The organism is Methanosalsum natronophilum (assembly GCF_024808815.1).
Lineage (GTDB): Archaea > Halobacteriota > Methanosarcinia > Methanosarcinales > Methanosarcinaceae > Methanosalsum > Methanosalsum natronophilum.
Genome location: NZ_JANUCS010000001.1, coordinates 115,344 through 173,014, shown reverse-complemented (window position 1 = coordinate 173,014; position 57,671 = coordinate 115,344). Strand labels below are relative to the sequence as shown.

The 57,671-nt window shown below is 33.1% G+C and carries 58 protein-coding genes and 3 tRNA genes (1 of these 61 only partly in view); 34 read left to right on the top strand and 27 right to left on the bottom strand.

Annotated features, from left to right (window positions below; genetic code table 11):
* The 3 genes from J2T59_RS00900 to J2T59_RS00890 all read right to left on the bottom strand — a co-directional run.
* Positions 1–525: the 5' portion of a geranylgeranylglycerol-phosphate geranylgeranyltransferase gene (locus tag J2T59_RS00900; protein WP_259133144.1), read on the bottom strand. The gene continues 336 nt to the left of window position 1, outside the view; the window shows 525 of its 861 coding nt (coding positions 1–525); it begins with the start codon at positions 523–525; its stop codon lies beyond the left edge, outside the window.
* 13 nt (positions 526–538) lie between these two features.
* Positions 539–1,456 carry a quinolinate synthase NadA gene (gene nadA, locus J2T59_RS00895; RefSeq protein ID WP_259133142.1) on the bottom strand — a complete coding sequence of 306 codons (918 nt, stop codon included), beginning with the start codon at positions 1,454–1,456 and terminating at the stop codon, positions 539–541.
* Positions 1,457–1,605: 149 nt separating this feature from the next.
* Positions 1,606–2,424 carry an aspartate dehydrogenase gene (locus J2T59_RS00890; protein ID WP_259133140.1) on the bottom strand — a complete coding sequence of 273 codons (819 nt, stop codon included), beginning with the start codon at positions 2,422–2,424 and terminating at the stop codon, positions 1,606–1,608.
* A gap of 145 nt (positions 2,425–2,569) precedes the next feature.
* On the opposite strand from J2T59_RS00890, the gene nadC reads away from it, so the two are divergent.
* From nadC to J2T59_RS00875, 3 genes are all read left to right on the top strand, one after another.
* Entirely contained in the window at positions 2,570–3,400 is an 831-nt protein-coding gene (nadC, locus tag J2T59_RS00885) for a carboxylating nicotinate-nucleotide diphosphorylase (protein ID WP_259133139.1), read from the top strand.
* A 137-nt stretch (positions 3,401–3,537) separates the two neighbouring features.
* Positions 3,538–4,806 (top strand): COG1361 family protein, encoded by a 1,269-nt coding sequence (locus tag J2T59_RS00880; protein WP_259133138.1) that lies wholly within the window; start codon positions 3,538–3,540, stop codon positions 4,804–4,806.
* Positions 4,807–4,878: 72 nt separating this feature from the next.
* Positions 4,879–5,985: an FtsZ/tubulin family protein gene (locus J2T59_RS00875; RefSeq protein WP_259133137.1), complete on the top strand. Its 1,107-nt coding sequence runs from the start codon at positions 4,879–4,881 to the stop codon at positions 5,983–5,985.
* Positions 5,986–6,406: 421 nt separating this feature from the next.
* Here the strand turns inward: J2T59_RS00875 and J2T59_RS00870 are convergent, their stop codons facing one another.
* Entirely contained in the window at positions 6,407–9,136 is a 2,730-nt protein-coding gene (locus J2T59_RS00870) for a UPF0182 family membrane protein (protein ID WP_259133136.1), read from the bottom strand.
* A 184-nt stretch (positions 9,137–9,320) separates the two neighbouring features.
* Here J2T59_RS00870 and J2T59_RS00865 point away from each other — a divergent pair, with 184 nt between their 5' ends.
* Entirely contained in the window at positions 9,321–9,773 is a 453-nt protein-coding gene (locus J2T59_RS00865) for a PPC domain-containing DNA-binding protein (RefSeq protein WP_259133135.1), read from the top strand.
* Between the two features lie 245 nt (positions 9,774–10,018).
* The gene (eno, locus tag J2T59_RS00860) at positions 10,019–11,308 is read left to right on the top strand and encodes a phosphopyruvate hydratase (protein WP_259133134.1); all 1,290 of its coding nucleotides are present in this window, start codon (positions 10,019–10,021) and stop codon (positions 11,306–11,308) included.
* 88 nt (positions 11,309–11,396) lie between these two features.
* On the opposite strand, the gene J2T59_RS00855 is transcribed toward eno, so the two are convergent.
* The gene (locus J2T59_RS00855; RefSeq protein WP_259133133.1) at positions 11,397–11,684 is read right to left on the bottom strand and encodes a helix-turn-helix domain-containing protein; all 288 of its coding nucleotides are present in this window, start codon (positions 11,682–11,684) and stop codon (positions 11,397–11,399) included.
* Between the two features lie 145 nt (positions 11,685–11,829).
* On the opposite strand from J2T59_RS00855, the gene J2T59_RS00850 reads away from it, so the two are divergent.
* The 4 genes from J2T59_RS00850 (at position 11,830) to J2T59_RS00835 (ending at position 15,095) form a co-directional block, all read left to right on the top strand.
* On the top strand, positions 11,830–12,339 hold the full coding sequence (locus J2T59_RS00850; protein ID WP_259133132.1) for a response regulator transcription factor: 510 nt from the start codon (positions 11,830–11,832) through the stop codon (positions 12,337–12,339).
* A 48-nt stretch (positions 12,340–12,387) separates the two neighbouring features.
* Entirely contained in the window at positions 12,388–14,154 is a 1,767-nt protein-coding gene (locus J2T59_RS00845) for an ATP-binding protein (protein ID WP_259133130.1), read from the top strand.
* 78 nt (positions 14,155–14,232) lie between these two features.
* Complete coding sequence (locus tag J2T59_RS00840; RefSeq protein ID WP_259133129.1) at positions 14,233–14,856, top strand: YIP1 family protein; 624 nt, start codon at positions 14,233–14,235, stop codon at positions 14,854–14,856.
* A gap of 95 nt (positions 14,857–14,951) precedes the next feature.
* Entirely contained in the window at positions 14,952–15,095 is a 144-nt protein-coding gene (locus tag J2T59_RS00835) for a hypothetical protein (RefSeq protein WP_259133127.1), read from the top strand.
* A 6-nt stretch (positions 15,096–15,101) separates the two neighbouring features.
* On the opposite strand, the gene J2T59_RS00830 is transcribed toward J2T59_RS00835, so the two are convergent.
* From J2T59_RS00830 to priS, 10 genes are all read right to left on the bottom strand, one after another.
* A complete protein-coding gene (locus tag J2T59_RS00830; protein ID WP_259133125.1) occupies positions 15,102–15,611 on the bottom strand; it encodes a shikimate kinase in 510 nt (169 codons plus the stop codon).
* Between the two features lie 176 nt (positions 15,612–15,787).
* Positions 15,788–15,907: transfer RNA gene (locus tag J2T59_RS00825), tRNA-Ser, on the bottom strand.
* Positions 15,908–15,922: 15 nt separating this feature from the next.
* Complete coding sequence (locus J2T59_RS00820; RefSeq protein WP_259133123.1) at positions 15,923–17,143, bottom strand: TIGR00375 family protein; 1,221 nt, start codon at positions 17,141–17,143, stop codon at positions 15,923–15,925.
* A 7-nt stretch (positions 17,144–17,150) separates the two neighbouring features.
* The gene (locus tag J2T59_RS00815; protein ID WP_259133122.1) at positions 17,151–17,906 is read right to left on the bottom strand and encodes a proteasome assembly chaperone family protein; all 756 of its coding nucleotides are present in this window, start codon (positions 17,904–17,906) and stop codon (positions 17,151–17,153) included.
* Between the two features lie 2 nt (positions 17,907–17,908).
* Positions 17,909–18,073, bottom strand: coding sequence for an RNA-protein complex protein Nop10 (locus J2T59_RS00810; RefSeq protein WP_259133121.1), 165 nt, complete (start codon positions 18,071–18,073; stop codon positions 17,909–17,911).
* Positions 18,074–18,079: 6 nt separating this feature from the next.
* Positions 18,080–18,883, bottom strand: a complete 804-nt coding sequence (locus tag J2T59_RS00805; RefSeq protein WP_259133120.1) for a translation initiation factor IF-2 subunit alpha — start codon at positions 18,881–18,883, stop codon at positions 18,080–18,082.
* A gap of 21 nt (positions 18,884–18,904) precedes the next feature.
* A complete protein-coding gene (locus tag J2T59_RS00800) occupies positions 18,905–19,090 on the bottom strand; it encodes a 30S ribosomal protein S27e (RefSeq protein WP_259133119.1) in 186 nt (61 codons plus the stop codon).
* Positions 19,087–19,365 carry a 50S ribosomal protein L44e gene (locus tag J2T59_RS00795; protein ID WP_259133118.1) on the bottom strand — a complete coding sequence of 93 codons (279 nt, stop codon included), beginning with the start codon at positions 19,363–19,365 and terminating at the stop codon, positions 19,087–19,089. Before J2T59_RS00795 ends, J2T59_RS00800 begins: the two co-directional genes overlap by 4 nt.
* Positions 19,366–19,406: 41 nt before the next feature.
* On the bottom strand, positions 19,407–20,135 hold the full coding sequence (locus J2T59_RS00790) for a DNA replication complex subunit Gins51 (protein ID WP_259133117.1): 729 nt from the start codon (positions 20,133–20,135) through the stop codon (positions 19,407–19,409).
* Positions 20,125–21,288, bottom strand: coding sequence for a DNA primase catalytic subunit PriS (gene priS, locus J2T59_RS00785; protein WP_259133116.1), 1,164 nt, complete (start codon positions 21,286–21,288; stop codon positions 20,125–20,127). The genes J2T59_RS00790 and priS overlap by 11 nt, the downstream gene beginning before the upstream one ends.
* A gap of 161 nt (positions 21,289–21,449) precedes the next feature.
* Between priS and rqcH the strand changes: the two genes are divergently transcribed.
* Both rqcH and J2T59_RS00775 read left to right on the top strand, forming a co-directional pair.
* A complete protein-coding gene (rqcH, locus tag J2T59_RS00780; RefSeq protein WP_259133115.1) occupies positions 21,450–23,438 on the top strand; it encodes a ribosome rescue protein RqcH in 1,989 nt (662 codons plus the stop codon).
* A 20-nt stretch (positions 23,439–23,458) separates the two neighbouring features.
* The gene (locus J2T59_RS00775) at positions 23,459–24,502 is read left to right on the top strand and encodes an mRNA surveillance protein pelota (protein ID WP_259133113.1); all 1,044 of its coding nucleotides are present in this window, start codon (positions 23,459–23,461) and stop codon (positions 24,500–24,502) included.
* Between the two features lie 140 nt (positions 24,503–24,642).
* Here the strand turns inward: J2T59_RS00775 and J2T59_RS00770 are convergent, their stop codons facing one another.
* On the bottom strand, positions 24,643–25,521 hold the full coding sequence (locus J2T59_RS00770) for a DNA integrity scanning protein DisA nucleotide-binding domain protein (RefSeq protein ID WP_259133111.1): 879 nt from the start codon (positions 25,519–25,521) through the stop codon (positions 24,643–24,645).
* A 936-nt stretch (positions 25,522–26,457) separates the two neighbouring features.
* Between J2T59_RS00770 and thpR the strand changes: the two genes are divergently transcribed.
* Positions 26,458–27,006 carry an RNA 2',3'-cyclic phosphodiesterase gene (gene thpR / locus J2T59_RS00765; RefSeq protein ID WP_259133109.1) on the top strand — a complete coding sequence of 183 codons (549 nt, stop codon included), beginning with the start codon at positions 26,458–26,460 and terminating at the stop codon, positions 27,004–27,006.
* A 4-nt stretch (positions 27,007–27,010) separates the two neighbouring features.
* Here thpR and J2T59_RS00760 read toward each other — a convergent pair whose 3' ends face one another.
* Positions 27,011–28,042 carry an FAD:protein FMN transferase gene (locus J2T59_RS00760; protein ID WP_259133107.1) on the bottom strand — a complete coding sequence of 344 codons (1,032 nt, stop codon included), beginning with the start codon at positions 28,040–28,042 and terminating at the stop codon, positions 27,011–27,013.
* Between the two features lie 173 nt (positions 28,043–28,215).
* Here J2T59_RS00760 and J2T59_RS00755 point away from each other — a divergent pair, with 173 nt between their 5' ends.
* The 12 genes from J2T59_RS00755 (at position 28,216) to J2T59_RS00700 (ending at position 37,454) form a co-directional block, all read left to right on the top strand.
* Positions 28,216–28,653 (top strand): hypothetical protein, encoded by a 438-nt coding sequence (locus J2T59_RS00755; RefSeq protein ID WP_259133105.1) that lies wholly within the window; start codon positions 28,216–28,218, stop codon positions 28,651–28,653.
* A gap of 13 nt (positions 28,654–28,666) precedes the next feature.
* Positions 28,667–30,271: a methanogenesis multiheme c-type cytochrome gene (gene mmcA, locus J2T59_RS00750; RefSeq protein ID WP_259133103.1), complete on the top strand. Its 1,605-nt coding sequence runs from the start codon at positions 28,667–28,669 to the stop codon at positions 30,269–30,271.
* Positions 30,237–31,604 carry an Rnf electron transport complex subunit RnfC gene (gene rnfC / locus J2T59_RS00745; protein ID WP_374761062.1) on the top strand — a complete coding sequence of 456 codons (1,368 nt, stop codon included), beginning with the start codon at positions 30,237–30,239 and terminating at the stop codon, positions 31,602–31,604. Before mmcA ends, rnfC begins: the two co-directional genes overlap by 35 nt.
* 3 nt (positions 31,605–31,607) lie before the next feature.
* Complete coding sequence (gene rnfD / locus J2T59_RS00740; RefSeq protein WP_259133100.1) at positions 31,608–32,519, top strand: Rnf electron transport complex subunit RnfD; 912 nt, start codon at positions 31,608–31,610, stop codon at positions 32,517–32,519.
* Positions 32,519–33,079 carry an Rnf electron transport complex subunit RnfG gene (rnfG, locus tag J2T59_RS00735; RefSeq protein ID WP_259133098.1) on the top strand — a complete coding sequence of 187 codons (561 nt, stop codon included), beginning with the start codon at positions 32,519–32,521 and terminating at the stop codon, positions 33,077–33,079. The genes rnfD and rnfG overlap by 1 nt, the downstream gene beginning before the upstream one ends.
* A gap of 19 nt (positions 33,080–33,098) precedes the next feature.
* Positions 33,099–33,719, top strand: coding sequence for an Rnf electron transport complex subunit RnfE (gene rnfE, locus J2T59_RS00730; protein ID WP_259133096.1), 621 nt, complete (start codon positions 33,099–33,101; stop codon positions 33,717–33,719).
* A gap of 2 nt (positions 33,720–33,721) precedes the next feature.
* Positions 33,722–34,309 (top strand): Rnf electron transport complex subunit RnfA, encoded by a 588-nt coding sequence (gene rnfA / locus J2T59_RS00725; RefSeq protein WP_259133094.1) that lies wholly within the window; start codon positions 33,722–33,724, stop codon positions 34,307–34,309.
* Positions 34,306–35,109: an Rnf electron transport complex subunit RnfB gene (gene rnfB / locus J2T59_RS00720; protein ID WP_259133092.1), complete on the top strand. Its 804-nt coding sequence runs from the start codon at positions 34,306–34,308 to the stop codon at positions 35,107–35,109. The genes rnfA and rnfB overlap by 4 nt, the downstream gene beginning before the upstream one ends.
* 11 nt (positions 35,110–35,120) lie before the next feature.
* Complete coding sequence (locus tag J2T59_RS00715) at positions 35,121–35,459, top strand: DUF4870 domain-containing protein (RefSeq protein ID WP_259133090.1); 339 nt, start codon at positions 35,121–35,123, stop codon at positions 35,457–35,459.
* Between the two features lie 124 nt (positions 35,460–35,583).
* On the top strand, positions 35,584–36,537 hold the full coding sequence (locus tag J2T59_RS00710; protein WP_259133305.1) for a replication factor C small subunit: 954 nt from the start codon (positions 35,584–35,586) through the stop codon (positions 36,535–36,537).
* Between the two features lie 2 nt (positions 36,538–36,539).
* Positions 36,540–37,064: a COG2426 family protein gene (locus J2T59_RS00705; protein ID WP_259133088.1), complete on the top strand. Its 525-nt coding sequence runs from the start codon at positions 36,540–36,542 to the stop codon at positions 37,062–37,064.
* A gap of 132 nt (positions 37,065–37,196) precedes the next feature.
* Positions 37,197–37,454: a ferredoxin family protein gene (locus tag J2T59_RS00700; protein WP_259133086.1), complete on the top strand. Its 258-nt coding sequence runs from the start codon at positions 37,197–37,199 to the stop codon at positions 37,452–37,454.
* A gap of 137 nt (positions 37,455–37,591) precedes the next feature.
* Here the strand turns inward: J2T59_RS00700 and J2T59_RS00695 are convergent, their stop codons facing one another.
* Positions 37,592–37,813 carry a histone family protein gene (locus J2T59_RS00695; protein WP_259133083.1) on the bottom strand — a complete coding sequence of 74 codons (222 nt, stop codon included), beginning with the start codon at positions 37,811–37,813 and terminating at the stop codon, positions 37,592–37,594.
* A 247-nt stretch (positions 37,814–38,060) separates the two neighbouring features.
* On the opposite strand from J2T59_RS00695, the gene J2T59_RS00690 reads away from it, so the two are divergent.
* The 5 genes from J2T59_RS00690 to purQ all read left to right on the top strand — a co-directional run bounded on the left by J2T59_RS00690 (position 38,061) and on the right by purQ (position 41,895).
* The gene (locus J2T59_RS00690; protein WP_259133082.1) at positions 38,061–39,395 is read left to right on the top strand and encodes a hypothetical protein; all 1,335 of its coding nucleotides are present in this window, start codon (positions 38,061–38,063) and stop codon (positions 39,393–39,395) included.
* Positions 39,385–40,236, top strand: coding sequence for a DNA-binding protein (locus tag J2T59_RS00685; protein ID WP_259133081.1), 852 nt, complete (start codon positions 39,385–39,387; stop codon positions 40,234–40,236). The genes J2T59_RS00690 and J2T59_RS00685 overlap by 11 nt, the downstream gene beginning before the upstream one ends.
* A 34-nt stretch (positions 40,237–40,270) precedes the next feature.
* Entirely contained in the window at positions 40,271–40,867 is a 597-nt protein-coding gene (locus tag J2T59_RS00680) for a CDP-alcohol phosphatidyltransferase family protein (RefSeq protein ID WP_259133080.1), read from the top strand.
* An 84-nt stretch (positions 40,868–40,951) separates the two neighbouring features.
* Complete coding sequence (purS, locus tag J2T59_RS00675) at positions 40,952–41,200, top strand: phosphoribosylformylglycinamidine synthase subunit PurS (protein WP_259133079.1); 249 nt, start codon at positions 40,952–40,954, stop codon at positions 41,198–41,200.
* Positions 41,200–41,895, top strand: coding sequence for a phosphoribosylformylglycinamidine synthase subunit PurQ (gene purQ / locus J2T59_RS00670; RefSeq protein ID WP_259133078.1), 696 nt, complete (start codon positions 41,200–41,202; stop codon positions 41,893–41,895). The genes purS and purQ overlap by 1 nt, the downstream gene beginning before the upstream one ends.
* A gap of 74 nt (positions 41,896–41,969) precedes the next feature.
* On the opposite strand, the gene rnhB is transcribed toward purQ, so the two are convergent.
* From rnhB to J2T59_RS00655, 3 genes are read right to left on the bottom strand one after another with little or no spacing between them, the layout of a single operon-like run.
* Positions 41,970–42,620: a ribonuclease HII gene (gene rnhB / locus J2T59_RS00665; protein ID WP_259133077.1), complete on the bottom strand. Its 651-nt coding sequence runs from the start codon at positions 42,618–42,620 to the stop codon at positions 41,970–41,972.
* A gap of 24 nt (positions 42,621–42,644) precedes the next feature.
* Entirely contained in the window at positions 42,645–44,789 is a 2,145-nt protein-coding gene (locus J2T59_RS00660; RefSeq protein WP_259133076.1) for a type II secretion system F family protein, read from the bottom strand.
* 20 nt (positions 44,790–44,809) lie between these two features.
* Positions 44,810–46,888: a type II/IV secretion system ATPase subunit gene (locus J2T59_RS00655; protein WP_259133075.1), complete on the bottom strand. Its 2,079-nt coding sequence runs from the start codon at positions 46,886–46,888 to the stop codon at positions 44,810–44,812.
* 227 nt (positions 46,889–47,115) lie between these two features.
* On the opposite strand from J2T59_RS00655, the gene pheT reads away from it, so the two are divergent.
* Positions 47,116–48,729 (top strand): phenylalanine--tRNA ligase subunit beta, encoded by a 1,614-nt coding sequence (pheT, locus tag J2T59_RS00650; RefSeq protein WP_259133074.1) that lies wholly within the window; start codon positions 47,116–47,118, stop codon positions 48,727–48,729.
* Positions 48,730–48,736: 7 nt separating this feature from the next.
* Here pheT and J2T59_RS00645 read toward each other — a convergent pair.
* Both J2T59_RS00645 and J2T59_RS00640 read right to left on the bottom strand, forming a co-directional pair.
* Positions 48,737–48,839 (bottom strand) — tRNA-Arg (locus J2T59_RS00645).
* Between the two features lie 189 nt (positions 48,840–49,028).
* The gene (locus tag J2T59_RS00640; RefSeq protein WP_259133073.1) at positions 49,029–50,750 is read right to left on the bottom strand and encodes a site-2 protease family protein; all 1,722 of its coding nucleotides are present in this window, start codon (positions 50,748–50,750) and stop codon (positions 49,029–49,031) included.
* 79 nt (positions 50,751–50,829) lie between these two features.
* Between J2T59_RS00640 and cutA the strand changes: the two genes are divergently transcribed.
* From cutA to J2T59_RS00620, 4 genes are all read left to right on the top strand, one after another.
* Positions 50,830–51,141: a divalent-cation tolerance protein CutA gene (cutA, locus tag J2T59_RS00635; protein ID WP_259133072.1), complete on the top strand. Its 312-nt coding sequence runs from the start codon at positions 50,830–50,832 to the stop codon at positions 51,139–51,141.
* Positions 51,142–51,360: 219 nt separating this feature from the next.
* Positions 51,361–51,443: transfer RNA gene (locus tag J2T59_RS00630), tRNA-Leu, on the top strand.
* A gap of 29 nt (positions 51,444–51,472) precedes the next feature.
* Positions 51,473–52,321, top strand: a complete 849-nt coding sequence (locus J2T59_RS00625; RefSeq protein WP_259133071.1) for a fumarate hydratase — start codon at positions 51,473–51,475, stop codon at positions 52,319–52,321.
* A 3-nt stretch (positions 52,322–52,324) separates the two neighbouring features.
* A complete protein-coding gene (locus tag J2T59_RS00620) occupies positions 52,325–52,912 on the top strand; it encodes a FumA C-terminus/TtdB family hydratase beta subunit (RefSeq protein WP_259133070.1) in 588 nt (195 codons plus the stop codon).
* On the opposite strand, the gene J2T59_RS00615 is transcribed toward J2T59_RS00620, so the two are convergent.
* The 4 genes from J2T59_RS00615 to minD all read right to left on the bottom strand — a co-directional run bounded on the left by J2T59_RS00615 (position 52,896) and on the right by minD (position 57,517).
* The gene (locus J2T59_RS00615; RefSeq protein ID WP_259133069.1) at positions 52,896–53,870 is read right to left on the bottom strand and encodes a type II secretion system F family protein; all 975 of its coding nucleotides are present in this window, start codon (positions 53,868–53,870) and stop codon (positions 52,896–52,898) included. The genes J2T59_RS00620 and J2T59_RS00615 overlap by 17 nt on opposite strands.
* Positions 53,871–53,890: 20 nt before the next feature.
* Entirely contained in the window at positions 53,891–54,727 is an 837-nt protein-coding gene (locus J2T59_RS00610; protein WP_259133068.1) for a type II secretion system F family protein, read from the bottom strand.
* An 82-nt stretch (positions 54,728–54,809) separates the two neighbouring features.
* Positions 54,810–56,663, bottom strand: a complete 1,854-nt coding sequence (locus J2T59_RS00605) for a type II/IV secretion system ATPase subunit (RefSeq protein ID WP_259133067.1) — start codon at positions 56,661–56,663, stop codon at positions 54,810–54,812.
* Between the two features lie 5 nt (positions 56,664–56,668).
* Positions 56,669–57,517 (bottom strand): cell division ATPase MinD, encoded by an 849-nt coding sequence (gene minD / locus J2T59_RS00600; RefSeq protein WP_259133066.1) that lies wholly within the window; start codon positions 57,515–57,517, stop codon positions 56,669–56,671.
* Between the last annotated feature and the right edge of the window lie 154 nt (positions 57,518–57,671).

The window sequence follows — 57,671 nt, the reverse complement described above, 5'->3', positions numbered from 1 at the left end:
TAGAAGGAATAGAATAAAGACTGTAAGTACACCATCTAGTCCCAGAATTCCTCCACCAAAAAGAAATAATGAGCCAGTTAGATAACCTATGCTGATGTTACCGGATAAAGGATGTTTTTTTAGCGATCTTGCATAAAGGTATAATATGATTATGTTCACCAAAGCGATTATAGCACATATGGGATTAATCATTGTTGAAATTATAAATCCGAGGAAAAACAATATTAATGAGAAATATAATGCTTTTTTTCTATAGATTCTACCAGAAGGAATGGGTCTTTCAGGCCTGTTTATTTTATCAATATCAATATCATAATAATCATTAATCGCGTTTCCAGCACCAGTTATTAGGAAAACAGACACAAAACCTAGTAATGAATAAACTAGAAGTAATTCAACTACAACTATGTCAATATTGGTTGATAAGATATTGTATGCTATGAATAGCCCTACTAAAGTGGCTACTGCTGCCATGAAACAGTTTTTGTACCTTATAAGTTCAAGGTATGCTTTGAGATTATACATCTATGACCTGCATTTAAGTTCGACCAACTTCAAGCATTCTTTCTAAAGATTTCATGGCTTTGATCCTAATCTCTTCTGGAACTGATATTACATGTTTCATGTTCTTAAGTGAATCCAATACACCTTCTAATGTTGTCATTTTCATGTTTGGACATACTGCATATTCAGAACCTGAATAGAATATCTTATCAGGATTTTCTTTTTTTAATCTATATAGTATTCCTGTTTCAGTTGCAATTATCATTTCTTTTGAGTTAGTACTTTTAGCGTAATTTGTCATACCAGTTGTGCTTAATACCTTATCTGAAATATCTAGTACATCTTCTTTACATTCAGGATGTGCAATAATTTCTGCATTAGGATGTTCTTCTTTCATGAGAAGTATGTCACCAACTAATATTTGATGATGTGTTGGACAATATCCTTCCCAAGGTATTATATTCTTGGTAGAATTTAAAGAAACATACTTCGCTAGGTTCTTGTCAGGTACAAAAATAATATCATTTTCTTTAAGTGAGTTGATTATATTAACAGCATTTGAGGATGTACAACATATATCACACTCCGCTTTAACAGCTGCAGAGGTATTCACATAACACACAACGGCTGCGTTTGGATGTTCTTTTTTCTTTTGTCTCAATGAGTCTACATCAACCATTGCTGCCATAGGACATTCAGCTTCTTTTTCTGGTAAAAGTACAGTTTTCTCTGGACTAAGTATAGCTGCACTTTCTGCCATGAAATCTACTCCACAGAATACAATGACATCTGCATCTTGATTCACAGCTTCTTGACTAAGTCCTAGTGAATCTCCTAAAAAATCTGCAATATCTTGAATTTCTTTTCTTTGATAATTATGAGCAAGAATAACAGCATTTTTTTCTTTCTTTAATTGATTTATTTCATTAATGATTGAGGTTCTATCCTGCATATAATCCCTACTAAATTGGTTTTTTATAATAAGTTATTGTACCTTCTTTATAAATCTAAATGGCAAATAGGTTATACAATTTTATTCTAATTATTTGTTTTGTATCAACAAAAAAAAGAAAGCTGGCTAAAATGTGAAAATATTGGTGTTCACGTACCAACTTGAACGGGTTCAGCTATTTTTCTTAGTGTAGAAATTGCAGATAAGGAAGCTAGATGACTAGTTTTTGGGTTTTTTGGTGATGGTTTATTTTCAATCCTTGAACAAATTTTACCAAATTCACCTAATACTTCAATCTCGTGTACATTCATAGTTAATTTAGGGTCAGCAATGATTTGAACCTTTGTTTTTTCGAATCCAATTCCTGCAATGCTCAGAGTTGCAGCAACATTTACATTTGCTGGAAAAGCATTTACTGCATTTAGTGCACTACCCTCAAATATTATAGTTTCAGAATCTATTTTATCTAAGTTAATACCCTGTTCGATAATATATGGTGCATCTTTTAATCCAGCAGGTGGCTTTTTAGTTTTTAAAGTAATGGATTGGATATCTCCTGACATTGCAGACTTTATTCCGTCGATCCCAGCAATTGAACCTGAAGGTAAGTAAACCTTACAGTTATTTTGGGTCGCTAATGCATAAATATCATTTCTCAGCTTATCTTCTGCAAGTGCACCAACACTCATAATAAGAACATCACACTTGGCTTTTAATGCTGGGATGGCTATTGATCTAACAGCTCTTTGAGATGCGGTTTCGACAATAAGGTCAACTTCTCTAACCATTTCATCAAGGCTTAGAATTTTTGGTTCCATAGATTTTAGTTGATTTATAATGGAAGATACATAATCAGTATTATGATCATATATTGCATGAATATTTATGTTACGATTTTCATCTGCATCAAAACTTTTACAAATTTGTGAACCAATAGCTCCACATCCAATTATACCTACATTTAGCATTGTATAAACACCTACTCATAAAGAACAATAGTTAAATGAAACTATTTTTTACATAAGATTTGTTATATTTGATTTTAAAAACATAGTTAAAATGTATTTATACAATATAAATCATCTAATTAATAAATTACCTATGGTGAAATTTATGTTTATTAATGAAATTGAGAGATTCCTTGCAGAAGACATTGCATATCAGGACATACCATCAAAACTTTGTGAAAATAGAACAATAGAAACTATAATTTTCACGAAACAAGACTGTGTTATTGCCGGTACAAACGAAACAATATCGGTATTAGATTATTTTGGTATAGACTATGAAAGGAAGGCCTTTGATGGCGATCACCTTTCAAAAGGTGCTACAATTTTTATTCTAAAAGGGTATGCTTCTTCTATATTCCAGGCAGAAAGGATTTGTTTGAACTTAATGGCACACTTAAGTGGTATTGCAACTCTAACTAACAAATGTGTTCGTATAGCTAAAAATATATCAAAAACAACAAGAATTGCTAGCACCAGGAAAACGACACCTGGACTTCGTAGATTTGAAAAAAACGCAGTTATTGCAGGTGGAGGAGATCCTCATAGGTTTGGATTATTCGATGCTGTCATGCTAAAAGATAATCATATCAAGTTGTTAGGTCTTGAAAAGGCTATAACTAAGGCAAAAGAGAATACAAGCTTTGTTCAAAAAATCGAGGTTGAAGTTGAATCAATTGAAGATGCACTCAAGGCAGCTTCCTTGGGTATCGATATTATTATGCTCGATAACATGGAACCAAAAAAGATAATTCAGGTGATACAAAAGCTTAAACTCGAAGGTTTTAGAGACAATGTTATCCTAGAAGCATCTGGATTGGTAAATATTTCTAATTTAGAAGAATACGTTAAAACAGGCGTTGATGTAATATCTATGGGTTCCCTTATATATGATGCAAGATGGGTTGATTTGAGCTTGAAACTATGTGAAAAATAAGCTACTCTGACCATAATCTTTATGTATTTGTATATTTTATTTCCACTTGATTATAATAACTTTAACTTCATGAAACTTTGATTTTTGTTGCATTGAAAAAGATGTTTAGTTTTTGACTATAAAAACAGCTGATATATATGATTTCAGGAAAAAAATTAATAGCGACAATATTTATTGCATTAATAATTTTGTTAATATTTAGTGGGACTGCTTTTGGATCTTTTAAAGTAGATGATCCAACACTTACACAAGGTGAATCATACCAAATTAACAGTTATTTAATTGAGGCTACACTAGTTTCAGAATCTTCAGGAACTGCAGATATTAGAATATATGAAATTGAAAGTGTAGATGACTTTAATGAGATTGAAAGGAAAATGTTAGATGTAAATGATACACTTACATTTGATTTTCAAGAAAACGGTGAAGTTGAAGTCAAATTAACGGGTCTAATTGGTAGAAGTACACTTGACCGTGCTGAACTTGCAATCTATTTATCAGGCTATTCCAGAAACGATATTCATATATCAGAGATTATAGATTATGGTGACGACCCTAAATTTGTTGGTTCTCCAGATATAAAAATCACAAAAGAAGCAGATGAAACGGTAGAGATAGGCGAACCATTTAGAGTAACTGTTAGAGCTGAAAACGTTGGTGATGGGAAAGCTGTAGATTTAGAGTTTACTGACAATCATGGTCAAGGCCTTTCAATAGAAGACACTATACTTGAAGATAAAGGTCCAATGTCGTTGGATGCTGGTGATTCAAAGACAATTCTAATATATGAACTCAAGGCTACACAACCAGGCGAAGTTGAACTTGGAACCACTACAGCAAGATATTATGACGAGGCTGGGAATAGGTTCGACTCGGAATCTGATGAACTGATATTAGACGTTGAAGGCACATTGCAAAAAGCCGATGTATCTATTTCTCATACAGTTGAGAGTAAAAACATTGAACGGAATTCTCGCCTTGATGGAACTATAAGCTTGAGAAATGATGGGAATACTGCTGCAAAAGGGTTACGTGTAGATATTGAACTACCACCAGGTGTTGAATTTGTTAGCGGTGATGATGAGATTGAGACAAGAGGTGGGAATCCCAGTATTTATATTGAGTCATTTAGTCAACGGCAACAGATAGATGTATCCTATACAGTAAGACCAACTGATATAGGGGAATATAATATAGGGGCTAATTTATCCTATGAATATGATGATGGGTTTAGTGACACACCTGAAGAGGTCAATAAAGAAGCCACAGTTGAAGGAATTACTGTAATTGAAGCATGGTATGACTTTTTATTAGAATATCCATTATATGTTTATGCAGTACCCTTGGTTATAATTGGTGGAATTGGTTTGTTTATCATTCATAGGCAAAAGCAATATAAGTTCTAAACTTAAAGGTACATAAACAAATATTGATATACTTTCCCTATATCATTATACTTTTATCGATGGAGGAATTTTTTGCTTAACGTTTTAGTTATAGGAAATGGCCAATGTGGAAACCGTATACTTGATGCAATTAATCGGGAAGCATTTGGCACTGGCAGTAAATATGCCAAAATATTTGGAAAACAAAAGTTCAAAAGTAATGTAGAGACTATTGCTGTGAACACTGCTATAAATGACTTAAAAGAAATGCAGTTCACGAAGGCAAAAGATAGGATACATATCCCACATCTTCATGGAGTAGGTGCTAATAGGAATCTTGGGAAGAAAGTATTTGAATCCAATAAAGAACATATAATGCGCAATATCGAAAAAAGAGGGCGATTTGATATTGCATTTGTTTTGACATCAGCATCTGGAGGTACAGGTTCCTCATTTAGCCCATTAATCATAAAGGAACTTAAAGACCGATATGATTTCCCTGTTTATTCAGTAGTAGTACTTCCATTTAGGGAAGAAGGAACCCTTTATTTACAGAATTCAGCCTTTTCATTGCGGGAAATAAGAGAGAGTGGTTCTGATGGTATAATTCTTGCAGACAATCAATTTTTAAAACAAATGGGTGGTGACGTTAAAACAGCCTATGATGGTATTAATACAATGATAGCTAAGCGCATGCTGTTCTTACTTGACTCACTCGATAGTGAGATGATGATGGTAACTGATCTAGGAGATTTCAAGACGGTAATGAGTGGTGGTGCGGGCCTTGCTACTATTGGATTTTACCAAGCAGACCAAGAAGTTCCGGTAATTAATGTAATTCAACGTGCACTATCATCACAGGGCCTACTTTTTTCTACAAATGTTTATGAAGAGGCTAGTAGAGCAATGATCATAATAAAAGGAGATAGAAAGTACTTAGATATTGATGAGATATCTCAAGAGGTAGAGAAACTTTCATCTTCAATAGGTCATGTGTTCAAAGGAATTGTTGTAAGAGATGGTGAATATCCCCAAGTTCTTGTTGTTTTAACATTAGAATCAGCTTCAGAATTAGAGCGGTTGTATTCAGCTGCTGTAGAAGCAATCAATATTGAACGGGAAAAGAAATCGCGGGTAGAATCTCAAAAAGATATGGATAAAGCTTTTTCCCAAATAGATGGATATGAACCATCTTATTGAGTACCTTACAATACCTTATAACCCTTATAGCAAATTAGTGTCCATTGGGGCTTTAATTTGCTATATTAGTATCCTTTTTTGATATAATCAGTAAATTTCAAATTGATTCTGAACTGTAACACTTCTTCTTGAAATCTCTATATTTCACATTTATATATTATTCATATATAAAATTGAGTCATAAACATGCTAAGGTAAGAATATATGTAATTTACCTCTGAATAAACTGATAACATCACATTTTTTATTTTATTTAAGCCAGATTTAAATACAACACAAAAACAGCTATAGAATCAAAGTTTGTATATTCTATAATACTTAAGAATAAGATACAAACGCCTTAAATCATAAAAATTTAAATTGAAAAAGAAAGAGAACCACGACCTTTAATTTAAATAAGACCGTGGTGGTTGTGCACACTTTAAACCATTTCAACATCTGTTTGTGGAATTAATTGAGAGATTTGTTCAAGTATGTCTCTAACATTATCCATTTCTTCTCCGTATCCACTCCAATCACCTTCACTAAGATGTTCTTGAGCACGATTATAATGTTCCATCGCTTGTTGTGCTAATTCCCTAGCATCCTGTGGTATAGGGACACCTTCTCCATCTTCATCAACTATTTCTTCTCCTAGGAGTACATTTATTGCAGTCTCTATATCAAGACCCATGTACAAATTCTCACCCGTTGAAACTATGATCCTTCTCAGTTCAGGAATTTCACCTTCATCTGCACTTATAAACACAGGTTCTACATACAGAACTGAATTTTCTAAAGGTACTACTAGCATATTTCCTCTTATCACACTGGACCCTTGCTGTCCCCATAATGTGAATAATTCTGATATTACGGGATCCTGGTCAATTCTAGCTTCAATCTGGTTTGGTCCATATATCAACCTATCTTTTGGAAATTCGTACTGAACAAGTTGACCATAATTAGGTTCGTCACATCGTGCAGCAATCCAAGCTATCATATTCTGTCGATTTCTTGGAGTAAATGGTTGCATCAAAATATATTCAAGTTCATTTTCTTCAGGTAGCCGAGTTATAATATAATACGGCTCCATTGGAACTGTAGTACCTCTATAATATTCTCTTGGAGCCTGCCAGGCATCTTCTCTATTATAAAAAGTTTCTACGTCTGTCATATGATATATTCGATACATATCCATTTGAACATTAAAGAATTCACTAGGATACCTTATGTGATCTTTTAGCCCTTCCGGCATATCTTCGTATGGTTTGAAGAGGTCAGGGAAGATCTTAGAGTATGTATCAATTAAAGGCTCTTCGTCCATTACATAATAGTCAACACTGCCCTCATATGCATCAACTACAACTTTCACAGAATTTCTGATATAATTGATATCTCCAGCACCAGTTCGATATCTTTGAGAGTAAGGATACTTTTCAGATATTGTATATGCATCTATGATCCACACAATCCTACCTTCATGTATCACTGGATATGGATCATTATCATATATCAAAAATGGTGCAATTTTAGATGCTCTATCTCTAATCTCATGATCGTAAATCACTCTACTATCATCATTAATATATTGGCTTAATACAAAGTTAACATCACCAAATCTTAACATATATGCTAGTCTTTTTGATATAGAATCTAGTTGAACACCACCAGTACCTGTATATTGATAGAACACGTTCCCTTCAGCCCGAGGGTAGTCTAGCTCTTCTCTATCTGTGTTAACTATCTTATAGTCACGTGTCAGTTCACCATAATATATTCTAGGGTTAGTTAATTCAAATTCGCCTCTTGGAGGTATGTCCTGAAGTGAGAGGACGGGTCTACCATCGTTTGTTTTAGCTGAAACGTCACTCATAACAGCCCCATACCCGTGAGTATATACAAGTCTTTCATTGACCCATGTTCGGGCTGAAGGATCAAGCTCTGTGATATCCATTTCTCTTACAGATATCATAAATTGCCTGTATTCGTCATCGATATGATATCTATCAGTATCCACATCATTGAATTCATAGTATGTTCTGATTTGTTGAGTTTGTCTATATGTGCTCATTAAGGCCCTAGGATCCCATACTCTCAGCGTGGAAATTATATCTTGATTATTTTCAACAGTTGAGTGAGATAATTCTGTATCATAATCAAAGGGTTTAATTTTGACATCAGAAATACCGAAACCTTGCCTGGTAAATTCTATATTATGTTCTAAATAAGGCTCTTCTAACTGCAGCTCGGTGGGCTCTACTACGAACTGTTGATAAGCTGAAGGTACAAAAGATGTTAATAAGATTAAAATTACAACAACTGTTAATCCAATCAATGGTATTTTGAGATTCGCTGATCTGACATTAGCTATAATAGCAGCAGCAACTACCGCACATAGAATTGCAGTTATTGTTAGTAAAGGTAATGTTACATTAACATCAGTATATCCTGCCCCAGCTACAACACCATTTTGGGTGAATAATATATCAAATCTATTTAGGTAAAAAGTGAATGCTACAATCAAAAGTAAGAAACCAAACAGTATTGATATGTGTGCTATTACCCCTGTAGGTATCTTGGAGATGCTTTCAGCGATATCACTTTTAGGAACCTGGAACTCGTTATCACTTTCAATAGAATATTGTGGAGCTAAAATATCCTCAAGTTTATATAAATAAATCAGTCCAACAAAGATTAAAACGAAAATTGTTAAAGAGAACAAAATATTCCTAATATATTCGAGAAGAGGTAGTTGGAACAAGTAAAAAGATATATCTTGATTGAATATAGGATCTTCTAATCCTGTAGGGACCATATTTAAAAACAATAGAATAGTTTCCCATTGTCCACTTAAGGATAATGCAAATACGAATGAAATCAGCAATGCACCTGGAATTATAAATCCATCAATATCTGTTCTTTTTTCATTATCAGTACCTAGGATATCTCTGATCTTCTTATTAGCAACGGATATGTTAGCGTATATAAAGCCAAATATTAGAATAAATCCTACTACGAATAGGAATATACGCCATGTAATTATTGTTGTGAAGACAGATAAATATCCTGTCATATCGAACCAGAGATATTCGGTATACAACCCAATAAGTGGTCCAATTCCAAAAATAATTGCTATTAATGCAATTAATATGTAACTTGGTTTTAAGTTCATTAGTTTACCACACTAGTAATGTTTTTTAATCAATAAGTATAATAATTAATTTTAATATAATCAGATAAAAGTACGTTTAAATCTTTTCCTTGTTAAGGAAATGTCACATAGCTTATTTTAATTTTTAGATTCTGGTAATTATGTTAATCAATAAAAAGATCATACCCTATTGGAGCAAAAAATAATGCAATATTATAAAACATCAATCAATAGAATTTTCACAGTACGTATGGATCATGGTGATAATCTCATTCATGAAATTGAAAAATTAGCAGTACAGGAACAGATCAGATCTGGCTTCATGATATTACTTGGTGCATCTGAAGATATTTCCCTTGTAACTGGGCCAAAAGCACCAATAATACCTCCACAAGTAAATGTAACAGACTTTAATGAGGTAGGTGAGATATTAGGAATAGGAAACATTTTCTTTGAAGACAATTCACCTAAGATCCATTTGCATGCAGCTATTGGTAACGGTGAAGATATCAAAGTGGGGTGTATTAGAGACAAAGCTCATACTTTTATGACAGTGGAAATTTTGATAATTGAACTTGATATAGGTGACATTCAAAGAATTAAAGATGAAACTAAAGGATTTTCACCAATCACGTTTCCTAGATCAGAAAATAGTTAATTATTAGTAGATATGTCTCCTATACATGAAATAGTTTAATTTTAGAATATTAATGAGTATGATATATATATTCTAAATACATAGATTAAGTAGAGATATTGTGACTCTGCCTTTTAGAAAGCAGATTTTATAAGATTCTACTTATATCTGATATCAATATAGAAACATGTAACAAAACTCATTTTTGTGAGTTTTAATTATGCTAAATCTCTTAAATACAACTAATTTTCAAGTGGTGGAATGTAATGTCCTATGTAGGTAAAGAAAATAAATATCGAATAGAAAAGGTCTATGCAAGAGAAATATTAGATTCAAGAGGTTATCCTACAATTGAAGTAGATGTTTATGCTGGTAGCGATAGCTCTTATTCTGGATTTGGTCGTGCTAGTGTTCCATCTGGGGCATCAACTGGTACTAATGAAGCCCTTGAACTACGTGATAATGATGAGAGGTATGGTGGAAAAGGCGTTTTAGATGCTATTAATAATATAAACACTCTTATTGAAACGGAATTAGTTGGAATGGATGTAAGAGATCAACGAGAGATAGATGAAATGATGATTGCAATGGACGGCACTGAAAATAAGATGAACTTGGGTGCTAATGCGATTTTAGGAGTATCTCTTGCAGTAGCAAAAGCAGCTTCCGATTCTCTAGATATGCCCTTATACAGGTATCTTGGTGGCTCTAATTCTTTTATGCTCCCAGTCCCTACAATGAATGTTCTCAATGGTGGTCAACATGCGGGTAATGATCTTGCAATCCAAGAATTCATGATCCAACCGAAAGGTGCTGAAAATTACGCAGAAGCATTAAGGATGGGTGCTGAAACATATCATGAACTTGAGAAGGTTTTAATTGAGAAATATGGACGTGCTTCTACTAATGTTGGATTTGAAGGTGGATTTGCACCACCAATTAGCTTAACTGTAGATGCTTTAGATGCTTTACTACAGGCTGTTGATAATGCAGGGTACTCTCAATCAGATATTACAATAGGACTTGATGCCGCAGCTTCAGAATTCTATGATGGCAGTCACTATCTTATAGATGGTAAAAAGATGAGTTCAGGGGAATTAACTGATTTTTACCTAGAGTTAATCAACACCTATCCAATAATTCTTATAGAAGACCCATTCTATGAAGAGGCATTTGAAGATTTTGCAACATTAACTTCTGAAGCTTGGGAAACATTGATTGTGGGTGACGATCTTTTTGTTACAAACGTTGATAGACTTTCAAGGGGCTTGGAACTGGGAGCAGCAAACTCATTACTGTTAAAGGTAAATCAAATAGGGACATTGTCGGAAGCTTTCGACGCTGCTTTGTTAGCTCAACGTAGTGGCTATAGTGTTGTTGTTAGTCATAGATCGGCTGAAACCGAAGATACTACGATTGCTGACATAGCAGTTGCACTTGGAGCCGAGTTGATAAAGACTGGTGCACCGGCTCGCAGTGAAAGAACAGCTAAATATAACCAACTATTAAGGATTGAAGAAGACCTAGGTGAAGCTGCTCAATATGTACAACTTTAACCTTTTTTAATCCTTTTAAATTAAAATGAATTATTTTTTATTATTCTCTCTAGATGTGGTGCTTTTAATGCCTCTAGAGAATTTGTTATTAGTTGTCTTTAGCAACTTCATTAAACTCTAAATAAAAATCAACAATTAGTCTAGTAAGTTCATTGTCCATGTTAAGTTTAAATGTTCTTATTTGTTTACCTAAGGGTCGCTCAATTACAATACCAGCTTCAACAAGGGGTTCTATCACTCTTGCGACACTTGAATGTGACAGCCCAGTCTCATGAGCAATTCCAGATAGATATGTTGCCTCTTCACGATGCTCTATCAAATTACGAAGAACTGTCATTTGAGCATTTTTACCAAATACTTGTTGTACCATATCCATTATATCGACAAATTGATATGTTTAATCAAATATAAACATTTCTTTCAAATAGAAAACTTCACTATTTGTAGTAAAGTTTATCTATTTAATACCTTAATTCCTTTAAGGTAAATAAAAACTTTCATACAATTAGATTGTGATTTTTATGGATAAAGAATTAGAAAATAAAATATTAAATATCATGGCGCAGAATCCTGATTCTACATCAATTTCTATCTCACAAGAGCTTGAAATACCCGATTCTCAAGTAAATCAGGTTCTAAATAAACTAAGCGATACAAGAGAAAAGATTTTGATAGTTGACGATGAGATGGATACACTGCTCACAACAAAAAGGGCTCTTGAAATTGATGGCTATAATGTTATAGAAGCAAATGATGGTAAAAAAGCACTTGAAATCATAAGAAAAGAGAATCCGGATATAATTCTATTAGACTTGATGCTACCTGAAATGGATGGATTTGATGTATGCAAAAAGGTTAAAACAGATCCATTATATGGACATATACCAATAATAATGCTGACAGCTAAAGGGGAGATTAAGGATAAAGTCGATGGCATTGAGATTGGTGCTGATGACTATGTAACAAAACCTTTTAATTTGAGTGAACTTAAAGCACGAATAAAGATGATATTGAGAAGAGTTAATGTTTGATGAAGTGTGGAAAATACTATTTTTAAGAGCATAGCTAGTTGTTGAGAAATGGATTCAAAGAAGACATCGTGGAACTACTTAATTATTGCAGTTTTAGCAATGCTCTTAATCGCTTCAATCATCTCTTATGGGATTGACACAAATCGTGAGGTGAAAGAAGTTGTTGAAGATCAATATAGGGAACGTCAACTCCTTTTATCTAAACATATATCATTAGGTTTGGAAAAATATTTGAGTGAAAAGATATTTTTGCTTGAGATTGTAGTTAACCACAAGGTAAAAGATAGTCATCCTAGCTCATTTGATTATAACTCATTTTCGTCTGACTTTGAGACTATATATGAATATTCTGATGATTACTATGCACTTCAATTTGTAGATGTAAATGGAACGATAGTGATAGGCTACCCTGAAAAAAATACACCAATTGGTTATAATTTATATGATTTTAATCAATCCTGGGCATTTGAACACGTTAAAGAATCAAAAGATACTTACATAACAGGCCCTAGAGAGTTACAGGAAGGTGGTATGGGCACATTTGTTTGGGTTCCTGTGTATGTGGATGATCAGTTTAAGGGAACTATTGTTGGTATTATTAAGATATATGATACAACTGAAAAATTTCTTAATGATCATGATATTGCTGGTGATATTTATTTGATAGATTCGAATGGAAATATTATTTATGATAGTATATATCGTGATAGAGTTGGATTAAATTACATTGAGATTGTAGATGATGATAATTTTGGTCTAAGAGATATACTTGAAGATCAATTAAAAGGGTTAGATGGTACTGGTATCTATATATCATATTTAGATCATGAGACTAATAAATATGAATCCAAGATAGTTTCATATTCTACTGTAAATTGGGGAAATCACAAATGGTCACTTGCAGTAAAAAACTCTTATGATGACGTTGATTCTTTGGTAGGTTCTGTATATGAGAAGCAGGCAGACTTTGTTGTATTTACGGGTTCTATTATACTTTTGATAGGGTTAATTGTAGTCTTAATTTTATCTAGATGGAACCATGAACTTGAAGCAGAAATAACAAAGAAAACAACAGCATTACAAAAATCTAATCAAGAATTAAAAGATGCGAATGAAAGGTTGACAAATTTAGATAAGGCAAAAACAGATTTTATCTCGATTGTCTCACATGAACTCAGGACACCTTTAGCTGCGATTAGAACATCCAGTGAATTATTAAAAGATAATGCTTGTCCATCACATATTCAAAATGAAATGCTTGAATTAATTATTCGAAATGTTGATCGACAAACCCGTATGGTTACTGATTTACTAGATGTATCTAGGCTTGATTCAGATGGAATGCGTTTCAAGAAAGAAAAAATCTCTATTAATGAGCTAATTGATTTATCCGTGAGTGAGGTGAGTTTACTAGCAAAAGATAAAGATATTAGTATAGATATAAATATTGACACAAATAAGAAAGAAATAGCATCTGATAAAGATAGACTTACACAAGTCTTTGTCAACCTATTAACAAATGCAATAAAATTTACACCTGTTAAAGGGCACATAGATATTCAGGTCATGTCTGTAAATGACACTTGTATTAAAGTAAATATCATTGATAATGGAATAGGTATCCCAAAAGATAAGATTGATACTATATTTGAGAAATTTTATCAAGTGGACCATACCTCAACTAGAAAAGTTGGTGGAACTGGGCTTGGGCTCTCCATTGCTCGTGGAATTATTGAAGGTCTTGGTGGTGAAATTTGGGTAGAAAGTGAAGAAAAGAAAGGGTCAAAATTCACATTTACAATCCCAACATCTTGATTTGATTTATTTATACTAATTAAATAACTGTTTTAATACGTGAATATATATTAATAATATATAATTTATGTAAATTATATGTTGAAAGTGCTCATAGATCCGAATACTTTCTTTTCTGAACTAAGTTCTGAAAAAATTGATATCAAATTATCTATTGGTATAATGCTAGTAGTTGCTTTTGGTGAAGTAATTACTACTTATGTTATATTCCAAAGGATTAAATCACTAGTTACAATTGACGAATCTTATATACTAGCCAATTTTGGGATATATATAGCTGGTGTTTTAATATTTATAATAGTGCTTTTCATCTGGATTATTATAAGTGCTCTTTTTTATTTACTTACCAAGGTTACTGAGAGCAAAGGTTCATTTAAAAGAATGCTTGAGTTCATATCTTATGGTTTCTTACCTCAGATACTTGTTGCAATGGTGACTCTTATAATTATGGTTCCAGCACTTTTGATATCTCAGATACATGTTGTAAGCAGAGAAGCCGTTGAACAGCAGCTTATTAGCAATATATCAATGACTGTTCTATTTTCTATAGAGCTTATTTTTTTGATATGGAGCTGTTACATATGGATTTTTGCTGTTAAACATGCTCGTATGATATCCACATTTAAATCTGTTTGTATTGTAGCTATCCCTGTGATGATATATGTTATTTACATTGCAATTAGGTTAAGCACTTATGTGTAAAGATAAAAAATGAAGCCCACAATCTTTATATATATGCTTGTAGATGATTAATTTGTCTCTTAACAGATAAAAGGTACAAGAGGTTTGAAATTACAATGGCAGAGTTGGTACAAAAACAAAAAACACTTAAAAATGAAGAGATTACAGATATTGACCTAAATAATGCAGAAAAAACAGAAACTAAAAACCAAGAAGGCTTCTATTCATCAGGTGGGCAAGCATTTATAAGGATAAGGTAATTTGTTTTAAATTGTAAGATTTATTTTTTCACTTATTTTTTTTATAATTTCTGATATATTTTCAGTACCATCGGTAGTTATTATGATATCTGCATGCTTTTTGTATAATTCATATCTCTGCTTGAAAATATCAGATACTGTATTATTTTGATTTAGTCCTACAAGTCCTCTATTTTCAGGTATTTTAATTCTTTCAATAATTGTCTGAAGAGGTGTATCAAGAAAGATTACAACAGTTTCTTTTTTTAATCTGTTCATTGCATCTTCTGAGTATATTATACTGCCACCAGTAGAAATGATACAATTTCCAGGCATTTTTAATTTTAGTACAGCTTGCTCTTCTATTTTAATAAATCCATCTTCACCAAAAGCTTTGATAATTTGGTTTAAACTCATATTTCGTTCTTTTACTATCACTTTATCGATATCAATTAATTTATAATTTAATTTCTTAGCGAGAACTTTACTAACGGTGCTTTTACCAGCTCCTGCCATTCCGATTAATGTAATTCTCATAAACTAAGTAATGATTTCAAAGTAAATTAGTTTTCCTTAAAAATGAAACTATTTTTTCAACTCAAATCATAAAATTATAGCAGAATAATGTGAAGGTGTTAAAAAATAATTTTTATAGAAATCTTAATTAAAATGGATTATATGGTTGTGTGATTTCATGAAAGAATAATTTTATACGCCGGGATTGGGATTCGAACCCAAGCACCCCGTAAGGGGAAACAGGTCTCGAGCCTGCCGCGTTTAGACTCCGCGACATTTTTATTTGCCGTTGGAATAGTCCGCTCTGCCATCCCGGCACATTGCATATTATTTTAATAATCTAATAAATTAGCCTGTCCTTTGGTTTGAACCTTTTCAAATTTCTTATCCGAAGGTGCAGGTAATTCCAGCCAACCGTACTTTCCACCGCCACCTGGATGTATTATAAGTTCACGTTTCCTAAAAGATTCAATTGCATTAACTATTTTTTGATCTACTATGTTTAATTCCTCTATATCAGCATTTATAAGAATGTTCACTTCACTCCCAAATTTATTGATCAATTTGTTCCATGCATTTGTAACACCCTTAGTACTGATACTTGAATGTTGTAATCCCATCATTATTATTTCCGATAAAGGTATAAGATGCATATATTCTGGTCTATGTTCAGGATGTGAGGTTAAATCTAGGTCAGCTAACTCGCTTATTCTATCAGATACCCCTTTTTTAATCAGCCCATTATCTTCAGGACATCTCCATCCATGTGACTTTGCCGAACTTAGATTATATTGTTTAAAACAGCGTGTACATGCAGTTTGGTTATATTTTCCTTCTTCCGGATAAAAACCAACATTCAACTTTGCACCATATCCTCTTTTTCTAAGTATTGCTGATTTAACTCCATCAAAAGATTCTTCAGGGACATTGAAAGAAGTGAATTCACGGGCTAATTTATTAGTCCATGGTGAATGTGCATCAGAGTTTGTTAGGTATGTTAAGTCATGCAATTCCTTGATTTGATCAGCATAATTGGTGTCAGCACTTAAACCAAGCTCTAAGAAAGAGATATAACTGGTCATATCCTTATAACAACTCATGAGTGAATCGTGTGCTGCATAAATTGCAGTCCATGGAGTAAATGCATGTGATGGTCCAATTAAAGCTTCAATGTTTTTTGCAATCTCTGCAATTTCGCAACCATCTAACTTTACAGTAGGTCTACCATCAGCTTCAAGGTTCCCATATTTACTAATAGTTTCTATAAGTTCTTCAGCTTTTGATATAGTTGGTATTAACAGGAGATGATGTACACGATTAATATCTTCGATTTCAGTAGTTAGTACAAAACTAGTATCACCTATTTTGATAGTAGAATCATCGGTTGAATGTTCTTTGATTTCTTTTAACCAAAATGGGTGAGTACAGTCACCTGTACCAACTAAATTTATACCTTTTTTTGCAGCTTCTTCTCCAATTGTAGTTAAGTCCATTTTTTTGGAGGTTGCCATGGAGTATTTTGAATGAATATGGAGATCTGCATTAATAATCATTAGATCATTATCCAATATATGTTAAATCATCCTCTTGCATTACCTTTTGTTGCTCTTTTTCCATTAGCTTGGCAACAATTTTTTCCATCTCTTTTGCTCTCTCTTCAAGAGGTCCTAAATCGACTTCAAAATTGAAAAGTGCACTCAGAATCTTAAGTAATGATTGTGAACTTTTAGGATCTACTATATATCCAGAAGTTTTTCCCATTAGGCACGCAGCATCAATATTTCTAAAATGACTTAATCCCAATATCAAACCGGAAGCGCCGACAATCCCTCCACCGGGTTCACCCTTCTTGAAAACCACACCTGACTCTTTCAGTTCATCTACCATTGAGGAGTTGTTTACCGCACATATAACCTCGTCTTTGTAGTTAAGCTGCCCTGTTGGAAATCCTCCCAACGTATATATCTGATTCACTTGCATACTTTCGGCTATATCTAAATATATCCCACAAAGTTCATAATGTCCATCAGTGCTCGAACTTTGGTGGTCACCTACAAGTATTAAAATGTCCCTATCTTCTAGTTTACATAAATGAATCTCATTATTTACTAGACGAATGGTATTATCATCATTTACGATAACTTGTGGAGGAAAATGTGGAGAATATATTTCAATTATCTTTTCAGATTCAAGTTCTTCTATAAGATGTTCTGCCACTAATTTACCTACATGACCAACCCCAGGAAGACCAACTATTAAAATTGGATTTTTAAGTTCAATATCTTCTTTAAGTCTTATAACTTCAGTTTCGTACATCCTCATTCTACTCCTTTATACTTCCCCTTTCTTCTATACTTTCCATAAGGGTCTTTTGGTGAAAACTTAGAAGGGCCAGGATTCTTGGTTTTTAAACCACATTTAGGACAATTATTATCTAAGGTGTATATTTTGCACTCAAAACATCTACGAATCTTATTACCCACAAATAATCACACTTTAGCTGCCGTATCTATATGTCTGTGGAATTGACCCTTACCACCTAATTCATGTATATGATCCACTGCAGCATTAGATGCTCTCTTTAGAACAGTCTCAGCTATTTTATAATCGGGCGCTATTACTTTAATTCTATATCTTGGAGCTCCCGTATAGCTTATGTCCAGCCTGACACCTTCTTCTTCAACTTCTGATGCTGCTCTAAGGGAATCTTTAATGATTTCAATTCCATTAGGTAAGGAGCTTGTTAGGTCTACATATCCAGTTATGTTAACAAATGGTAATTTTATGTTTTCTGTTGCAATTTTAACAATACTTTCCTGCAATTCTTCACCTATTTTTAAGTCCTTGAAAGCATTGGAACCGTTAATTGCAGCTTCTTCAAAAGCAGAATATGCACTACCAAATTGGTCATAGAACTGATTTTGGACGTCAACAATGGCTTTTTCATTAGTTTTTGTTTCTTCTGCAGCGAACTGTAACCATTTTGTAGCTTTTTGTTCATTTTTCCATTCTTGAATTTTTTCTCGTCTTTGGTGTTCATTTACGTCTTTTAAAGACATGTCAATATGACGTCTTGAAGGGTCTACATTTAAAACTTTACAAACTATTTTTTGCCCTTCTCTTACATGATCTCGTACGTACTTTACCCATCCCGCTTTAATTTCGGATATGTGAATGAAACCTTCTTTGTCTTCATATTCTTCTAAGGTCGTATATGCACCAAAGTCGGTAACATTTTTCACAGTACATACTACTAGTTCACCAACTTCTGGCCATCTGCTTTGGTCTTCCATCCATTATCACTTCATATGTATTTATTCCAAAACTTCTAGTATATGTGTTGTTATTGTAGACTTACCGCCAGTAGGTTCTGCAAGTGTTCTTCCACATACAAGGCATGTTATTTTTCTACTTGCACTACCAAATATTACTTGTTCATTCTCACAATCGTTGCATTTTACTCTTAAAAATCGACTTTTAGGGGTATCCATTATACTCATTCCTTGAATTCAAACTTTTTAGCTCTAAAGCATGGTTTCTGATGTGCCTTATTACATTCAAGACACTTATACTTTAGTGCAATTCTCTTGGTTGGCTTTTCTCCGGAAGGCACTTTAGAGAATTTTCCACTGTTGCCTATACCTGTTTGGCGATTTTTTTGTCTTGTAATTCTTGTAAGAGTCGATGCTCTACCTTTCTTGACCCTCTCTGCCATGTGTTCTGTATGTTTTTTGCAGAATGGGCAATGTGTTTTAAATCTTTTTGGGATTTTCATTAAATACACCTATTTTTTGTTTATCGATTATTTGTTAGTTACTATTTAGGAATTGATATGGCAGCTCCCCTTTTAATTAATGCTTTTGCATTCAATGAAGGTAGGCTTGCTATGTCTTCAGTTTTTAATTGATAAGTTCTGTTATCCATAGCTAGAAATTCTGGTATATCTTTCAGTATTCGGACAACATCGTATTCTTTATTTATATTACTTTTGCTTATTTCAGTTTCAATTTTTTTTTCTGAAGTATTATCCTTATCAATTATATGTTCTTTTTTAGCTATATCTTCTTCTGAACTTAAGTTTGCCTCTTTAGCAGAACTATGAGCATGGCTGCTTTCTTGTTCCTTTATAATTTCAGTCGAATTTATTGACTGACTTTCACTTATTTTTGGATCTAAAATAGGCTCTAATAATTTAGTACGCGCCTTGTTTATTGCCTTAAGTGTTGAATTGTAGACATCTTGTTCTTCTTTTAGTAATTTGTCAAGGTCATGTTCTGTTGTTGTGTTTGAAAAGGCATGAGATGTTGCTCTAGTAGTTATTTTTCTGATTCTTCTGATAAAGATATTTTCAATATCTGCAATTGCACTCTGTAGCTCATCCTCTAGCATTTTAGCTTCAACTGATCTCGGATTATTTACATCCTTGATTTCATCTTCTAAGTTTCTCACATAAGCAGCTGCATTGGTGTAGAAGTCAGACGGAAGAGGTTGTAATGCTGCATTTCTTTCTTCTCGAAACTTTTGTTTTAGATCGTCACGATTCATGTTCAGCAACTCCTCTACACATTAAATATATAGCAGCAAATTCAGGTATTTCTTGGATACCCACATCAAGGTCAAATTTCATGCCATTTAATTCAAATTTTTGTTCCGTCTGTATATTTATTAAAGTTGGTGTTTCATTGAAAACAATTGCATCAACTAGAGGATTGAAATCTTTCAGCTGCGAGTAAGTTAAAGGTATTACTTTCAGACCAGAACCTCCATGTAATGACCCAGGAAGTCTAATTAAGCGTTTAATATCAGCAGTCACGGGCTCATCTATGTTAAGTCTTATCTTTTCAATACCTTGTTCAGCTATACTCAATATTAAGTTTTTATCTATATTAAACAAGCTATTGAAATTACCTTCTTTTATTTTATTAAGCTCTTTTTTATCTTTACACAGGTCTATTATCATTGATGCTTTTCTTTCCCCTATTCCCTTATGACTTGTTAGAACTTCAAGTGCGTTGCTGCTATCAAGACTATCTTGTAAGTATGAGATAATATAGGCGTTTAATCGCTTTCTCCACCCACTATTTATATTTAGATCCAAATCGTCCCCATCTTTTTGCAGTTCAGGTACAAATCTTTTATGGTGAAACAAATGACTTAAGTTTAAACCCTTTGCACTAAGGTAGTCAATAACTTCTCTTCTTTGATTACTATCAAGGTCTTTAATATTATCCTCTGTGATGTGGATATGATAACCGCGCCCGCCTGAAAATATTATTTGAATATCATCTTCAGAAAAACCAAAGTCTTTGGTAAGGAAATCATATAACCTTAAAGTTTCTACTTTTACATTATCTAACATTTCAGAATAATTATTTGGTGCATTTGGAAGATGGTCTGCATCTAGGTCGAAGATTAAGTCTGAACCGCTCCATCCCTTATCTGACATGTTAGCAGCTGAAGGATATTTATAATAAGCTACTGAGTAATAACAATGAGCCGGAATCATACTAGTAAGATATTCATGAAGTTCTCCTTCACTCCCAAATGATTTATGTCTTCTCATGAAAGCGTTGAAAGCCTCATCTAAAAGTATGAATCCCCATTCTCTATCTTTGAAATCGTGTGGTAAATACAACGGAAAGTTGTTGTAATAGCTTTTAAATTTCTTTTTGATATAGCTTCTTGTTCTACTATCCATGCCTTATCGATTCCTGTTAAATGAGAATATGGTTTACTAAGTTATCAATGTTGTACTGTTTTTTTAAGCCTTTATATATTTGTATTTACCAGGATATTCTGTTAGGTTTATTGGAATTGATGGACAAACCTAATATAGTCTACTGTCCGATTATATAGACTATGAAAAATGAAATGTCTAGTGTTGATGTCTCTGCTATAGTATTTGAGTGGAACCATGGACCTAAAAGCTTGTTAGAAGCTAAGGTTGGGAAAATATATCAGCCAACACCAGATTCAATACGAATTAGCATTTTCATTCCAGAAGTTGGCCGCGATAATCTGATGCTAGAGGCCGGAAAAAGAGCACATATCAGTAAGTATTTACCATCAAATCCAAAAGTAGCTCAATCATTTCCCATGTTGCTGCGAAAACATCTAATGGGTGGAAAAATTGTAGGTATCAATCAACATGACTTTGATAGGATTATTGAACTGAATATAGTACGTGGTGGAGTAAAAACGGTTTTGGTTATTGAACTATTTGCTAAGGGAAATATTGTTCTACTTGATGAAAAGCGAAAAATAATACTCCCAATGAAACCTGTTACTTTTAAAGGAAGAAAGATACGTAGTGGTGAAATCTACGAGTATCCCCAATCTAAAGCAAACCCTTTAAATGTAACAATATCGACCTTGAAAGAACTGTTCATTACATCAAACAGTGATGTTGTACGTACAGTTGCTACAAAAATGAATTTAGGGGGTATTTTAGCAGAAGAGGTATGTTTAGTAGCTAACATCGACAAATCTCGTGTAGCAACAGAAATTTCAGAAGAAGAAGTAGAACAAGTACACAGCTCATTGATGTCTGTATTATCTCCGTTAAATGAAGGATTACTTAAACCTAATATAGTTTTAAAGAATGAAAATAATGACGTAAAACCTATTGATGTAACTCCTTTTGAGCTTTTATATTTTAAGGACTTTGAGAAGAAATATTTTGAGTCTTTTAATCTTGCATTGGACGAATTCTTTGGCAAATCAGCGTTGACAGTTATTAATGGTAGTACTGATACTGTAAAAAAAGAAAAGCTGGGACTGTTTGAACGAAGGTTAAAACAACAACAGGATGCAATTAAGAAGTTTGAAGAACAAACAGATAAATATATTCAAGCGGCTGAGAAAATCTATTCTAACTACCAAATCATTGAAGAAATTATGAACGTTCTATATTCAGCAAGAGAGAATGGATATTCTTGGGATGAGATAAAAAGAACCATCAAAGAGTCGAAGAATAAAATTAAAGCTGCTAACAGGATAACTAATATTAATCCTAGTAAAGGAATCATAACTCTTGATTTAGATGGTACTAATATAGAACTTGATATTAATCGTTCTATTCCTCAAAATGCTGAAAAATATTACAAACATGCTAAAAAAGTAACTCGGAAAAAGGATGGAGCACTTAAAGCTATAGAGGATACTAAAAAAGCAATGAAGAAAAAAGAAAAAAATGTACCTACCAAAAAAAGAATAAAGCGTAAAGAGGCTTGGTATGAGCGCTTTAGATGGTTTATATCTTCAGACGGTTTTTTAATAATAGGCGGTAGAGATGCTGATACTAACGAAGAAATAGTGAAGAAATATATGGAAAAAAGGGACTTCTTTTTACATACACAGGCACCTGGTGCTCCAGTAGTCATTATAAAAACGGAGGGGAGTGATGTCCCTGAAAAGACAATTTATGAAGCTGCAGAGTTTGTTGTATCTTATTCCAATCTGTGGAAGTTAGGTTATTTTGAAGGTGATTGTTACTTGGTTAAGCCTGAACAGGTTTCAAAGACACCAGAATCAGGTGAATACGTGAAAAAAGGTTCATTTATCATTAGGGGTACTAGGAGCTATTATAAAAATGTCCCAATTAATGCTGCAATAGGTATCGATAAAAAGGTACCACGGGTTATAGGAGGTCCAATCACAGCAATAAATAACCACGGTACAAATATAGTCAAATTAAGTCCTGGAAAGTTTAACCAAAACGATATAGCAAAAAAAATCTACAGATTATGGATAGACTCTGGTTCAGATACATCTTTTATTAGGGGAATTGCATCTCCAGACAAGATTGCGAAGATGTTACCTCCAGGTGGATCAGAGATTGTTGGCTAGAAAGGTAATGGAGAATTCAAATGAGAATAGTAAAACATTTCTTAAAGGGCAATATTGGAGAAGTTTCACTTGTAACCGAATCTTTAGATGATCTCTGGCACTTGAAGTACATTATAGAAAATGGCGATATTGTTTATTCTGTTACTAAAAGGAAAGCAGATGTTTCAACAGATAAAATTAGACCTGAGAAATCTGAAAAAAAAACAGTTAGACTTGGAGTCAATGTAGAAAAAGTTGAATTCCATAAGTTTGCTAACAGATTACGTGTACATGGTGTTATCGAATCAGGGATGGACATTGGATCATACCACACACTCAATATCGAGCAAGATACTCAACTATCTATAGTCAAAAACTGGAAATCAGATCAATTAGAACGAATTAAGGAAGCTGAAAAAGCTTCTAAAAGACCAAAAGTAATCATTGTTTGTTTAGAGGAAGGTGATGCAGACATAGGTCTAGTGCGACACTATGGGATAGAAACATACTCTCATATCACGCAATCTTCTGGAAAAGGTGAAGGGACCTTGAGGGAAGTGTTTTTTGATGAAATATTGGGTCAAATTTTAACACTACATACGGGTTCAGAATCAGTTGTTATTGCAGGACCAGGATTTACTAAAGAAGATTTTGTAAATCATTTAAACAAAAAAGAACCAAGCCTATCAGAACTGATTCTAGTTGAGGATACCTCATCAATAGGTATGTCGGGATTTCAAGAAGTATTGAAAAGAGGTGCAGTTGATAGAATCATGGAAGAATCGCGTATTGCTCGAGAATCAAAATTGATGGATGAATTATTAAAAGAAATATCTACAAATGGAAAAGCAGAATATGGGTATGAACAAGTTTTACAAGCTCATAATTATGGATCCATTGAAACGCTCCTAATTGCAGATGAAATGCTAAGGACTAAAAGAGAAAAAGAGGATATAGATGAATTTTTAATTTCAGTAGAAAACAATCAAGGACGTATTGTTGTATTTAGCACTGATTTTGAACCAGGTCAGAAACTAATGTCTCTTGGTGGTATTGCAGCACTTCTTCGATTTAAAGTTCAATAAAATATTAAGTATTAGCAATAGTGATCTTAGAAGCTGACATTACTAGTTATATATTTACAAGACATCTAGTTAGGAAATTAAAATCTCAACTAACTGCTGTAAATTTCAAACTAGATACTAATTTATTGCTTGAAGCTAGTTTAATTTAATTTAATTACACGCTCAGAAGTTTCAATAGAGAATTTCATGATACCATCCATGTAGACTCTAACTACACCACCAGATTCAGAAATAGTTACGGCTAGCGCAACAGTATCCCTTGTGATCGTAGCTGCGGATACATGTCTTCCACCTAAACCTTTATCAATTGAGACATCTCTAGCATCAATATCTAAATATCGACCAGCAGCATGTATATATCCGTCATCAGATATTATGAAAACTCCATCTATTTGAGCAAATTCTTTGATTGATTCCCAATTTTCTGTATTTAATACACTTCTTTCATTATCTGAATGTCCATAATATGGATTGATAATTATTTGGTGCGACCTTTTTAGAACTTCTTCTACATCTCCTACAACAAAAGCTGTTCCTACTTTCTTCCCTTCTCTACCAGCATCTGCTATTTCGAGTGCAATAGTCAATATGGCTTTTAGGACATCAGAAGAGATTCTATCCTCGCACTCTTCCATCACTTTGACAATAGGATTTTCTTCAATCTTATGAACTATTATAGAGGTTGAATCAAATGATTCTATTAAACCTAGAACCACTCCTTGGCTTACCCTATCTAAAAAATATTCGATGGCAGCAATCTTTTCCAAGTGTTCAATATTACCTGTAGTTTCCTGGAAAATTTGAGAACTGATATTATCAGTGTCCTGAGTTCTTTCCATGCTTGCTGAAATCATATATTTAATGAAATTTTTAGGTCGTTTTGATATAACATATATAGGTATATCACATTGGATATTATGTTCGTCTATTGGTAAATCCCCAAACACAATTATTGCACAAGCATCTATTTTATGTGCCAAGTCCAATGCATTTTCTATAATTATGTTTGTATTCCTCATTGCAGACCTCGTACAATATTAGCTACATATAATATATAAAATGTATTAGACCAGACTCTGTATAAGTCCTATCTCCTATTCTAAGTAACCTTAAAATTATTAGGAGAATGAATTCCCTGTATTTTTTGTTACACAAGACAAAACGAAATGATAGGGATAAATACTTTTTTCAGTAAATAATTAAACTTTATTTGTACAGGTATTACTTTATCAGAAAGACTTTACCTTTCATTGTGTAGCAGTAAGTATTCTCAAAGGGATGTGCTCATCACCAGCTAATGATCTTGGTTCTAATAAAAAAAGTATTAGATGAGATGTATAGAATCGTTGTTAAAATCATTGAATTAATGTATAATGTACACGATAAAATAGGAGTGAAACAAGTAAGCTATCCAAAAAATCATGAGTAGAATTTAATTAATATGTTGTAAAAGATATTGAAATAAACTCTAAAATTATTTTATTACCATGGTCAAAGAATATACATAACTGCGCTGATTCAAGTGGAAATACAGGCGGAAATACTATTATTAACTAAGGAATAGAATTAAAGGTGTTGACAGCTGAAAATAAGCATCGCAATTAATGCTTAGAAATTTATTCTACTGGCTTTCAAGTTTCAGGTAATTTAGATTATTATGTTTTTAACAAAAGATATGATTTCCATCATCTTATAAGTGGTTGAAGAATTTAATGAGTAAATTTGCCACCTAAAAAACCTTTTTTGAAAAATCATCAAGCTTTGAAAAGAGAATATGGTAAACAAATCAATTAAAGAAAGTAAAATGCAAAAATTGAGTACTAATGTCGAAAGAATTCTTTTAAAATTATTGTTTTCATAAAGATTTCTACAGAACCTTTAATCAGATATTGCAACAATATTAAGTATAGATTTATTCATGTTTTATGAGATGAAAATTAAATCAAAAGGTGATCATGATGCCTAGAATATTCATTGCTGTAGATATTCCACAATTACATCAAGAAAGAATATTTGAAATTCAGAATAAATTTTCGACTTTCAAATTAAAGCAGGTAAAGCAATCTCATTTACATATAACCATGAAATTTTTAGGTGAAGTTAAAGAATCTACAGTGCAAAATGTATTGGAATCATTGAGTAGTTTAAATATGGCTGGATTTGATGCTAGCATTGGGCAATTAGGTTTATTCCCTAAAAAATCATCCCCTAAAGTATTATGGGTAGGAGCTGATGGTAGCTTTACTGAACTGCATGATGCTATTGAGAATAGTTTAAATAAAATAACTTTTCCAAAAGATGACAAAGAGTTTATTCCTCATATAACAATTTCCAGAATAAAGCACCTTAGCAAGACAGAAAAAAAAGATTTTTTATCTATTTATGGGAAGCTGAAAAATATACATATTGGAAATATGAGGGTTAATACAGTAAAATTAAAAAAAAGTATTTTAACCCCATCAGGTCCAATTTATGAGACTATTCATGAATTTGAGCTACAGTAAGATATTATAATTCATACTTCTCAAAACCACTAGATCTTATCTTATCTTTTTCTTTTGTAATTATTAGACATTCTGCATAATCTATACTTTCTATCATTTGTAACCCTTCATCAGGATCCATCACAAAAAGGGCAGTAGCAAGGGAGTCCGCACTTATTGCCTTATCAGCAATTACAGTAGTACTTATGAGGTGGTCTACTGGATAGCCCGTTCTTGGATCGGCTATATGAGAGACTCGTGCTTCTTCACTGAAATATCTTTCATAATTGCCACTTGTGGCTACTGACATATTCTGTAATTTCATACGAGTAAGAAAATCCTGATCTCTGTCCGGGTTTTGGAGACCTATTACCCATTTTTCATTCTTTATAGAGTTTATTCCTATGTATTTTCCATCTCCACCAGCAGTTACAAATGCATTTTTGATACCTTCTTCTTTTAATATAAGTATAGCTTGATCGACTGCATATCCTTTTGCAATTCCTCCAAGATCAATACTCATATTTTCTTGCATCCTAATATGGTTGTTGTCTATTTTTATCGAAGAGAAATCAACGAGTTGTAAAGTCTCATCAATTTGAGATTGATTTGGTGGTTCATTAGGTCCATCCGGTGCAAATGCACTTTCCCAAAGGTCTAAAATAGGTTTTACTGTGATGTCAAATGCACCATCACTAATTTCTGAATAATGCTTTGATCTATCAATAACGTATAAAACATCGGGATCTGCAATTTCAAGGTTGCTTTTAGCATTCAATTGCGCAATATAACTATCTTGGTTAAAGTGGCTCATTTTGTTTTCAATCTCAATCATTCTGTCAAAAGCTTTATTGATTGCACTTTGAGCAACTTCCTCATTTTCATGAATTACATAAATTGTTACAGGAGTATTCATGACGTTGCGAGTTGTTTTAAAATCTTTTTCAACTTCTTTGTTTGTAGTATCTGCACTAAATACAAAACCTGCAACTATTAGAACTATGCCTACAATTAAGATTGTTATCCCCAAAGTAACGAGAATATTTCTTAGCTTCATATATTTCTGCTATGGAGACATATTGTTTAAAATTAACCATATGACTAAGTAAGAGACTAAGCTATCTATGCTAAATAATGGTTGAACTTTAGATGATACTAATAACTTCGAAACCTATAAGTAACGTTAAATTTATTGATGTTACAAATTTAAGAGAAATTTAGGTATTTATTATGGCCGATAAAGAAGTTAAAAAAGAATTTACTAAAAAGGCAGGTAAAGACAAATATCTAATGGTTGCAATTAATCAAATTATTGAAGACTATGGTTGGGTAATAGTCGAAAATCATTTTGCTGAAAATTATTTTAATTTTATTTACAGAAAACAAAACTCATTTTTAGAAAAAATTGAAATAAAAGCATATTATGTTGGAAATCATCTTGATATGAGTTTTATTGGATATACTGGCAAGAAGTCTTTAATGTCTAAGATATTTGATTTTAATGTAATTGAAACAACTAAAAGGTTCGATTTGAATAAATACGTTTCAGATGAAATGCAAGTTCTTAATAAAGAAAGGTTAAGGAATATTATAAGTGTTGTAATTAAAGAATTGGAACAAGCATCTGAAAAAAAAAGTAACAAATCATCCAATAATGTAAGTGACTGACTGAGTGATTATTATGAGTAAACTGGATATTATATTAGTGGCAATTACTGTTTTTGTTTTTGCTATTGCGGGTGTGAACGCGTATTTAGGATATTCAGGATATGATTCGCATGCACAGCATTATATGACCGAGGGTAAGTGGTCCGATCAAACATGTGCAGGGTGTCATTATAATGTCCATACTGAGACTGAAATGTCTTATCACGTTCAAACCGATGTTACTAGCTGGTCACCTTTAACAAATACTAATTTTGAAGTTGATGGTGAACAGAGATGGATTGAGAATGTAGGAATAAATCATCCTGGTGGTGGACCATTAGCTGATTTTGGTGTAGATATTGATTGTTTGATTTGCCATGATCAAACAGGTCAATACGATTTTAATAAACGCTCTGATGCTTTAATTAGTGGGGACTATGAGATAGCTAATGAAAAGGCATTCAAAGAGGCGAGATCAAATCTGGAACAATCTCCGTTTTATATCGCTAGTTACGTAGCTGATGTCTTAACTCCATTACCAGTGATAATTGCGGTTCATGATCCAATTTATGGTGGACCCTCAAATCAAAACTGTGCACAAACATGTCACCTTCAAGAAGCAAAAACTACTGCCGTAACATGGGCGGAGGATGCACATTCGAGCTATGACGTTCATGGAGATATGAACTGCTTAGACTGCCACATAACAGATGATCATGAGATTGGCAGCAGCATGCAAGATACAACTCCTCCCGGGCATGAAGAGCTATCAAACCAGATGCCTACATGTACAGCAAGTGGATGTCACGAAGGAATATCACATGGTCCAATGGCTGACGCTCACCTTGAGTTCATGACTTGTACATCTTGCCACGTACCTAAGCTTGCAGGAGCTGATAGAATGGATAATTCATATCCTCTAGAAAGTTTTTCGTGGAAGGACGGTGAACGTAAAGAGACTATTCGTGAATCTGACACCACACCTATGATTGGCTGGTATAAACCCACAGAAGGTGATGATCGACTACCAATGCCTTATAGTAAGGAAGATGAAGATGTAAGGATGGCTCCATTTAATGTTATTACTGGAACATGGTGGGATAAGGGCATTGATGATGATATTGTTCAAAACCCAAATACCAGTACTTCAGTAGGCAATCCAATTCCAATATCTCATGTTGAACAGGCTGATATTGATGGTGATGGAACCGTGACTGAAGAGGAAATTAGGTCTGTTGATATATCTGGAGATGGCGAACCAGACTATCCAAATGCAATACTTAGGACAGTAGAATTATACTATCCGATATACCACAACATTGCGGGCTCAAAAGTTGGCTTGGATGATCCACTATCTTGTGATGGGTGTCATGGGGTATCCGGTTCTGAGTTTTTACAAGAAGCTCATTTCCCGGTAAATGATGAAAAACCAGATGACTGCATAAGCTGTCATGTTGAAAGACCAGCAATGGACTGGGCATTCCTTGGATACCAGGAAGATCCTGCAGAAACTGATCCGCCAACTAACTGGTCAGATGAAGATGTTTCAATGACACTACCTAGGCAGCCACCTGGGCAAGTTGAAAGAGAACCCGTATTAAGGAGTGTTTTGTTTGAGCAAAATAGAGGTAATGGATAAAACGGTTGAAAAAGTAATTATCCCCTTAAAACAACATGAAGGAGCTATTTGCACTCCTCTTGTTGCTAAAGGTGATAAAGTACTTGTAGGTCAAAAAATAGGAGATTGTAATGAGTCTCCTTTTTGTGCGAGTGTTCATTCTAGTGTAGCAGGAGAAGTTATTTCTATAGAAGAAGTCCCGCATCCAAATGGCAAAAGGGTTGAAAGTATAATTGTTCAACCGGATGAAGAACAAAGATCTGTAGATTTTGTTAAACAAGATGACTTAAATCCGAGTGAACTGATTGAAGCAATAAAGAATGCGGGGATAGTTGAAAATTATGGGGTACCAACTCATATGGTACTTGCTCCCTTAAATAAAAATATAGATACTGTGATAATCAATGCAACCTCTTCTGAATGGATACAAGGTGATTACTCGGACCCAGGTGATTATGCATCAAGCATAATAAGCTCATTAAAGATTTTGATGAAAGCTGCTAATGTTTCAAAGGGTGCTATTGTATTACGTAATGATGATGCTGAATCAATAAATGCATTTGAGAGAACTACTTATAATGGTGAACACGTGCATGTAGCTCCTTTAGTAGGAAATAGAAAAATTGACTACTACTTTGATGACATGAATACAGATATTGTAGTGGTTTCACAGAAACCAATGTATGGGAAAAGTTTGTTTAATCTCTTTACTGAACGTGTGACTGGTAGGAAAGTATCTAAAACCTGTGACCCTTCTGATGTTGGAGTTGCTATATGTGGCTTGAAATCTGCAAAGGCTGTACATGATGCAATTAATGATGGAAAGCCCTTTTATGAAACGGTTATTAAAGTTTCAGGAGCTGTCAATACACCTCAAAGAATTTTAGTGAAAATTGGAACACCAATAAAGGATGTTATAGAGGCATGTGAGGGTTATGTAGGTGAGCCAGGAAAACTGATAGTCAATGGACCATTAACTGGAACTGCACAATTTACAGATGAAGTACCGGTAACTAAGGACATGATAAGCATATATGTTCAGAATGAAGAAGATATGGAAACTTTAGAAGCTATTGAATGTATACATTGTGGAAGGTGTGTTGATAATTGTCCAGTGGATTTAGTACCAGCAAGGATTGCAACTTTAGTTGATAGGGGACGATATGATGAATGTATGGAACTTTTTGTCATGAATTGTATCGAATGTGGTAAATGTTCTGCAGTATGTCCATCAAAAAGACATATTCTTCAACTTATAAAATATGCAAAAGTATCCCTTAGTAGGGTTTATCCAGATGCTGTAAAAGAATCTGATAGTATGCATTCAAGCTGCATGATGAATGGAGGACAATAACATATGCGCTTTACTATTTCAGCACCACCCCACAAGAAGACGGGACTTACAGTTAAAAACATAATGTGGAGCAAGGTTTTTGCACTTATACCGGTTAGTATAATATCAATATATTTCTTTGGACTTCCAGCGCTTTGGATATTATTTGCAAGTGTTTTAGCTGCTGTTCTTGCAGAATATTCTATCCAAAAGACTTTTGATCAAAAAATAACGATTCGCGATGGAAATGCGGTGCTTATTGGTTTGATGCTTGCTTTGATAATACCACCGGAAGCTCCATTTTGGATTCCTATTGTAGGAGCAGCATTTGCAGTAATTATTGGCAAGCATGCTTTTGGAGGTCTTGGATCATATTTGTTCCATCCAGTTTTAGCAGCATGGATTTTCTTGATGATTGCTTGGAGCGAACATATGACTCCTGCTTCGTTTCCTTATGCGGATCAGATAACTGATATTTTCTTAGAAAATGCTGCAGGCTTTCTTGTTGAAGTTTCTCCTATTGCACTTATTGGTGGTGTATATCTTATTCTAAGAAGATATTTAGATTGGAGAATACCCCTTACATTTACATTTACAATTGTTTTACTGGCACTGATTTTTGGTGAGAATCTAGAATATTTGGTCACAGGGGTATTAATATTTGGGATCTTGTTTATTGCAACAGACCCATCAACTTCTCCTGTTACAAAACAAGGTAGGATATATTATGGAATACTCTGTGGTCTTTTAACCTTTATTTATGGATACTTTTCAGTTAATTATGGGTACGCTGCACTATATGGAATATTCCTTGCAAACTGTGTAACTGCATTTCTTGAACGGATTACATTCCCAAAAGAATATGGAACCCCTTCAATCTTTGAAAAGTCCTATATTACACTTAAAGAAAAGATTAGTAATAGGGGGATCAAGTGATGCCAAAAGAAACAACTAAAGAAGGACTTATAATCGTGGGCAAACTTGTTTTACTTGCAGCTGTTGCTGCTGCAGTCTTAGCAATAATTTACGTTCCCACTCAAACTCAAATTGAACTAAATCGTGAAGAAGCTCGTATTGCAGCACTTGAAGATGTTGTACCAGAAGCTACTGATTTTGAGCCAGTTGAGGAAGAAGTCAATGATGAGACTAAAGTATTGTATTATAGGGCTCTTGATGCAGATGGAAATCTTATAGGGTATGCATTCTTTGGTGAACAACGCGGATATGAAGGTATTGTGGAGGTAGCAGCTGGGATTGATCCTGACCTTAACAATTTGATTAAGGTAAAAATAATCTCTCACAGTGAGACTCCTGGGTTAGGTGATAGGATTGAAGATGACTCCTTCCTACAACAGTTTGAAGAATTAGATGTAGATGACCTAGCACTTACTAGAGACACAGGAAAAGTAGACTCAATTACAGGTGCAACTGTTTCTTCAAGAGCGGTTGTTGATGCAATAGATTCTAAACTTAATGAAATGAAAGAAACAATCTAATCTAAACAGGTGATGAATTATGGCTAATAAGACTTATTGGAGTGAATTTCTTCGCGGGGTTACTAAAGATAACCCTGTCTTTGCTCTACTACTTGGATTATGTCCAGCTTTAGCTGTAACTACTTCTATGGAAAATGGAATAGGTATGGCAGCAGCTAGTATGTTTGTATTAATGTGCGCAAATTTGATTATATCATCACTCAAAAATCATATTCCACCTACAATCAGAGTTCCAATTTTCATACTTGTAATTGCTACATTTGTATCAATAATTGGTATGGTCATGGAAGCATATAGTCCTGCATTGCATAGTGCACTTGGAGTATTTGTCCCACTGATTGTTGTTAACTGTATGATAATTGGACGTGCAGAAGCATACGCAAGTAAAAATCCTGTATCATTTTCTGCAGTTGATGCTTTAGGTATAGGTACTGGGTTTTTGCTAGTCTTGGCTACAATAGGTAGTATAAGAGAACTTTTTGGAACGGGCGAGATAGTATTGTTTGGATTTCAGCTAATTCAAATTCCAATTGATTCATCAAGTTTTATGATAATGCCACCAGGTGCATTTTTTACAATTGCTATACTAATGGCTTTAGTGAATTATAGAAGGGATAAAATGTTGGAAAGGGGTGGATGAACATGCCGGATAATTCTTTGATAAATATATTTTTGGATGGAGTTTTCATTGAAAACTTTATTTTAATTCAATTCTTAGGTTTATGTCCATTTTTGGGGGTAACTAAGGAGACTAGAAGTGCTTTAGGAATGTCAGCAGCGGTTATTTTTGTAATGACTATGGCTTCAGCTGTAACTTTTGTTGTTGCTTCATACCTTTTAGGCCCTATGAACTTAGATTTTCTTGAGCTAATTGCTTTTATTGTAGTAATTGCATCTTTAGTTCAGCTAGTTGAATATATTATACGAAAACATTTACCTCCTTTATACAAGTCTCTTGGTATTTACTTACCTTTAATTGCTAGTAACTGTGCGGTGCTAGGTCTTGTCCTATTGAATAGGATGGAAGATTTCAGTTTTGTTGAAGGAATTGTATTTGGTATAGCTGCGGGTATTGGTTTTGGTATTGTTATGGTATTAATGTCTGCAGTTAGAGAAAGAACTGGACTAGTTCGCATACCTTCTTCAATAAAAGGTGTTCCATATGCTTTCTTTGCTGCAACAATGCTTTCAATGGCTTTTGTGAACTACTTTGAGGTGATTCCAATATGAACACAACCACTATCCTTATACAGGCAATAGCTGCACTTGGTGGGCTTGCTATGGTGATAGGGATTGTATTAGTGATGGCTTCAAAGGTGTTCAAGGTTGAGACCAATCCTCTTGTAGATGAGGTTCTTGATGTACTACCAGGAGCTAATTGTGGAGCATGTGGCTATGCTGGGTGTGGTGAATTCGCAGAACAGGTAGTTGAAGATAATGCGCCTATTACTGGTTGTCCATTAGGTGGTTTTGAAGTAGAAGAAAAGATTGGAGGTATTCTTGGAAAAGAAGTTGGTGGTGAAGAAGAACCTGAATATCCAATAGTTCATTGCAAAGGTGGGACTAACTGTACTGATAGATTTAATTATATAGGAGTTGAAGATTGTAAAGCTGTAATGCTATTATCTGAAGGTGAAAAAGAGTGCAATTATGGATGTATGGGTAGAGGTACATGTGTAAGAGCTTGTCCATTTGGAGCAATTATTATAGATGAGAATAAACTTCCAAAGATCAATAATAACCTATGTACAAGTTGTGGCTTATGTGTAGCTTCATGTCCCAATGATTTGATAACCCTGAGTGCAATATCTGAGAAAGTACATGTTCTTTGTAACTCACACGACAAAGGAAAGTTTGTTAAATCAGTATGTAGCACAGGTTGTATTGGATGTAAGCTTTGCGCTAAAGTATGTCCAGAAGATGCTATTAAGGTAACAAAGTTCCTTGCGGAAATTGATCCGGAAAAATGTACAGCTTGTGGTGATTGTATTGAGAAATGTCCACAGAACACAATAGAATTTCGTGATTGAAGGAGAATTCTATGAGATATAAAACAGTTATAGGTCTTAATGAAAACATAGTTGGTGCAATAACATATGTTGGCTTTTGGATTACAGGCGTGATATTTTTGCTTATTGAAAGAAACAACAAATTTGTTCGTTTTCATGCGATGCAGTCACTTCTGCTATTCCTTCCACTAACATTATTAATGTTTATAGTTGCATGGGCGCCTTATATTGGTTGGCTAGCAGCAGAGGGGATTAGTTTCTTATCCATGTTCTTACTTCTATTAATGGCTTTTATGTCTTATAGAGGAGATAAGTTTAAGCTACCAATAGTAGGTAAGTATGCTTACAAATATATATATGGTGAAAAATAACAGTGGTTATTTTTCTAAATTTATTTTAACTTAAAAGTTGATTTAGAGGCTTATTTTTATTACATCAAGAAGTGTTTGATATTGTAAACTATTTTTATGAATTGAACTATTTTGGAGGGGTATTATTAAAGAAGAAATTTGGATTGAAAAGTATCGACCTATAAAGCTAGATGATGTAGTAGGTCAATCTGAAGCAATTGAAAGGCTAAAGTCATATGTTAAGACAAGAAGTATACCCCATTTATTGTTTTCTGGTCCACCGGGGGTTGGAAAAACAGCTACTGCAGTTGCAATTGCACACGAACTATTTGGCGACTACTGGAATGAAAATTTTACTGAGCTTAATGCTTCAGATGAAAGAGGCATTGATATCGTTAGAACTAAAATAAAGAGCTTTGCGAAAACATCTCCTATAGGAGGAGCAACTTTCAAGATAATTTTTTTAGATGAGGCCGATGCATTAACTTCAGATGCACAGTCTGCCTTAAGAAGAACTATGGAAAAATTCACCTCGAATTGTAGATTTATTTTATCATGTAACTATTCATCAAAGATTATTGAACCAATTCAGTCTAGGTGTGCTGTATATAGATTTACACCATTGGGAGAGGAACCCATAGAAGAAAGGGTCAAGTATATTGCAAATATTGAACATATAGAGATAACAAAAGAAGCTATAAATGCGATAGTTTATGTATCTCAAGGAGATATGCGAAAGGCATTAAATGCACTTCAAGCAGCCTCTATGTTTGAAAAGACAGTTGAGAAAGATATGGTATACAAAATAACTGCTACCGCACACCCCGATGACATAAAGGAATTATTAACGAGTGCATTGGAAGGTAATTTCTCAAATTCACGTGAAAAAGCAAATATACTAATGACAGAACATGGCTTATCAGGGGAAGATTTGGTTGGACAAATTTACCGTTCATTGTTTGAAATTCAATTACCTGATAAAAAACTAGTTGAATTAATTGATATAATTGGCGAAATTGATTTTAGAATTACTGAAGGTGCTAATGAAAGACTTCAAATAGAAGCTCTTCTTGCGCACATGTCAATAATTAATAAGTGAGCATGAACCCTATAAATGAGATATTGTTTGAATGGTTGATTAATATACCACCATGGTTATCCGTTATTTTTCTAAGTACTATACCTTTTGGGGAACTAAGGGTATCCATACCTTTTGGCCTTACGGTATATGGAATGGATCCTATTTCGGTTTATTTTTTAGCAATTATAGGCAATTTAATTCCAGTTTTTATTTTGCTCCCTTATTTAGAACCCGTATCAATTTATCTTAGAAATAGGTTTAGAATATTTGATTTATTTTTCACTTGGTTGTTCGATAGAACACGGGTTAAACACACCGAAAAGTTTGAAAGATATGGAACTCTAGCGTTAATTTTATTTGTATCAGTACCTCTCCCAGTAACAGGAGCATGGACTGCATGTGCTGCAGCATTTGTATTTGGCATTCGCCCCGTTCATGCTTTAACTGCAATAACTTTTGGACTTCTGATTGGAGGTTTGATAGTAACGATATTAACTTTAATGAGTATAGATTTTTTTAATTTTATTGCTATCAACACAATTTGAACACTACATAAGATCAAAGTTTAATCAATTTAAAGAAATAAGTTTAAATGCGAAATATTCATATCAGTTAAAAGTCTATAAACACTAACTTATATCACAATTCAAGATGAAACATTTTAATGAGGATAAAAAATGGCTAAGAAAAACAAGAGAGTAGAACAGGCTGAAGAAATCTGCATAGGATGTGGGATATGTGTTTCCATATGTCCAGTTAATAATAAAGTAGAAAAGAAAAATGATGACTTCAATCCAGATACCGCTAAGCTTGCTATCAAAGTATATTCAGGAAAAGCATTTGTAGATCAAGATACATGTATAAAATGTGGTTCATGTGTCAAGATATGTCCAGTAGATTCTCTTTCTTTAATTGAAATTCCAACAGAGAACTAAATATTAATACGGGTTGATTTCATTAAATTATTATTAATTCACATAAGAAGTATTTTATCAACATATAGTGAAATAATTATTGAAATCAAATAAAACCAATAAATTGTGAACCAATTAAAAATAGTAAGAAATGTTGATTATAACATTTCTATTGCTAATTTTATATCTTCTGCTTTAACAGTTTTTCTTCCTGCATGATGGGCTAACTTTATTGCTTCCTTTGCAATTTCGAGCCCATGTTCTTCTAAAATATCAGTCAGTTCTATAGCAGCTGATTCACTGACTCTTTCGGCACCAGCATGTCTTATAAGTCTTTCAACCGGTGCAAATGGAATTATTGTCGTGTATTTCACCTCCATTGGATTATTATTAATATATCAGCTTGATTAATGGATATTAATATATATGTAGGCTATATATAATTTTTCATTGTTTTTAGGGGATTAAAATGTTTTCAGTTATTATTAGGCGTTAAAATAAATCAAAATTTAGAAATTATTAAGTATAAATTCGTTATCATATAAATCATGGAATTATAAGGCCATTAATTCTGTCTAAATCATGTATTAATTTATAAAATTTAAAGTAATAGTCAAAAGGGTTGACATGGAAAAAGTAAAGTCTGGTGAATTAAAGAAACATATTGAAGAAATAAAAGAAAAAATAGAACTAAATGACTGCGATATTAAAAGAGAACTTGAAGATCTAATAAAATATCGTGTACCTCTTGAGGAGGCAAAGAAAACAGTACTTAGAAAAAATAGCTTCGCTGGTTCTAGAACAAAAAATATAGATGAGATAGAACCAAACATGAAGGGAATTAACATTGTAGGTAGAATTATTAAAACACAAAAAAAAGAGATTAAGGTAAATAACAAACCATTAATAATAGATGTAGGAGTTCTTGGAGATGAAACAGGCTTCTGTCAATTTACTTGTTGGTACAAAACGTCATTAGTTGAAGATGATTATGTACATTTCAAGAATGTTTTTACAAATAAATGGGATAATAGGATTAATGTAAATGTTGGAAAAAAGTCATTTATTAGAAAAAAAAGTAATAACCAATTTCCAACTAAGCAAAAATTGATGAATGTAAAAAAGAAGTCGATAGCTGAAATAATTCCGGATGATTTTTTTGCTACATCAAAAGGAATAATTTTACAACTATTTCATCGAAAATTTATTGATGAAAATGGAACTGAGTCAACCTATGCAGAAGGATTCATTGGTGATAACACAGCTAAATTACCTTTTAAATCTAAGATATTTAATTTTGATATTGGGGACTTGGTTTATTTTAGTAGTGCATTTATTGAACTGGATGATGACCTCCCATATTTGATTTTTGATAAGAATACTAAAATATCTAAAATAGACCAAGAAAAAGATGAAAAACTCAAAAAATTGAGATATGATATGGTAAATAAAACCCATGAAATAGCTCAATTAAGTGATTTGGTACATAGAATTTATTTTTATGACGTTTTAATTGAAGGGACTATTTTATACATAAAACCAGAATCAGGTTTCATCAGAAAGTGCTTTGAATGTAATAAACAACTGGAAGCGAATAAATGTAATATACACGGCGTTGTTGAAAATTATACAGATATATATGTAAAAGCCGTATTAGATGATGGTACAGGGGCAATCAATATAGTACTTGATCTTAAACATTTGGAAATCATTTCAGACAAAGTAGTTACGGATTTAAAGGTTGAATTAAATAATGATTGTTCAAAAGATGAAATTATAAGAATCCTAACCTCAAATTTAGTTGGTATTAACTTATTAGTAAATGGCAACTTTGTTAATAATAGTTATGAAAAATTTCTAATTGTAGAAGGTGTATCTGTTCCACAAGATCAAACAGATTATAAGCTTAATTATCTGTATTCAAGACTATCAAAATTGGAGGGACATTTAAGTGACAGATAGAGAGGTTGCACATAGATTATTTTCAAAGGAATTTAATGAATCTGTTTTTGATATCAACAACTTCTACTTGAAAGATGAATCTCAGAGGTCTGCACAAAACTATATGCTTAGTCCTTTAGGCAGAAAGATTAATAGGGTTTATGTGGTTGGAACAGTTACAGAAGTTGATATTTTTGGGACGGAAAATAATCTAATAAAAGCAAGGCTAGTGGATTCTTCTGGTGCTTTTATTATTTATTCAAATATTTTTGAACCACAAGTAACAAAGATTTTATTAGATATAGAAGTACCTTTTTTTGCAGCAGTTGTAGGGAAGATTAATGCTTACAGTCCAGACAATGACAAAATTCTAGTTTCAATTCTTCCAGAAGTGATAAATGAGGTTGATACTAAGGTTAGAGATAATTGGATAATGAGTACAGTTGAGTTTAGTTTAAATAGGCTCAATATCCTAAGTGATATTGTATCAAGCAATATATCGGATTTAAATGATGAAGGTAAAATACCTGAAAATACTTTCAATGAAAATGAATTGAAATATATTAATTTGGCAATTGAAAAATATAATATCAGTTCAAAATACATAAAAGAGTTTACTAAAGTTGTAAAAAAATCCATTGAATCCATTGAGATAACAACTACATTAAAGAACTCTGCTGAGAACGTGATTGAATCTCTTATGATAGAATTGGATGAAGGTAAAGGTGTTGTTTATTCAGATCTTATGGAAAAAGCTAAATCTTTAGGCTTAAGCGAAACTGCTATTGATGATGCTGCAACAGCTTTATTGTCAAAGGGTAGATGCTATGAACCCAAAATAGGTATTTTGAGACCTATATGATATAATTACAACAATTAAAAAATGTAAAGAAGGGATGCTTATATTCAATAAACTAAAAGATAAAGTTAGATATTATATAATTCCTCTAGCAAGAATAGTTCCCTTTTCACCTAATACTATTACTTTCATTGGGTTAATAATTAGTTTGCTAGCTGCTCTGATGTTTGGATTAGGTGAATTGATCTTAGCCGGGTTGCTTATTGTATTAAGTGGTTTTTTTGATGTTCTAGACGGAGCTGCTGCACGCATAAATAAGAAAATGACAAATTTTGGTGCATTTTTAGACTCTATATGTGATAGGTATGCCGATGCTATAGTATTTGTAGGTATAATATATGGAACACTTTCGGGAAATATCTTAGGTGGAGAACCTTTTTTAGGAATACAACTTTGGTTTTGGTGTCTATTAGCACTGATTGGATCTTATATTGTTAGTTATAGCAGATCTCGTGCAGAGGCATCAGGTGCTATAGATATGAATATAGGGATAGCAGAAAGGTCTGAAAGAATGATAATTTTGGCAATTGGTGCTATCACTGGCCTTATAACGATTGCGGTTATTTTGATTGTACTGATAACCCATATAACCATATTACAACGAATAGTACATGCTAAAAAATATCTTGATTGACTTTTATTTTAATTAATATATTAAGTTGTTATGAAAAAGCATATATTGATATAATCTATTTTAACTAAATACTGAGTTGATGCAATGGAATATTATGCAGAAGTCACAGTTCAATTAAAAGACGGAATGCTTGATCCGGAAGGTAGTACAATAAAGCGTGCATTGGAGCATTTAGGGTATAGTCCAAAAGATGTAAAGTCTGCTAAGAAGTTTATTATCACAATTGAATCCGAGTCTATAGATAAAGCAAAAGATACTGTAGATGAAATGTGTCGTAGATTAATTGCAAATCCTGTGATTCATGATTATAGTATCATTATGAGGGAAGCTTGATGAAAATAGCTATTATACAATTCGGAGGAAGTAATTGTGATATGGACGTGTTACATATCTTTAAAGACATTCTGAATGTAAATGCAGAATTAGTATGGTATAAAAACAAGGATCTTTCTGGATATGATGGCGTAGTTCTTCCAGGTGGATTCTCTTATGGTGATTACTTAAGGTCAGGAGCAATTGCATCAAGAACACCCATTATGGATTCTGTCAAAAAAATCGCAAATGAAGGCAAGCCTGTACTTGGAATATGCAATGGATTCCAAATATTAACTGAAGCTTCATTGCTAGATGGGGCACTAATGACAAATTCTTACCCCAAGTTTATTTGCGATTGGACCTATCTCAAAGTTGAAAATAATAATACTATTTTTACGTCTAGATTTAATGAAGGAGAAGTTATTAAAATACCAGTTGCTCATAAAGAAGGCAATTATTACAATACACCCGAACGATTAAATGAACTAAATAATAATCATCAGGTAGCATTTAGATATGTTAACCAAAAAGGTCATTTAACTAATGAGTCTAATCCGAATGGTTCGGTAGAAAATATTGCTGGTATAACAAACTCAAAAGGTAATGTTTTAGGATTAATGCCGCATCCAGAGAGAGCAGCTGAAAGTATATTAGGATCAAAGGATGGTCTAAAATTATTTCTTTCAATGGTAGATTACTTCTCAAATGAATAATGAATAGTGATAGGTTAGGAAACTTTTTCTTTACTAATTTATAGATGAAGGATATACTTTAAACGATTTCATAATTATTTGTATTTAACTATTAAGTTCTTACTGGTTTTCCATGAATTTCTTACATAATATGGAAATGAATCATGGTTCTTAATCCAGTCTTCAAGAAAAACTTTTGTTTTGGGGTCAGAAGGATAACCACTACCAAAATCGATATTTTCTTTTTTTTTAATATCATTTATCAAATTGTCACGGTGAACTTTTGCCAATATAGATGCAGCTGAGACTATAGGAAAAAGTTCGTCAGCTTTGTGCTTTGAAACGATCTCAAGATGCCTGTCAGTACTTTCTTTATACTTTCTGGCTAAAGTTTCACCAAACCTATCTGAATTAACATCAATTGAGTCTACGTAGGCTTTAGTTGGCTTTAATTTATTAAGTACTTTGAGGAAAGCTTTGACCATTATTTCGTTCATTGTCATAACTTGTCTTAGCTCATCGATTTGTTTAGGACTTACTTCTAAAATATACCAATCATCTATGTGTTTTTTAATTTGGTGTGCGAACTGTACTCTCTTTTTTTGACTAATAACTTTAGAATCACGTACTTGTAAATTTTTTATCGAATTTATTTTATTTTCGTTAACTGCAATTCCTGCTACACACATAGGACCTATTACTGGACCTTTACCAGCCTCATCAATTCCAACTATTTTTTGTTCCATATTATATCACAAACCTTAGATAATTCATATAAGTATAGCAAATAAGAAAAACCCAATACTCATCAATACTATCGAATGCTTTAGTCCAGAGGTAACATTTCCTTCTCCCATTGCCCCAGCTAATAATCCTGAGCTGAACCCTTGTATAATAGCTGCATGCTTAAATAGCTGAGTATAAGAATCAAGATCAAATGTGCTAAGGAAGCCTACTTGATGACCAGTAGATGAAAGACGTTCTCCAGCAGCAGCCATCTCCTCTAAGAAAGTAGAGGATACAACGTATATAACTCCGACAAAAACGAAATACGCTATATAAATAATAACTATGTATATCATCATATTCATAGTACGTTCACTTTTCAAATTTTGGTATGCAGTAGCATCCCTAGCAGCTACCCTTAAAACCTCTCCAATATCACCACTTGACTCTAAAGCTTTTGTAATAAGGGTGAAAGAACGAGCTATTAGACGTGTTTTAGTCCTGTTAGCAAATCTTATAAGTGAATCTGTAATATTAACTCCCCAGTTAATATCTCTCCATATTTTGCTTATTTCACCATCCATACTTTTTGGATTCGATGTTAATATCATTTGAATTGAATCCTTTAAAGTCATTCCAGTTTCATTTGCACTAGCAAGTTTTTTCAAAAAATCAGGTAAATTTTTCTCAAAACGCTTTGTTTTCATGAACTTAATTTCATGAAAGAATGAAAGTGGCACTATTGTTATATATGCAGCTAGAAGAACTTTATCGTCGATGAAAGAAACAATGTCAGAGGTAGTATGAAGATTATCAAAGTTTGTTAATAATGGGACAATAGCCACTATAAAAGCTATTGGGATTGTGATTACCAGGGATGAGTGTGGGTTTTCTACTAGCGGTATCATAGGATTTTTGAATAATGATTTTATTTTGAGAAGTTTTTTTGATTTTCTAAGTTGTTCAAATTGATAGACATTTTTTTCCTTCTCAGTTAATGGGTCATTATATGAACCATCATTCATTGCTAAATTTTCAAAATGTGTATCATATTTTTCAATATCGGTTTCAAGTAATTCTACCTTTCCACCATCTTCTGGAGTTATTATACTAATCATAACTATAAAAAGAATTGAACCAATTGGTAAGATTGCATATATAAGGGCATAAAGCATTACATCCGAGCCAGAACCCATTACAGCCATCATAACTCCAACAATAATTATAAATAAAGGGCCAGCAACGAATGCAGTTACATAAGACTCTGCTAAAAGTCCAAGCGTCTCTAAGAATCCCTTTTGATCATTTGATGCTTGTTCTAGGTATTGTTCTGACTTGTCTTGGAAATATTCAGAAATATTTCCGCCAGCGTCAATTACTGCTAATAAGTTGTACATTAGGTCCTGGAAACGCTCAGATGGTGTTAATTCGATAGAATTGATTATTGCTGTTCTTAAATCATTACCAAAGTAATCAATATCTCTAATTATAACATCTACTTCTTTAGATACTTCACCATATGTGTTTACAGATTGTGCAAGTTCTCTCAATACTTCTATGATGTTCATTCCACCCTTACTTTGGGCATACATAAAAGTAACAGCATATGGTATTTGACTATCAATTTTATTTTTTCTTTCACTTGCAATGAATGATGGGTATATAAGAAAGGTTGAAAAGACCAAGATAAAGAAAATTAAAGTAAACGCTGTAACAATTAATAGGGAAATGACTAAATCTCTATAATTTAGTATCCATGCGATTGATTGGCTAAGACTAAGATCTGTTAATGTAGCCGGAAGTCCGACTAAGTAAACTAATGTATATGCAAGGAAAAGACCGGATATAGCACCTATAAAAGCACTAAATATTGAAAAGAATACGGCATTAGATACATACATTTCATAAGAGATTGGAACTCGAGCTTGTCTCAGTTTTATTTGGATTGATTCAAAAAAAGCTTGATGTTCTTTAAATCTGGAGCTAAGCAGCAAAAAAGGTAATCTTTTAAGTAGTTTAAATATAGCAATAGCTTTAATTTTGTAGTTACTAAGATGCGACTCCACAACATTAAAACGGGTACCAAGGTCACTTTTATTAATGTCGTTAGACTTTGAACCCTCATCAAGTCTATGGGTATTGTTATTCAAATCTGTTTTATCTTTATAAATTGGTTCTTTTTCACTCATAGTGTCCACATAATGAATCTTCAAATAATTTCTAACTTTTCAAGTATCTTATTAGGTGAAGACTGATAAGCACTGATAATAGCAGCAATATCTCTAAAGTCAGTAATATTGTTACTGACCATATAATGTAATATTTTTTCACGCACATCGAGTTCTTTTTTGGCCCTTTGAGCAGTCCATCCTCTGCTCCTGATGATATTGTGAATAGCTTTTGATTCGCCCGTTTGGACAAAAGTGTCTGTACTTGAGTCCCATACAAAAATATCATTGGTTCTAATATTGCGGGTATTTGGATCAATATCTATTATTTCTACAATTTTAAGATTTCTTCTAACCCTTTCACCTTTAGAATAAGTTTGTGCTTGTATCGACATTATGTCTAAAGCTTGAATCATATTTCTAGGAACACTAATTGGAGGATTTTCAAGTCTATAAATTGCCGAAGCTACTGAATCGGCATGCATTGTAGAAAATGTTGTATGACCTGTAGCCATTGCCTGAAATAAAGTTAATGCTTCCTTTCCCCTAACTTCTCCCACTATTATGTATTCGGGACGTTGCCTTAATGCTGCTTTAAGTAATTCATACATGTCAACAGCACCTTTTTCATCGGCAGTGAATGAATCTCTTGTTACGGCTGGTATCCAGTTCATATGTGACAATTTTAATTCACGAGTATCTTCCAATGTAACAACTTTTGATATTTCTGGAATAAATAAAGAAATTGCATTAAGTGAAGAAGTTTTACCTGAAGCTGTACCTCCTGCATATATCAAGCTTTTATTATTTTCAATGCACAACCATAGGTAAGCCATTGCACTTGTAGAAAAGGTACCCCAATTAATTAGATCAATAGGTGTTACTGGAATCTCACTGAATTTACGAATCGTAAAAGTTCCACCTCTAGTGGTTATTGATGAGCCAAGTGTCATTTGTATTCTTGATCCATCAGGTATTGTTGCGTCTATTATTGGCTGTGCAAGAGATATATGCTTTCCGCTTTTTTGTGCAAGTTGAATTATGTATGGATCCAGCTCATTTTCATTAAAAACAATATTTGTTTTTATATTGTGATATTTTCTGTGATAAAGAAATATAGGTACATTTTTTCCGTTTGCAGATATATCCTCAACAGAGTTGTCGTACATCAGTGGATCAATTTTCCCATATCTAACAAAGTCTCTTTTAATGTAGTAAGAAATCTTTTCTAGCATTTTTGGAGTTATTTCTATAGAATAATCTTTAATAATATCTCTAATCTTCGAATCAACCATTGATTCTTTATCAACTAAGGTATCTAATACTTCAAAAAGTAGTATATCACGTAACCTTTTTTTAATCTCAGTGAGAAATACTTGTTCAAACTCAGATAGCTTTGGTTCCACGACACAATAAAAGTATTTGTTAGTACTTGGGTTGTATTGGATTGTAACAAAAGAATATGGTTCAATTAACCAGTACCTTTCAACTTCATCAATCCCATCAGTATAATCAAAGCTAACTAGAGGGCCGTGTATGTCTATATTGTATTGCTCAATTTCTTTTTCTTCATGAAGAAATAGGTTTTTTAATTTTGATAAAATACTAAGTTTCTGGCCATTAGTAAAATGAATCGAATCTAAATTGTTATTGTCAATTGAAGATTTATTGCCACGTGTAGAGGTATAATCTGTAATTTGTTCATCTTCAGACTCAACTCCAATAGATTTATTCCCAAGTTGCTGGTAAATATTGCTATAAGCAATTTTATTTTCAATAGTAAATGAAATGTTGCACTTAGTAATATCTTCAGGTAACTTTATATCTTCTTTTTTTTGAAGAATATTTTCTTTTTTTATAGTTGTTAAATGTTTTAATGTTCTAGTATTTTGCTGCGCTTTTTGTTTTGAAGTTTCACTAGGTGTAAGTATACCAAACTCTCTTTCAAACTCTTCATCAACAATAGTATTTCTAGCCGATTTAGTAGAGACATCATATATTTCTTTTTTTTCAGTAGAGCTTGAATGTAATTTATTAATTTCCTTTGAAGGCCTATTAGTATTATTTTTATTTTCATTAAGTTCAGATGGCACATCTTTTTTACTAGGTTCATTTTCCATAGAACTCACCGTTTTTAATAGATATGTTAGCTTACTGGCTATTTGTTGGAAATCTATACCACTTGGTTTATTTCTACTTATTAATCAACCTATTGATTTATGTCTTGTTATTGTGCCATAAATAGTTTAGTTATGTTATGAAAAGTGTTAAATCAAAAGTTAGATATTTAAAGACTTGAGCTCATACTAATTTCACTAATCTCAAAAGTATAAAGAGGACATTAGAAATGCCAGTAATAACTTTACCTTATACTGACCTAGAAGATTTAACATCATCCGAAAGTTCTGAAATAATTTCAAGGATACCAATGATTGGAGCAGATGTGGAAAGAATAGAAAATGATTATATAGATATTGAATTTTTCCCTGATAGACCCGATCTATATAGTGTCGAAGGAGTTTCTCGTGCGATGAGAGGTTTCTTAGGAATTGAAAAGGGGTTTTGTCAGTATAATGTAAAAGAATCCAACTTTAAACTATTAGTAGATAAAGGCCTCTTAAAAATCCGTCCAAATATTGTATGTGCTGTTGTAAAAGGAATTAATTTTGATTCAAATTCTATTAAAACAATTATGGATCTCCAAGAAGATCTTCATTGGGGACTTGGTAGGAACCGTAAGAAAGTTTCTATTGGTGTTCATGATCTTAATCATGTACAATCTCCTTTTAGGTATTTACCTATGGACAAATCATTTAAATTCATACCACTAGATTTCTCTAATGAACTGTCACTAGAACAAATCCTAGTCAAACACCCAAAAGGTAAGGCATTTGCACACATTTTAGATAAATTTGATAAATATCCTATAATACTTGATAAACAAGACAAAGTACTTTCTTTTCCACCTATCATTAATGGTAACCTGACAAGAGTTACAGAAGATACCACTGACCTTTTTATCGATGTGACGGGCTTGGATGATACTGTAAATATTGCGTTGAACATTGTGGTGACAGCTTTAGCTGAACGTGGTGGGACTATCGAATCAGTCTCTATAGAAGATTTGGATGGTAATGTTGAAGTAACCCCTAATCTGAAGCCGGTTACTTGGGAAATTAAGAAAAAAGACATTGAAGATTTACTAGGTATTCCACTAAGAGATAGAGATATAGTTGAAAACTTAGAAAAGATGAGATATGGTGTTAGAAAAATAGATCCAGAAACATTTGAAGTTGATATTCCAGCATATAGGGCTGATATCTTACACAGCTATGATATAATAGAAGATATTGCTATTTGTTATGGTTTTGATCAAATTATACCTCAGTTCCCCGAAAGTTCAACTGTAGGGAGTGGCCACAGTTCCTCCATAAAAGAAGATAAATTCAGGGAGTTAATGATAGGCCTTGGCTATTTCCAAGTAATGCCTTTCACACTAACAAATGAAAAAGTCCACTTTGAGATGATGTGCAGGGAAAAAACACCAGGTGTAACTTATTTGTTACATCCAATCAGCGAAGAACAGACGATGCTTCGCACTAACCTTTTGCCAAATTTGTTAGAAATACTATCACTAAATCAACATCGTGAGTTGCCACAAAGAATATTCGAAGTTGGTGAAATAGTAGAAAATGAAATAAATAAACATCACTTGGCAGCAGTTTCGATTCATCCGTTTGCAAACTTTACTGAAATTCAAGAACTTATTGATGTAATTATGAGGGAACAAGGGTTAGAATATAATTTAGTTGAGTCTAATGACTCCGCATTCTTAGAAGGTAGAAGAGCAAATATAGTTGTTGGAGAAAAAGTAGTTGGTGTAATGGGTGAGTTTTATCCAAAAGTTATTACAAGTTTTGGACTTGGGCAACCTGTAGTAGGTTTTGAGATGCAAATTTAAATATCAACGGGCCCGCCGCGATTCGAACACGAGTCAATGGGTTTCTTCACAATTATATTTTAAATATAATGTACCGAAGCCCATTAGGATATCCACTACCCTACGAGCCCTTACTTCAGCAATACATTGCAACTGCTGATATTAATAATTTCTGTTTCTGCGCATACACTAAAATTAGATTTTTTGTTAAAAGGGTTTGAATAGCTTCAATAGATGTAACATAAAGCTATTTTACCCGGTTGACATTAAAAAAATATTTGGAAAATTGAGGGATTAATAAATTAACTTGAAACCCCTGATTAAAAACCATGTACAATATATGGCCCAAATATCATAAAAAGGATGGAGGCCAAGATGAATAGTGAAAGAAATGCAGTGGTTGCAGATGCGATCCTGTTTGCTTTAGCCTCATTTCCAGTTAATTTAGCTACAAAACTGTGAGCATATGCTCTGAATACATGTCCACCATCAAGAGGTACTGCTGGCAGGCAATTAAATAGGCCTACATAAAAATTAAGCCAACCGATCCACAATAATGTGTTTGCAATCCAGAATACTCCCATACCGAGTGGCTCGGCCCATCCTAGAGGTTCATAGGCTTGTGCCAAAGTACTTCCAAAACCTGGAAAACCCTCTCCTGCAAAACCAACAATTGGGAACCCAAGAATTATTAGCCATCCACCTATTTGCGTTAGCATTGAGGGCATATCTTTTAGCATTTCTAGATAAGTATCAGCTGCAAAGTAACCAACTGAAATATCTCCTACAGTGAATCCAAGTGATGTGGGTATTTCTCCAATAGGTCCACTAACTATTCCTAGGTAACCCTGCTCTTCATTATCTAAATGTGCATCAAGTTCAACTTCGATATCCTTATAGTTATCTGAATCATATTCAGGTGCAATTTTTAACGTTATTACTTGATTAGGATGAGTCTCTGCCATGAAAATCCTGAAATCCTCAAGCGATTTTATAGGATTTCCATCAATCTCCTTGATAATCATTCCCTCTTCAAGTCCAGATTCGCTGGCAGGTGTATTTTGCATAACCTCCATTATACGAATACCTAAAGCTTCAGATTCAGGAGGTTTTTCTAACAGCAGTTCATACTGATTAATCTCAGTACCTGATTTCGCATGAATAGTAACATATGTATCTTTTTCTAAAGTGCTTAAATAGTGTAATACATCTTGGGCACTTTTTACAGATGTGTCGTCCAATTTAGTTATTATCATCTCATCTCTAATTTGTTTATCATAGGCATCAGAGTTTGGATCAACATCCACTATCATCGCGTTACTTGCTGGACCTATAGCACCTAATACAGGTCCAAAGAACAGAGATAAAGCAATTAATGCAACAACAAAGTTAGCCATAACTCCTGCAGAAAGTATCCTAGCCCTTTGATTTCTCCCTGCAATTTTGGGTTCATCGGAAACATTCTTATTCTTATAGTAATCTTCTTTTAAATCTTCATTAGTATCTTTTTTAACTCCAAAAAGCTGTTCTTCATCAGGTTCTGCGAAGCCTCCAATGGGAACAAGAGCTACAAGTAAACCCATAGATTTGACTTTAATATCTTCGACTCTTGAAAGTATTGCATGTGCAAATTCGTGAACTATCAAGGTAACTATTAAAGCTATTAATCCCCAAACAATTGGGATAAATTCATTAACACCAGGTATCAAAAATATATTTCTTGGTTCATGGAGCTGACCAGGTTCTGGTACTTGCTCTGTACCTAATGATGTCAATAGTATAATGTCAGAGAGCAATATGATTGCAAACATTGAGGCCATACCTATGAACATCATTACTATTCCAATATTAGCAAAAAAACGCCAGAACTTTTTTGGAGCAGCTATTTTATCTATAAAGTTAAGACCTTTTTCGGTTCTAATCATAAGCAATGGTCCATGGGCACTTATGTTATACTTGTCCAAGATACCCCTTTTACTAAGATTTGACACTATTATCCAGTATAATAGAAAAATAGCAAGGAAGATTGTAGTACTACTCAAAAAATCACCAAATAGATGGAATGAAGCTTTATTTAATATTTATATAATATTAATCTTATTATTATAAATCGGTGGCATTATGTTTATAGAAGTATATATAACTGTGGGAGATATGGAAGAAGCTAAGAAAATATCAACTTCATTATTATCGAAAGAACTTATTGCTTGTGCTAACATTTTCCCTATAAGTTCAATGTATGTTTGGAAGGAAGAAGTCGTTGAAGATACTGAATATGTTATTTTGGCGAAAAGTACAGATGATAAATTTGAACATATCAATAAAGAAGTTAAGGATTTACATAGCTATGAATTACCATGTATAGTGTTTTGGCAGTTAGAAGGAGATCGTAACTATCTAAGCTGGGTTCAAAGTTCAATAAATACAGGCTGAAGCTTTTAACTGGAAAAAACCTACAAAGTATAATCCTTTAAATCATTTTTTGCTTTTCACCTAAAGACCAATACCAAAATATATATATAAAATAAATTTGTGTTTTGTGTGATAGTGAACTAATTTACTTTAAAAGTCTTAATTCAGATTATTTTCTAAAAATGTTCAATCTAATGTACAATTGAACTATAATTCTGAAAAATAAGCTAGACTCATTGAGCGGGAGTAACCAAGTGGCCAAAGGTGGTAGACTCAAGATCTACTCGCGAAGGCGTTCGGGGGTTCGAATCCCTTCTCCCGCACCTAAATCTCTATTAAAGGTTGTTCAATAATGGAATTTATTTGTGACAAAGAGATTACATATGATACAGTAGTCAAAGCTACCTATACTATTCTAAAAGACTCTCAAACCAACTTACCTGAAGATATTATTGATGCTCTAAAAACAGCTAAAAAAGATGAAATGAGTGATCTAGGTAAAGCTCATCTAAATGCTATTATTGATAATATAGAGCTTTCTTCTCAAAAAGGAATTCCTATGTGTCAGGATACGGGTATTTTAGTATTTTATGTAGATATAGGTAAAAGTTTGACACTTAATTTCGATATTTCAGATGCTATAAAAAGAGGAGTTGATAAAGCCACGAAACAAATCCCTTTAAGACCAAATTCTGTACATCCTATAACACGAATAAATAGTGGAAATAACTTAGGTGAAGGTATTCCAGATATTAATTTTGATGTGTTTGATGGAAGTGGATTAAAGCTCACAGTTGCACCTAAAGGTGCAGGCTCTGAAAACATGAGTGCACTAAGAATGTTTAATCCTAATACCCCTATATCTACTATAGATGATTTCATAGTAGAAACGGTTCTAAACGCTGGCGGGATGCCGTGTCCACCAGTCATAGTAGGTGTTGGTATAGGCGGATCTTTTGATAAATCTGCTCGCTTATCAAAAAAGGCATTGTTACGAGATATTAATTCAATGAATACTCATGAATTATCGGTGCTAAAAAAGATTAATTCTCTGGGAATAGGACCGATGGGTACGGGTGGCAAATATACAGCTATTGGGGTGCTTATCAATAAAGCTTTTTGTCATACTGCATCTCTGCCTGTAGCAATCAATATTCAATGCTGGGCTAATAGGCACTCATCCATTTTATTCGAGGCCTAATCTATGGAGTATCATATAAATTTGCCTGTAAAACAAAAACTAATCAATAAATTAGCTATAGGGGATATTGTATACCTTACGGGAACAGTATATACTGCACGTGATAAAGCACATTTAAGAATAATAGAGTATTCAAAAAATAAAATGCATATTCCATTTGATCTAAATAGCGGTGTTATTTACCATTGTGGTCCATTGATTAGAAAAGAGGATGGGATCTGGAAGGTTGTTTCAGCTGGACCAACGACAAGCAATAGATTATTAGATTTAACTCCATACATTCTTGAAAAGTTCAACGTCAAGTTCTTAATTGGGAAAGGAGGTATGGTTGGGCTAGCAGATGAATTTAAGAGACATTCTTCAGTTTATTTAGCATACACAGGAGGTTGTGCTGCACTTGCATCCCAGTTAACAAAAAAAATAAGCGCTGTTTACTGGGAAGATTTTGGAATGGCTGAAGCTGTATGGGAGTTATATATAGAAGACTTTGGTCCATTAATAGTTGGGATTGATTCACATGGTAATGATATATTTAAGAATGTAAAAGAATCAGCTACAAAATCCTTTAAAAACGTTATATTAAATAGGTAAAAGACAACCATGCAATTAATGTAAGAACTATAGCATGTTTCATTCCTTCACTGATTTTAGCTTCACCCATTTTGCCAGCTACAAATCCTGTAAAGAAACCCTGTATTAATGAAGCATGATACATTAACTGAATAAATATTGCTTCATCAAATGTAGCTAGAAACTGAATATTACCTGTATCAGCAGCTCCAACGTCTCCAACTTCTGACATCATGGGGATGAAAGTAGAAGAGATTAATAGAACAACAAATAAGAAAACTAGAAAAGAAAGGTAAGATATTACCACATAAATGAACATGTTAGATTTTCTTTCTTTCTCCATATTCTTTACATTTTTAGTATCTTTACTTGCTGCTAACAATACGTCAGATATTCTCCCGCCTGCTCTGTTAGCCTGAATTATTATTGATGTAGCTCTTGAGATTATTTGCGTATCGACTCTATCAACAAAATCTTTAAGTGCTTCTTCAAAAGTCATTCCCCATGCCAAATCTCGTCTCAATTTTGTGATATGATAGGTAAGCTCTCCATAGTCGTTTTTAGATACTTTACTCAGTGCTTGTGGAAGACTTTGACCCGCCCTATTTAGTTCAGCTAGATCTCTTAAAAAGGTTGAGATATTATTTTCAATATCATCAATTACATTGTTCTTTTTATGATAAGTATAAGCTGGTATTGATAACAGTATTAATACAGAAAATAAAACAATATCATCTATATAGGTAAAATCCCAGATATATATAGAAGCTAAAATAAAAAAAGTAACTGATAAAGGCAAAGTAAAGAAAAAAGAATATTCTGGAAATTCTTTTAATGATTTAATAGGTGATTTAGCAAAATATTTTAATTTAGTATATCTTTGAACGTTTTTTAACCTTATATCAATATTATAGTCTTCCAGCTTTTTCAGTTCACTTCCAGTAAGATTAGAATTGACCTTATATTTTTTTCTGGACAAGATATTTCTGAGTTTGATAATTATACCTCCGGTGTCATAGAATGAACCAGGCCAATGAAAAGTACATTACCTATTGGGATTATTAAGTATATTATCAATTGTAAAACTGCTATGTTTGCATCACCACCTATTAATGACATTATTGCAATCACTATTATAAGAAAAAGTGGCCCAGCTACAAATGCAGCTACATAAGTTTCACCTAAAAGATTTAATACATCTATAAATTCATCTTGCTCTTGTTGCTTTTCAAGAAAGAATTGTTCTGATTTTTGGAAAAGGTATGGTTTTAACTGTCCACCTGATGTAATTACAGTAATAGTACCTAGTAAAAAGTTTGCAAACTTTTCTGAAGGTGTAGTTTTAGCTAGAATTCTTGTAGCTGTCACAAGATCGTGACCAAGCTCCTCAACATTTTTAACAAGAAAATTTGACTCAGATGCAATAGTTCCATAATTATGGTTTTTTGCCAGGCTTTTATAAAGATCAATTGGAAGTACACCAGCATCCGACATACTTGATATAAAACTTATTGCGTAAGCTAACTTTTGATCAATATCTTGTGCTCTTTTCTGAGCTATAAATCGCGGATATAATTTCCAAGATGTATAAACAACTAGTATTAAAGCAATACCAATTAGAACTGAAATAATAAGATGGAATAGTATTGATATGTATTCCATTAGTGGAGCTAACCAGATAACGTCCCTTGTAATTTCAACTAAATATAGGGGAATTGAATAATAATTTAATAAAATATTTACAATTATAGTTCCAAAAATTGCTGTTATTAATGATGTGAGAAATGCTCCAGAGAGATATATATCAAAAGATAAGTTTAGTCTAGATTTAATCAAGTTTTCTCTTAGCTTGTGGTATTTCAGCTCATTTTTTGTAAAATACCAGCCAATCAGAGTATATGCAAGTTTTAAATAGGAATTAATCATGCACTTTTAGGTCCTTTAAGATGGAATTAATCAGTTTCTCGGGTTCTTTTGAGTATCTTACAACAAAGTTAGAGAACTTTTTATAGTTATTTATTTTCTCTTGAACTGCCCATTGTAACACAATTCTTCTGTTTTTCATTTCATTGGAAAGCTCTTCCTCACTCAATCCTTTACTTTTCATAATATTTTCAAAAATATAAGATTTTCCTGTATAAGTAAAACTATCGTTTTCAGGGCTCCATAAAAAAACTTCATTTGTAATAACTTCACCAGTACGCGAATCTAAGCCAACAATTTCTGTAATTGAAGTACATCGTCTAACCCTTTTTCCTCCAATTGTTACCTTTTCAATTATAGCAATAATATTGAGTCCTTGCAACATTATTCTTGGAATGTTGATTGGAGGATTCTCAAGTCTATGTATAACTGAAGTTACACTATCTCCATGCATTGTAGATAGAGTTGTATGTCCTGTTGACATTGCTTGAAATAAAACATAAGCTTCAGATCCTCTGACTTCACCTACTAGGATGTATTCAGGTCTTTGACGGAGTGCGGTCCTAAGTAGTTCATACATCTCTATAGACCCCCTATCTTCACCAGTAAATGATTGTCTGGTAACTGAAGGTACCCAGTTTGGATGATTTAAGTTAATTTCTCTTGTATCCTCTATAGAGACTACTTTCAATTCAGGACTAATAAACATAGATGCAGCATTCATTGATGTTGTTTTTCCAGAAGCTGTGCCACCTGCAAAAAGTATACTTTTATTTCCATTAATTGCAACCCATAAATAAGCCATCATGTCGGCTGAATAAGTTTTGTTTTCAATAAGCTCTGATGGCACCATTGGCATATCTCTAAACTTTCTTATCGTGAAGTTACTTCCAAAAGAAGTAACTTCTTTTCCTAGAGTTAATTGAACACGTGACCCGTCAGGTAAAGATGCATCTAATAAAGGGTTTGCTATCGAAATATGCTTATTGCAACGCTGCGCTAATTTGATTACAAAAGAATCAAGTAAGTCATCATTTTCAAAAAGAACATTTGATGGTATTGAACCGTATTTATTATGATAAACATATATAGGGCTTTTTGGTCTATCACAAGATATATCTTCAAGGTTTGGGTCTTCCATCATTGAATTTATTTTACCATAGCCTAAATGATCTCTTAAAATAAAGTATAAAATTTTCTCTCTACTTTTTGGAAATAAATATATATTGTAATCTGATACTAGCTTGTATACATGTTCTTTAATTCTTATTGTTGATTTATCGATTTCTAAGTCTTCCAAGCTTATAGTTAGAGTTTCTGAGATTTTAGTTTTGATGAACTCAAGAAGTTTATTTTCGCTATCAGTTAAAATTGGTTCTATTACATGATACTGGTACTCATGCAAATGAGGTTCATGTACTATTCTAATATAGGAGTAAGGAGGGTTAACACGATAAACATCAACTTCTTTATATGTAGCCTCTGTGCTAATAGTAAAGTCTACAAGGGGACCATGTTTTATGTAATTATAATCCTCATGAAAATATTTTTCTTTACCAATTATTTTATTTAAAACATTTTTATTTGGGTTTGAATTGATTTCTTTTTCGCGAACAAGATTTTTTCTGTATAAAAAAAGTTGCTTAGGTTGGAGTTTTTTTTTTAGGATACTTGAAAAACTATCATGGCTTTTATTACGTAAATGCTTTATCTCATCCTGTTTGGAATAATGATTCAAGCTATTGTAATCAACTTCTTTAACAAAAAAATCCTTCTTTTGAGAGAATTTTTTATTAGAACTGCCATTTTCTTCTGAACTCTTTTCTGAATTCATATCACTTTCTTGCATAAATATCAATTTTTATTTTCATTTTTATTTTTTCTTATTGAAAAAAGTGAAATTATTTTCTTTAATAAACTACTTTTATCACTTACCTTTTGTTGGTACTCAAAATCATATTCATAGCCTGCTATCTTAGATGCAATCGATTTAAAGAAAACTGATGCGTTGGCACTCGGCTCAAGCAAAACTGCAGGCACTCTCTGGAAAGATGCTTTTTTTATAATGCGATCTTCAGGCACTCTTCCATAAATTGAACTTTCGAGTATGTTTTTTATGTCTTCATCTGGAATTTCATCCTCACTTTCATCAATTTCAGATGGTGAATGTATTTGGTAAATATTTGTTCTATTCAAGATTATACCTTTAATACTTCTTTCCTTCATTTCAACATAAACTTTTATTTTTAAAGAGTCTACAACTGAAGAAATTTCTGGATTAACTACTAGAAAGGTATTATCTGCAGATTCTAATACAACTGCGGTTTCTCTAGATATTCCAGGCGCAGTATCGATTAATATAAAATCAAAACGGTGTTTTAAATAATCAATGAGTTCTACTACTCGAGTTGTGTCTATTTCAGCAATGTTATCTAAAGTTAAACTCCCAGGTATAAACTTTAAACCACCTGGACCTTCATAGATTATTTCTTCAATACTGGAATGCCCTGCAATGTAATCATGATAGGTTTTATTGATCTTATCTTCACCTAACAATAACCCAACATTTGGCATTGCAATGTCTGCATCTATGACAATTACTCTAGTTCCTAATCCTGCGAGGCTCACTCCCAAATTAATTGAAACTGTAGTCTTGCCAGTACCTCCTTTTCCTGATGCAATTGCATAAACTTCTGCAGACATAATTGAACTCCAATTTGGACAGCAGATGGTATTTAAATTTTTATATTTTCTATAGATTTTATCTGATAAATAGGTGTTTATTTATAATTAGGCTAATTATATAATTCCCATGAGTTTTATTCAAATAATTAAAGTTACATCATAAAATTTATTG

What these genes read in the sequence shown, in the direction of transcription:
- nadA (WP_259133142.1), bottom strand. Translation starts at nt 1,456, where the DNA reads ATGCAGGATAGAACCTCAATCATTAATGAAATAAATCAATTAAAGAAA.
- J2T59_RS00890 (WP_259133140.1), bottom strand. Translation starts at nt 2,424, where the DNA reads ATGCTAAATGTAGGTATAATTGGATGTGGAGCTATTGGTTCACAAATT.
- nadC (WP_259133139.1), top strand. Translation starts at nt 2,570, where the DNA reads ATGTTTATTAATGAAATTGAGAGATTCCTTGCAGAAGACATTGCATAT.
- J2T59_RS00880 (WP_259133138.1), top strand. Translation starts at nt 3,538, where the DNA reads ATGATTTCAGGAAAAAAATTAATAGCGACAATATTTATTGCATTAATA.
- J2T59_RS00870 (WP_259133136.1), bottom strand. Translation starts at nt 9,136, where the DNA reads ATGAACTTAAAACCAAGTTACATATTAATTGCATTAATAGCAATTATT.
- J2T59_RS00865 (WP_259133135.1), top strand. Translation starts at nt 9,321, where the DNA reads ATGCAATATTATAAAACATCAATCAATAGAATTTTCACAGTACGTATG.
- eno (WP_259133134.1), top strand. Translation starts at nt 10,019, where the DNA reads ATGTCCTATGTAGGTAAAGAAAATAAATATCGAATAGAAAAGGTCTAT.
- J2T59_RS00855 (WP_259133133.1), bottom strand. Translation starts at nt 11,684, where the DNA reads ATGGATATGGTACAACAAGTATTTGGTAAAAATGCTCAAATGACAGTT.
- J2T59_RS00850 (WP_259133132.1), top strand. Translation starts at nt 11,830, where the DNA reads ATGGATAAAGAATTAGAAAATAAAATATTAAATATCATGGCGCAGAAT.
- J2T59_RS00845 (WP_259133130.1), top strand. Translation starts at nt 12,388, where the DNA reads ATGGATTCAAAGAAGACATCGTGGAACTACTTAATTATTGCAGTTTTA.
- J2T59_RS00840 (WP_259133129.1), top strand. Translation starts at nt 14,233, where the DNA reads ATGTTGAAAGTGCTCATAGATCCGAATACTTTCTTTTCTGAACTAAGT.
- J2T59_RS00835 (WP_259133127.1), top strand. Translation starts at nt 14,952, where the DNA reads ATGGCAGAGTTGGTACAAAAACAAAAAACACTTAAAAATGAAGAGATT.
- J2T59_RS00830 (WP_259133125.1), bottom strand. Translation starts at nt 15,611, where the DNA reads ATGAGAATTACATTAATCGGAATGGCAGGAGCTGGTAAAAGCACCGTT.
- J2T59_RS00820 (WP_259133123.1), bottom strand. Translation starts at nt 17,143, where the DNA reads ATGATTATTAATGCAGATCTCCATATTCATTCAAAATACTCCATGGCA.
- J2T59_RS00815 (WP_259133122.1), bottom strand. Translation starts at nt 17,906, where the DNA reads ATGTACGAAACTGAAGTTATAAGACTTAAAGAAGATATTGAACTTAAA.
- J2T59_RS00805 (WP_259133120.1), bottom strand. Translation starts at nt 18,883, where the DNA reads ATGGAAGACCAAAGCAGATGGCCAGAAGTTGGTGAACTAGTAGTATGT.
- J2T59_RS00800 (WP_259133119.1), bottom strand. Translation starts at nt 19,090, where the DNA reads ATGAGTATAATGGATACCCCTAAAAGTCGATTTTTAAGAGTAAAATGC.
- J2T59_RS00795 (WP_259133118.1), bottom strand. Translation starts at nt 19,365, where the DNA reads ATGAAAATCCCAAAAAGATTTAAAACACATTGCCCATTCTGCAAAAAA.
- J2T59_RS00790 (WP_259133117.1), bottom strand. Translation starts at nt 20,135, where the DNA reads ATGAATCGTGACGATCTAAAACAAAAGTTTCGAGAAGAAAGAAATGCA.
- priS (WP_259133116.1), bottom strand. Translation starts at nt 21,288, where the DNA reads ATGGATAGTAGAACAAGAAGCTATATCAAAAAGAAATTTAAAAGCTAT.
- rqcH (WP_259133115.1), top strand. Translation starts at nt 21,450, where the DNA reads ATGAAAAATGAAATGTCTAGTGTTGATGTCTCTGCTATAGTATTTGAG.
- J2T59_RS00775 (WP_259133113.1), top strand. Translation starts at nt 23,459, where the DNA reads ATGAGAATAGTAAAACATTTCTTAAAGGGCAATATTGGAGAAGTTTCA.
- J2T59_RS00770 (WP_259133111.1), bottom strand. Translation starts at nt 25,521, where the DNA reads ATGAGGAATACAAACATAATTATAGAAAATGCATTGGACTTGGCACAT.
- thpR (WP_259133109.1), top strand. Translation starts at nt 26,458, where the DNA reads ATGATGCCTAGAATATTCATTGCTGTAGATATTCCACAATTACATCAA.
- J2T59_RS00760 (WP_259133107.1), bottom strand. Translation starts at nt 28,042, where the DNA reads ATGAAGCTAAGAAATATTCTCGTTACTTTGGGGATAACAATCTTAATT.
- J2T59_RS00755 (WP_259133105.1), top strand. Translation starts at nt 28,216, where the DNA reads ATGGCCGATAAAGAAGTTAAAAAAGAATTTACTAAAAAGGCAGGTAAA.
- mmcA (WP_259133103.1), top strand. Translation starts at nt 28,667, where the DNA reads ATGAGTAAACTGGATATTATATTAGTGGCAATTACTGTTTTTGTTTTT.
- rnfD (WP_259133100.1), top strand. Translation starts at nt 31,608, where the DNA reads ATGCGCTTTACTATTTCAGCACCACCCCACAAGAAGACGGGACTTACA.
- rnfG (WP_259133098.1), top strand. Translation starts at nt 32,519, where the DNA reads ATGCCAAAAGAAACAACTAAAGAAGGACTTATAATCGTGGGCAAACTT.
- rnfE (WP_259133096.1), top strand. Translation starts at nt 33,099, where the DNA reads ATGGCTAATAAGACTTATTGGAGTGAATTTCTTCGCGGGGTTACTAAA.
- rnfA (WP_259133094.1), top strand. Translation starts at nt 33,722, where the DNA reads ATGCCGGATAATTCTTTGATAAATATATTTTTGGATGGAGTTTTCATT.
- rnfB (WP_259133092.1), top strand. Translation starts at nt 34,306, where the DNA reads ATGAACACAACCACTATCCTTATACAGGCAATAGCTGCACTTGGTGGG.
- J2T59_RS00715 (WP_259133090.1), top strand. Translation starts at nt 35,121, where the DNA reads ATGAGATATAAAACAGTTATAGGTCTTAATGAAAACATAGTTGGTGCA.
- J2T59_RS00705 (WP_259133088.1), top strand. Translation starts at nt 36,540, where the DNA reads ATGAACCCTATAAATGAGATATTGTTTGAATGGTTGATTAATATACCA.
- J2T59_RS00700 (WP_259133086.1), top strand. Translation starts at nt 37,197, where the DNA reads ATGGCTAAGAAAAACAAGAGAGTAGAACAGGCTGAAGAAATCTGCATA.
- J2T59_RS00695 (WP_259133083.1), bottom strand. Translation starts at nt 37,813, where the DNA reads ATGGAGGTGAAATACACGACAATAATTCCATTTGCACCGGTTGAAAGA.
- J2T59_RS00690 (WP_259133082.1), top strand. Translation starts at nt 38,061, where the DNA reads ATGGAAAAAGTAAAGTCTGGTGAATTAAAGAAACATATTGAAGAAATA.
- J2T59_RS00680 (WP_259133080.1), top strand. Translation starts at nt 40,271, where the DNA reads ATGCTTATATTCAATAAACTAAAAGATAAAGTTAGATATTATATAATT.
- purS (WP_259133079.1), top strand. Translation starts at nt 40,952, where the DNA reads ATGGAATATTATGCAGAAGTCACAGTTCAATTAAAAGACGGAATGCTT.
- purQ (WP_259133078.1), top strand. Translation starts at nt 41,200, where the DNA reads ATGAAAATAGCTATTATACAATTCGGAGGAAGTAATTGTGATATGGAC.
- rnhB (WP_259133077.1), bottom strand. Translation starts at nt 42,620, where the DNA reads ATGGAACAAAAAATAGTTGGAATTGATGAGGCTGGTAAAGGTCCAGTA.
- J2T59_RS00660 (WP_259133076.1), bottom strand. Translation starts at nt 44,789, where the DNA reads ATGAGTGAAAAAGAACCAATTTATAAAGATAAAACAGATTTGAATAAC.
- J2T59_RS00655 (WP_259133075.1), bottom strand. Translation starts at nt 46,888, where the DNA reads ATGGAAAATGAACCTAGTAAAAAAGATGTGCCATCTGAACTTAATGAA.
- pheT (WP_259133074.1), top strand. Translation starts at nt 47,116, where the DNA reads ATGCCAGTAATAACTTTACCTTATACTGACCTAGAAGATTTAACATCA.
- cutA (WP_259133072.1), top strand. Translation starts at nt 50,830, where the DNA reads ATGTTTATAGAAGTATATATAACTGTGGGAGATATGGAAGAAGCTAAG.
- J2T59_RS00625 (WP_259133071.1), top strand. Translation starts at nt 51,473, where the DNA reads ATGGAATTTATTTGTGACAAAGAGATTACATATGATACAGTAGTCAAA.
- J2T59_RS00620 (WP_259133070.1), top strand. Translation starts at nt 52,325, where the DNA reads ATGGAGTATCATATAAATTTGCCTGTAAAACAAAAACTAATCAATAAA.
- J2T59_RS00605 (WP_259133067.1), bottom strand. Translation starts at nt 56,663, where the DNA reads ATGCAAGAAAGTGATATGAATTCAGAAAAGAGTTCAGAAGAAAATGGC.
- minD (WP_259133066.1), bottom strand. Translation starts at nt 57,517, where the DNA reads ATGTCTGCAGAAGTTTATGCAATTGCATCAGGAAAAGGAGGTACTGGC.